The sequence below is a fragment of the Lysinibacillus sp. K60 genome (genome assembly GCF_019731275.1).
Taxonomy (GTDB): domain Bacteria; phylum Bacillota; class Bacilli; order Bacillales_A; family Planococcaceae; genus Lysinibacillus; species Lysinibacillus capsici.
In genome coordinates this window covers 1-54,044 of the sequence record NZ_JAASJR010000020.1, presented here as the reverse complement: position 1 = coordinate 54,044, position 54,044 = coordinate 1, and the positions used below count along the sequence as shown (strand labels likewise).

Annotated in this window: 47 protein-coding genes, 1 tRNA gene and 1 pseudogene; 8 read left to right on the top strand and 41 right to left on the bottom strand. The window is 34.2% G+C overall.

Translation table 11 applies throughout. The features are described 5' to 3' along the window. The 7 genes from arsA to HCH28_RS24285 form a co-directional block, all read right to left on the bottom strand. A partial coding sequence (gene arsA, locus HCH28_RS24315) for an arsenical pump-driving ATPase (protein WP_221683422.1) occupies nucleotides 1-1,478 on the bottom strand: 1,478 nt, incomplete at its 3' end. Between the two features lies 1 nt (nucleotide 1,479). Then, entirely contained in the window at nucleotides 1,480-1,839 is a 360-nt protein-coding gene (gene arsD / locus HCH28_RS24310) for an arsenite efflux transporter metallochaperone ArsD (RefSeq protein WP_009370518.1), read from the bottom strand. A gap of 1 nt (nucleotide 1,840) precedes the next feature. Next, nucleotides 1,841-2,260 carry an arsenate reductase (thioredoxin) gene (arsC, locus tag HCH28_RS24305; RefSeq protein ID WP_016993624.1) on the bottom strand — a complete coding sequence of 140 codons (420 nt, stop codon included), beginning with the start codon at nucleotides 2,258-2,260 and terminating at the stop codon, nucleotides 1,841-1,843. 12 nt (nucleotides 2,261-2,272) lie between these two features. After that, nucleotides 2,273-3,331, bottom strand: a complete 1,059-nt coding sequence (gene arsB / locus HCH28_RS24300; RefSeq protein WP_016993623.1) for an ACR3 family arsenite efflux transporter — start codon at nucleotides 3,329-3,331, stop codon at nucleotides 2,273-2,275. Beyond that, the gene (locus tag HCH28_RS24295) at nucleotides 3,324-3,650 is read right to left on the bottom strand and encodes an ArsR/SmtB family transcription factor (protein WP_036079775.1); all 327 of its coding nucleotides are present in this window, start codon (nucleotides 3,648-3,650) and stop codon (nucleotides 3,324-3,326) included. The genes arsB and HCH28_RS24295 overlap by 8 nt, the downstream gene beginning before the upstream one ends. A gap of 254 nt (nucleotides 3,651-3,904) precedes the next feature. Beyond that, nucleotides 3,905-4,351 (bottom strand): MarR family winged helix-turn-helix transcriptional regulator, encoded by a 447-nt coding sequence (locus HCH28_RS24290; protein ID WP_009374034.1) that lies wholly within the window; start codon nucleotides 4,349-4,351, stop codon nucleotides 3,905-3,907. A 90-nt stretch (nucleotides 4,352-4,441) separates the two neighbouring features. Next, complete coding sequence (locus HCH28_RS24285; RefSeq protein WP_009374035.1) at nucleotides 4,442-5,506, bottom strand: flavin-containing monooxygenase; 1,065 nt, start codon at nucleotides 5,504-5,506, stop codon at nucleotides 4,442-4,444. Between the two features lie 399 nt (nucleotides 5,507-5,905). Here HCH28_RS24285 and HCH28_RS24280 point away from each other — a divergent pair, with 399 nt between their 5' ends. The 3 genes from HCH28_RS24280 to HCH28_RS24270 all read left to right on the top strand — a co-directional run bounded on the left by HCH28_RS24280 (nucleotide 5,906) and on the right by HCH28_RS24270 (nucleotide 9,368). Next, a complete protein-coding gene (locus HCH28_RS24280; protein ID WP_009374036.1) occupies nucleotides 5,906-6,268 on the top strand; it encodes an ArsR/SmtB family transcription factor in 363 nt (120 codons plus the stop codon). Continuing rightward, nucleotides 6,261-8,639, top strand: a complete 2,379-nt coding sequence (locus HCH28_RS24275) for a heavy metal translocating P-type ATPase (protein WP_009374038.1) — start codon at nucleotides 6,261-6,263, stop codon at nucleotides 8,637-8,639. Before HCH28_RS24280 ends, HCH28_RS24275 begins: the two co-directional genes overlap by 8 nt. A 114-nt stretch (nucleotides 8,640-8,753) precedes the next feature. Beyond that, nucleotides 8,754-9,368 carry a methyltransferase family protein gene (locus HCH28_RS24270; RefSeq protein ID WP_009374040.1) on the top strand — a complete coding sequence of 205 codons (615 nt, stop codon included), beginning with the start codon at nucleotides 8,754-8,756 and terminating at the stop codon, nucleotides 9,366-9,368. A gap of 75 nt (nucleotides 9,369-9,443) precedes the next feature. Here HCH28_RS24270 and HCH28_RS25260 read toward each other — a convergent pair whose 3' ends face one another. From HCH28_RS25260 to HCH28_RS24255, 3 genes are read right to left on the bottom strand one after another with little or no spacing between them, the layout of a single operon-like run. Continuing rightward, nucleotides 9,444-10,328 carry a cupredoxin domain-containing protein gene (locus tag HCH28_RS25260; protein WP_009374041.1) on the bottom strand — a complete coding sequence of 295 codons (885 nt, stop codon included), beginning with the start codon at nucleotides 10,326-10,328 and terminating at the stop codon, nucleotides 9,444-9,446. 14 nt (nucleotides 10,329-10,342) lie between these two features. Beyond that, entirely contained in the window at nucleotides 10,343-11,095 is a 753-nt protein-coding gene (locus HCH28_RS24260; protein ID WP_009374042.1) for an urease accessory protein UreH domain-containing protein, read from the bottom strand. Between the two features lie 14 nt (nucleotides 11,096-11,109). Next, nucleotides 11,110-11,682 (bottom strand): DeoR family transcriptional regulator, encoded by a 573-nt coding sequence (locus tag HCH28_RS24255; RefSeq protein ID WP_221683421.1) that lies wholly within the window; start codon nucleotides 11,680-11,682, stop codon nucleotides 11,110-11,112. A gap of 337 nt (nucleotides 11,683-12,019) precedes the next feature. Between HCH28_RS24255 and HCH28_RS25255 the strand changes: the two are divergent. Continuing rightward, nucleotides 12,020-12,133: pseudogene (locus HCH28_RS25255) on the top strand (cytochrome c biogenesis protein CcdA); the annotation flags it as partial. Nucleotides 12,134-12,229: 96 nt separating this feature from the next. Here HCH28_RS25255 and HCH28_RS24250 read toward each other — a convergent pair. From HCH28_RS24250 to HCH28_RS25530, 9 genes are all read right to left on the bottom strand, one after another. Then, nucleotides 12,230-14,071 (bottom strand): TnsD family Tn7-like transposition protein, encoded by a 1,842-nt coding sequence (locus HCH28_RS24250; protein WP_009374046.1) that lies wholly within the window; start codon nucleotides 14,069-14,071, stop codon nucleotides 12,230-12,232. 19 nt (nucleotides 14,072-14,090) lie between these two features. Then, nucleotides 14,091-15,719, bottom strand: coding sequence for an ATP-binding protein (locus HCH28_RS24245; protein ID WP_036079781.1), 1,629 nt, complete (start codon nucleotides 15,717-15,719; stop codon nucleotides 14,091-14,093). After that, on the bottom strand, nucleotides 15,716-17,866 hold the full coding sequence (locus HCH28_RS24240) for a Mu transposase C-terminal domain-containing protein (RefSeq protein WP_009374050.1): 2,151 nt from the start codon (nucleotides 17,864-17,866) through the stop codon (nucleotides 15,716-15,718). Before HCH28_RS24240 ends, HCH28_RS24245 begins: the two co-directional genes overlap by 4 nt. After that, a complete protein-coding gene (locus HCH28_RS24235) occupies nucleotides 17,847-18,680 on the bottom strand; it encodes a TnsA endonuclease N-terminal domain-containing protein (protein ID WP_221683420.1) in 834 nt (277 codons plus the stop codon). The genes HCH28_RS24240 and HCH28_RS24235 overlap by 20 nt, the downstream gene beginning before the upstream one ends. Nucleotides 18,681-19,360: 680 nt before the next feature. After that, the gene (locus HCH28_RS24230) at nucleotides 19,361-20,896 is read right to left on the bottom strand and encodes a multicopper oxidase family protein (protein WP_009374058.1); all 1,536 of its coding nucleotides are present in this window, start codon (nucleotides 20,894-20,896) and stop codon (nucleotides 19,361-19,363) included. Between the two features lie 124 nt (nucleotides 20,897-21,020). Beyond that, nucleotides 21,021-21,560 carry a TVP38/TMEM64 family protein gene (locus HCH28_RS24225; protein ID WP_009374061.1) on the bottom strand — a complete coding sequence of 180 codons (540 nt, stop codon included), beginning with the start codon at nucleotides 21,558-21,560 and terminating at the stop codon, nucleotides 21,021-21,023. 50 nt (nucleotides 21,561-21,610) lie between these two features. Continuing rightward, complete coding sequence (locus HCH28_RS24220) at nucleotides 21,611-22,540, bottom strand: C39 family peptidase (RefSeq protein ID WP_009374070.1); 930 nt, start codon at nucleotides 22,538-22,540, stop codon at nucleotides 21,611-21,613. 192 nt (nucleotides 22,541-22,732) lie between these two features. Then, nucleotides 22,733-23,314: a YdhK family protein gene (locus tag HCH28_RS24215; RefSeq protein ID WP_009374071.1), complete on the bottom strand. Its 582-nt coding sequence runs from the start codon at nucleotides 23,312-23,314 to the stop codon at nucleotides 22,733-22,735. A gap of 734 nt (nucleotides 23,315-24,048) precedes the next feature. After that, nucleotides 24,049-24,975 (bottom strand): cupredoxin domain-containing protein, encoded by a 927-nt coding sequence (locus HCH28_RS25530; RefSeq protein WP_051145745.1) that lies wholly within the window; start codon nucleotides 24,973-24,975, stop codon nucleotides 24,049-24,051. 290 nt (nucleotides 24,976-25,265) lie between these two features. On the opposite strand from HCH28_RS25530, the gene HCH28_RS24205 reads away from it, so the two are divergent. Then, on the top strand, nucleotides 25,266-26,186 hold the full coding sequence (locus tag HCH28_RS24205; RefSeq protein ID WP_009374075.1) for a C40 family peptidase: 921 nt from the start codon (nucleotides 25,266-25,268) through the stop codon (nucleotides 26,184-26,186). 86 nt (nucleotides 26,187-26,272) lie between these two features. On the opposite strand, the gene HCH28_RS24200 is transcribed toward HCH28_RS24205, so the two are convergent. The 4 genes from HCH28_RS24200 to HCH28_RS24185 form a co-directional block, all read right to left on the bottom strand. After that, nucleotides 26,273-26,890 carry an NAD(P)/FAD-dependent oxidoreductase gene (locus HCH28_RS24200; RefSeq protein ID WP_009374077.1) on the bottom strand — a complete coding sequence of 206 codons (618 nt, stop codon included), beginning with the start codon at nucleotides 26,888-26,890 and terminating at the stop codon, nucleotides 26,273-26,275. 167 nt (nucleotides 26,891-27,057) lie between these two features. Next, nucleotides 27,058-29,478, bottom strand: coding sequence for a heavy metal translocating P-type ATPase (locus HCH28_RS24195; RefSeq protein ID WP_009374078.1), 2,421 nt, complete (start codon nucleotides 29,476-29,478; stop codon nucleotides 27,058-27,060). Nucleotides 29,479-29,559: 81 nt separating this feature from the next. Further along, nucleotides 29,560-29,766 (bottom strand): copper chaperone CopZ, encoded by a 207-nt coding sequence (gene copZ / locus HCH28_RS24190; protein ID WP_009374080.1) that lies wholly within the window; start codon nucleotides 29,764-29,766, stop codon nucleotides 29,560-29,562. 452 nt (nucleotides 29,767-30,218) lie between these two features. Next, on the bottom strand, nucleotides 30,219-30,548 hold the full coding sequence (locus tag HCH28_RS24185; RefSeq protein WP_009374082.1) for a four-helix bundle copper-binding protein: 330 nt from the start codon (nucleotides 30,546-30,548) through the stop codon (nucleotides 30,219-30,221). A 317-nt stretch (nucleotides 30,549-30,865) separates the two neighbouring features. Here HCH28_RS24185 and merR point away from each other — a divergent pair, with 317 nt between their 5' ends. From merR to HCH28_RS24170, 3 genes are all read left to right on the top strand, one after another. After that, nucleotides 30,866-31,258 carry a mercury resistance transcriptional regulator MerR gene (merR, locus tag HCH28_RS24180; protein ID WP_001863748.1) on the top strand — a complete coding sequence of 131 codons (393 nt, stop codon included), beginning with the start codon at nucleotides 30,866-30,868 and terminating at the stop codon, nucleotides 31,256-31,258. A 28-nt stretch (nucleotides 31,259-31,286) separates the two neighbouring features. Next, the gene (gene merA, locus HCH28_RS24175; RefSeq protein ID WP_002440486.1) at nucleotides 31,287-32,927 is read left to right on the top strand and encodes a mercury(II) reductase; all 1,641 of its coding nucleotides are present in this window, start codon (nucleotides 31,287-31,289) and stop codon (nucleotides 32,925-32,927) included. A gap of 159 nt (nucleotides 32,928-33,086) precedes the next feature. After that, nucleotides 33,087-34,409, top strand: coding sequence for an ISL3 family transposase (locus tag HCH28_RS24170; protein WP_009374086.1), 1,323 nt, complete (start codon nucleotides 33,087-33,089; stop codon nucleotides 34,407-34,409). 537 nt (nucleotides 34,410-34,946) lie between these two features. On the opposite strand, the gene HCH28_RS24165 is transcribed toward HCH28_RS24170, so the two are convergent. From HCH28_RS24165 to HCH28_RS24080, 18 genes are all read right to left on the bottom strand, one after another. Beyond that, the gene (locus HCH28_RS24165; protein ID WP_009374088.1) at nucleotides 34,947-37,049 is read right to left on the bottom strand and encodes a copper-translocating P-type ATPase; all 2,103 of its coding nucleotides are present in this window, start codon (nucleotides 37,047-37,049) and stop codon (nucleotides 34,947-34,949) included. Nucleotides 37,050-37,275: 226 nt separating this feature from the next. After that, the gene (locus HCH28_RS24160; protein WP_009374089.1) at nucleotides 37,276-38,448 is read right to left on the bottom strand and encodes a D-alanyl-D-alanine carboxypeptidase family protein; all 1,173 of its coding nucleotides are present in this window, start codon (nucleotides 38,446-38,448) and stop codon (nucleotides 37,276-37,278) included. A 165-nt stretch (nucleotides 38,449-38,613) separates the two neighbouring features. Then, complete coding sequence (locus tag HCH28_RS24155; RefSeq protein WP_009374090.1) at nucleotides 38,614-39,348, bottom strand: urease accessory protein UreH domain-containing protein; 735 nt, start codon at nucleotides 39,346-39,348, stop codon at nucleotides 38,614-38,616. A 21-nt stretch (nucleotides 39,349-39,369) separates the two neighbouring features. Continuing rightward, nucleotides 39,370-40,296 carry a F510_1955 family glycosylhydrolase gene (locus HCH28_RS24150; RefSeq protein WP_009374091.1) on the bottom strand — a complete coding sequence of 309 codons (927 nt, stop codon included), beginning with the start codon at nucleotides 40,294-40,296 and terminating at the stop codon, nucleotides 39,370-39,372. Nucleotides 40,297-40,308: 12 nt separating this feature from the next. Further along, a complete protein-coding gene (locus tag HCH28_RS24145) occupies nucleotides 40,309-40,986 on the bottom strand; it encodes a response regulator transcription factor (RefSeq protein WP_009374092.1) in 678 nt (225 codons plus the stop codon). A 16-nt stretch (nucleotides 40,987-41,002) separates the two neighbouring features. Further along, entirely contained in the window at nucleotides 41,003-42,364 is a 1,362-nt protein-coding gene (locus HCH28_RS24140; RefSeq protein ID WP_009374093.1) for a sensor histidine kinase, read from the bottom strand. A 40-nt stretch (nucleotides 42,365-42,404) separates the two neighbouring features. After that, nucleotides 42,405-42,938, bottom strand: a complete 534-nt coding sequence (resA, locus tag HCH28_RS24135) for a thiol-disulfide oxidoreductase ResA (RefSeq protein ID WP_036075026.1) — start codon at nucleotides 42,936-42,938, stop codon at nucleotides 42,405-42,407. A gap of 39 nt (nucleotides 42,939-42,977) precedes the next feature. Then, nucleotides 42,978-43,688, bottom strand: a complete 711-nt coding sequence (locus tag HCH28_RS24130) for a cytochrome c biogenesis CcdA family protein (protein ID WP_009374095.1) — start codon at nucleotides 43,686-43,688, stop codon at nucleotides 42,978-42,980. 517 nt (nucleotides 43,689-44,205) lie between these two features. Continuing rightward, entirely contained in the window at nucleotides 44,206-44,622 is a 417-nt protein-coding gene (locus HCH28_RS24125; protein WP_048393932.1) for a hypothetical protein, read from the bottom strand. A gap of 165 nt (nucleotides 44,623-44,787) precedes the next feature. After that, complete coding sequence (gene glmS, locus HCH28_RS24120) at nucleotides 44,788-46,590, bottom strand: glutamine--fructose-6-phosphate transaminase (isomerizing) (protein WP_221683419.1); 1,803 nt, start codon at nucleotides 46,588-46,590, stop codon at nucleotides 44,788-44,790. 604 nt (nucleotides 46,591-47,194) lie between these two features. After that, nucleotides 47,195-47,710, bottom strand: a complete 516-nt coding sequence (locus tag HCH28_RS24115; protein ID WP_004225393.1) for a type 1 glutamine amidotransferase domain-containing protein — start codon at nucleotides 47,708-47,710, stop codon at nucleotides 47,195-47,197. A 127-nt stretch (nucleotides 47,711-47,837) separates the two neighbouring features. After that, nucleotides 47,838-49,190 carry a phosphoglucosamine mutase gene (glmM, locus tag HCH28_RS24110; protein WP_221683418.1) on the bottom strand — a complete coding sequence of 451 codons (1,353 nt, stop codon included), beginning with the start codon at nucleotides 49,188-49,190 and terminating at the stop codon, nucleotides 47,838-47,840. Between the two features lie 213 nt (nucleotides 49,191-49,403). Beyond that, nucleotides 49,404-50,480, bottom strand: a complete 1,077-nt coding sequence (locus HCH28_RS24105) for a CdaR family protein (protein WP_221683417.1) — start codon at nucleotides 50,478-50,480, stop codon at nucleotides 49,404-49,406. Then, nucleotides 50,473-51,309 carry a diadenylate cyclase CdaA gene (gene cdaA / locus HCH28_RS24100; RefSeq protein WP_009370548.1) on the bottom strand — a complete coding sequence of 279 codons (837 nt, stop codon included), beginning with the start codon at nucleotides 51,307-51,309 and terminating at the stop codon, nucleotides 50,473-50,475. The genes HCH28_RS24105 and cdaA overlap by 8 nt, the downstream gene beginning before the upstream one ends. Nucleotides 51,310-51,458: 149 nt before the next feature. After that, a complete protein-coding gene (locus HCH28_RS24095; RefSeq protein ID WP_004225400.1) occupies nucleotides 51,459-52,085 on the bottom strand; it encodes an anti-sigma factor family protein in 627 nt (208 codons plus the stop codon). A gap of 13 nt (nucleotides 52,086-52,098) precedes the next feature. Continuing rightward, nucleotides 52,099-52,662 carry an RNA polymerase sigma factor SigW gene (gene sigW, locus HCH28_RS24090; RefSeq protein WP_004225410.1) on the bottom strand — a complete coding sequence of 188 codons (564 nt, stop codon included), beginning with the start codon at nucleotides 52,660-52,662 and terminating at the stop codon, nucleotides 52,099-52,101. Nucleotides 52,663-52,795: 133 nt separating this feature from the next. Then, entirely contained in the window at nucleotides 52,796-53,701 is a 906-nt protein-coding gene (gene rocF / locus HCH28_RS24085; protein WP_004225412.1) for an arginase, read from the bottom strand. Nucleotides 53,702-53,886: 185 nt separating this feature from the next. Beyond that, a tRNA-Lys gene (locus HCH28_RS24080) sits at nucleotides 53,887-53,959 on the bottom strand. Nucleotides 53,960-54,044: the final 85 nt, after the last annotated feature.

Here is a 54,044-nt window from a genome sequence, read left to right as displayed (position 1 = left end):
GTATAAGAGGCATCACGCAACCTTGGTAACAGGTTAGAAACAGCTGGAGGAATATCCCCTTGTGAACGGCTTATTTCCCGATGATAAGCTTCTGTTGCGTCTAGTAAAAGCAACGTATGCCCTGTTGGTGCGGTATCAATAATAATGACTTCATCTTGATGATTTTCTACAACGTTAGCAAATGCTTTGAATACAGCTATTTCCTCTGTACAAGGAGAAGCCAAATCCTCTTTCACAAATGCTAAACCTTCCTCATTCATCGTTTCACTTGCCTTTGCAAGCACTTCTGCTTCATAGTTTGCCACTTCTGCTTTTGGATCAATACGACTGATCGTTAAATTATTAACGTTGTCATCTCCGAATGTCCAATCGAGGTGTGCGGCGGGATCTGTTGTAGTTAAATGTACATGAGTATCCTCTTCTGCTAATCGTAATGCAATATAAGAAGCCACAGTTGTTTTTCCAACCCCACCTTTCCCCATCGTAAAAATGAGTTTCGGTTTACGTTCTAAATAATCTGCAATCATTTCTTCTATCTCAGGAATCTTAGTTTCTTCATTTGATTCATCTGCATGTATAACTTCTTTGTCAGTCATCCATGCTTGCATACGCTCAATACTTGATAATGAGTACGGTACAAAAGGTAAGTAGAAATGCTCAAATTGATTTAGTTCTTCAGGAATTCTTGCTATTGCATCAGCTTGACGCGCAATGAAAGCCTCTTCGATATCATCAGTAGAATTGGCATTGCTCATATATCCATTAATTAGTAGAGTCTGATTTTGAATGCCTATTTCAAACAATTCGTGAGAAGCACGTGCAGCTTCCTTTAAAGGATTTTCTTCTGGGCGTGTCACTAACATTAACGTTGTTTGATTAGCATTCTTTAAACGTTCAACTGCCTCTTTATAGACTTCACGTTGTGGTTCTAGCCCTTTTAAAGGACCTAAACATGAAGTGCCAGTCGTGTTATCGTCTAGAAACGTAGACCATGCAGAAGGCAACTGTAATAATCGTAACGTATGCCCTGTAGGGGCTGTATCAAACACCACAGTGTCAAAATTCCCAATCACTGAAGTATCAGTCAATAGTGAAGCAAATTCATTAAAGGCAGCAATTTCTACTGTGCAAGCACCAGAAAGTTGTTCCTCCATATTTTGTAATACCACTTCAGGTAGTTTTCCACGGTACGGACCAACCATTTGCTCTTTGTAATGTTGTGCTGCCTGTTCAGGGTCCAAATTTATCGCAAATAAATTGTCTATGCCTTCAATTTTTGTTGGACTATTAGAAAGCGTTTGGCCAAAAATATCTTGTAAGTTGGATGCGGGGTCTGTACTAATTAAAAGTACCTTTTTCCCTTCCCTTGCAATGGCTATTGATAGGCTACAAGCAACCGATGTTTTCCCAACGCCCCCTTTCCCCGTGAAAAACAGGAATGGGGTGTCAGGGAAATGAATTCTTGTAAAGCGTTCCATCTTACGCATCTCCTTTTAGTGACAAGCGTACTTTTGGCTTTTGTAGTAATTCGTCTTCTGAAAGTCCTGACCACTGTGAAAATTGTTCATTTGTTGGATAGATTCCTTTGCAAAGTAATTCTCCATCCACAAACGTTGCAGGTAAGGCATCCATTCCTTCTGACACTAATAGTTGATTGATTGCTTCGTTTTCTACAAAAGCATTTGGCTCGTTTGTAAGATTAAATCTTTCAGCTTCTATGTTTGTTTTCTTTAAATTATTCATAATAAATGACATTCGCAATAATTCTGGGTCTATAGAAGGTCCACATAAGCCTGTAGAACAGCACATTGCTGGCTCATAGATATGAATTTTTTTCAATTTATTTCAGCTCCTCAGCTACAAATTGTTCAATGCGTTTACCAATTGCATCACGAACATTTTGGAATACAGCCCACTTCTCTTCATCAGTACCTGTCGCTTTCGCTGGATCTTCAAATCCCCAATGCTCACGACGAACGTGAGGAGGTGTCATTGGGCATTTATCAGCTGCATCCCCACATAAAGTGACAACTAATGTTGCATTGTTTAATGTCTCAAAATCAATTAAATCGGATGTATGATTTGAAATATCAACCCCTACCTCCGCCATCGCTTTAGTAGCATTCGGATTTACGCCATGTGCTTCAATACCAGCACTTTTAACTGTCCAATTGGTAGGTAGTAATTTCTTTGCCCATCCTTCAGCCATCTGACTTCGACATGAGTTTCCTGTACATAAGAAATAAAGTGTATTTGTCATAGTAATTGCTCCTTATAATTTAATGGTTTTAAAGTATTTTTTCTGCCAACGTAAGGCAACCCATACAAGTCCAATGAGGACTGGTACTTCCACTAGTGGTCCAATAACAGCGGCAAATGCCACGCCACTATGCAAGCCAAACACACCCACTGCAACAGCAATTGCTAACTCGAAGTTGTTGCTTGCAGCTGTAAAAGAAAGAGCTGCTGTGACAGGATAAGATGCACCTACTTTACGGGAAGAGAAGAATGACACAGCAAACATGATCACAAAGTAAATAAATAATGGAATAGCAATTCGCACTACATCAAGTGGCAGTTCTACTAATTGCTCACCCTTTAAAGCAAACATCAACACAATCGTGAACAGCAGTGCAATTAAAGTAAGTGGTGAAATTTTCGGTAAGAACTTTTCTTCATACCACTGTTTTCCTTTTGCTTTAATTCCTATCCATCGTGTGAGGAATCCTGCTGCAAATGGTATCCCTAAGTAAATTAGAACGCTCTTTGTAATCTCCCACATAGAAATGGATACATTGAAATTCTCTAAACCAAACCAACCAGGTAATACATTTAAGAAAAAGTAAGCAAAAATTGAATACGTCACAATTTGAAAAATGGAGTTAAAGGCAACTAAACCAGCTACATATTCACGATCTCCACGCGCTAAATCATTCCACACAATCACCATGGCAATACATCGAGCTAAGCCAATCATAATGAGTCCAGCCATATATTCTGGGTAATCTTGTAAGAAGATAATCGCTAAAAAGAACATGAGGAACGGGCCGAGTAACCAGTTTTGTAAAAGTGATAGTAATAGCACTTTCCAATCCTTAAACACTCGCCACATTTCTTCATACTTTACTTTCGCTAATGGTGGATACATCATGACAATTAACCCTATAGCAATCGGTATGGACGTTGTTCCAATAGACATGGACTCTAACGCTTCCCCAACATTAGGCATGGTGATACTTAATACAACACCTATTCCCATCGCAACGAATATCCAAAGGGTAAGGTAACGATCTAGAAAAGAAAGCTGTTTTGTTAAAGATTCATTACTCATTTATATTTCCCCCTACATGGCAGCAATCGGTTTCACAATTGCACCCCTTTAAAGGCTGAATTTGTTCTAAAATGCCCTTCATCAGTGGCGTTTGATTCTCTACTAAACGGTAATGTTTCCAAGTCCCTACTTTCCGTTCCGTAATAATGCCTGCCTCCTTTAATTTTCGTAGATGTTGACTAACGGCTGGTTGTGATATTCCTAGCACATCCACAAAATCACATACACATACCTCCCCGTTTTTCATGCATGCAAGTAATTTAATGCGATTCAAATCCGCTGCTGCTTTTAGTTGTTTTTCAATTAGTGTGTTTTCCATTTATCTGCACTCCTTATATAACTGTTTTCTTATATATTATTTTAAATAAAATCACCTCGTAAGAAGGTGACATAATCAGTATATAACTATATTCTTATATTATGATTTAATGTTTTGAATTGCAACAGATATTTACCCATTTTAAAAAAATTTTTATACTTTGTAAAAAGCGTACGTTCAGTTACCTAAACGTACGCTTTAAAAGATAATGATAAAGATTAATTTATCTCCATTAATTTTTCTTTAGTAACGAGTTATGGAGAAGGTGTACAACACAAATTTGATTTAGCCATAGCTTTATTTAAGAGTTCAATTGAACGTAAAACAGTTTCTTTTTCGAAGTCATTCAAATGTGAAAAAACTTCATTTAAATAATTGTTTATCATTTCATCAATTGTAGTAGCGAGAAATGTACCCTCCACAGTTAATGACAAAATGTACACTCTTTTATCTGATGTTAGAGGAGTTTTTTTGACAAGATTCATCTTAATAAGAGTTTGAATCTGTCTACTAAATGTAGTAATATCCATACCTATTGCCTCTGCTATTTGTTGCATAGAAGGATTATTTTGTTTGTCGATCTCATATAGAATATGGCTCTGTATTGGTGTGATGTCAATTGATCCTACAGTACAACATGTTTTATTTAGTAGAGCAAACTTTTGAGTTAAAACTTGAAAAAGTTCACGTTTATTTTCCATTTAATCATCTCCTATAAAGACATATATATTATTTATTTGCAAAATACAACTAAAATATATTTAACTTTTTTTGAAGATGTTTTTCCTACTTCAAAAGTTTCTACTTTTCATGTGGTGAAGTAACTTTTTCACAACATACTCGGCATCTTCTCCCACACCTCTTAAAGTTGCAGATGCAAATGATCGTTGTCCTTCTAGTCCCACAAAATATAATCCAGGGATACTGCTAATACCTGCCTTTTGTAAAGGCATTCCTTCCCCATCTAATGCACCAAGTAATTTCATATAGGGTAAATGTGGTCTGTATCCTGTGGCATAGATAATGGTATCTACAGGCTCCCTTTCTCCGTCCGGCCAAATAACTCCATCTTCATAAAAAGAAGTAAACATTAAACGTTGTTCCGGACTCCCCTTACTAATTCGATCTTTATATCCTCCTATATCATTCACAGCATTTGATCTGGGTGCCGTTTTTCCAAAGCGCCAGAAAGGAAAGGTATCAAAACCAAATACCTTCAACCAATAGTGTATGTCCCGTCCAAGTAGACGTTGTTTTACAAATTTTATTGGCTGTCGTACTGAAAGAGTAGTTTGGCTAACCTTAGACAATTCAACAGCAATTTGCACAGCCGAATTACCTCCTCCGATTACGATTACCCTTTGGTTGTGATATGGCTGTGGATTTCGATATTCTGAAGAGTGAAGTGTTTTCCCTTGAAAGACTTCTCTTCCTTGAATGTTAGGAATAAAAGGATTATTAAATGAGCCTGTAGCATTTATGATTGTTCTAACTTGAAATTTATCGCCTGTGACAGTTCGAACAATAAAACCTATGTTATTTTTCTCAATCATATCTACTCTCTGATTAATTAAAACAGGTAATTGGAACTTTTTTTTATAATCTTGTAAGTATCGAATAACTTCATCCCTTTTCGGATAGAGATTCTGGTTTCCAGGAAACTTCATGCCGGGCATAGAGGAAAACCCTGCTGGAGAAAACAATTTAAGACTGTCATAATAATTTGGCCAAGAACCCCCGATCTGATTACTTTCTTCTAATATTAAAAATCGTAGACCTTTTTTCAGTAAATGATAGCCTGCTGCAAGTCCAGCCTGCCCTCCCCCAATAACGATTGTATCAAGAATCCCTTTCATTTTTTATCCCCCTTCATTATTTGCATTTTGCAAATATAAATTCATTAAAAATAATAGCTGTAATTAATAAAACTAAGTAAAACACAAAAATATTCTATCCTTAATAAATATATATAGCAATTTTATTTGCAATTTGCAACTATTATTCAAACTAATAATTATTATATTCAATAGCTAACCTCTAATTTAATGATCTACATTTCTTTTTCCATACATATCCAAAAAAATTAACTTTTTTCAAGCTTAGGCTTTTGCATATACTTTTCTGGTCAAAAATAATAAATTGCATTAAATAAATAAAACATTCAAATAACTGTTTGACTATTTGAATGTTTAAGTTTATTATAAAAACAATCAAATAATCGTTTGAACGTTTGAATGATAACTGGAGGAAAATATATGAAAGAAATATGTGAAATCACCTGTATTCATGAGGATAAAGTAAACTATGTTCAAGACAAGTTAAAAGAAAAAAAATCAATGGATGTTGCTAAAGTTTTTAAAGCACTTTCGGATGATACACGTGTAAAAATTGCCTATGCGCTAACACTAGAAGATGAATTATGTGTTTGCGATATCGCTAATATTATTGGGTCAACAACAGCAACTGCGTCGCACCATTTGCGTTTACTACGAAATTTAGGATTAGCTGAATATCGTAAAGAAGGGAAATTGGTTTATTACGCTATTCATGACCCATATTTTAAGAATTTAATCAGTGTTGCATTTGAAGAACATAAAGAAGGTGAAATTAATGACTGAGGAAAAACAGGTATTCCGCGTGAACGGTTTCTCTTGTGCCAACTGTGCAAGTAAATTTGAACGTAATGTAAAAGAAATACCTGGTGTTCAAGATGCAAAGGTGAACTTTGGGGCATCTAAAATATCAGTTACAGGCGATGCGACCGTGGAGGAGTTAGAAAAGGCTGGAGCTTTCGAAAACTTAAAAGTAACGCCAGAAAAACAAAAACGTGTTACTCCACCCCAAACAGATACTACCTATAGAATTGAAGGCTTCTCGTGTGCAAACTGTGCAGGTAAATTTGAACGTAATGTAAAAGAGCTTCCAGGGGTTCAAGATGCAAAAGTAAACTTCGGTGCTTCTAAAATTTCCGTAACTGGCGAAACAACTATTGCGGAACTTGAAAAAGCTGGAGCTTTTGAAAATTTAAAAGTATCAATGGATACACCTTCATACAGATCTAAAGCTCCATCTTCTGACAATAGTGAGGGGCAAGTTGAAAAGAAAGTACCATTTTACAAAAAACATAGCACACTTTTATACGCAAGCTTATTTATCGTATTCGGTTATCTATCTCAATACGTAAACGGTGAAGAAAATCTTATTACCTCCCTATTATTTATAGCTTCAATTGTAATCGGTGGTTTCAATCTATTCAAAGTTGGTTTCAAAAATTTAACTCGCTTTGATTTTGACATGAAAACATTAATGACGGTAGCTGTCATTGGTGCTGCATTTATAGGAGAATGGGCAGAAGCATCCATAGTTGTTATCCTATTCGCTATTAGTGAAGCTTTAGAGCGTTATTCAATGGATAAAGCACGTCAATCAATTCGCTCATTAATGGATATTGCACCAAAAGAAGCTTTAATTCGTCGAAATGGTCAAGAAATCATGGTACACGTAGATGATATAGAGATTGGCGATATTATGATTGTTATACCTGGGCAAAAAATTGCAATGGATGGCATCGTGGTTAGCGGTCTTTCTGCAGTCAACCAAGCAGCTATTACAGGGGAATCAGTACCAGTTTCAAAAACAGTAGATGATGAGGTATTCGCTGGAACACTAAATGAAGAGGGTTTATTAGAAGTTAAAATTACAAAATACGTTGAAGATACAACGATTTCAAAAATTATACATCTAGTTGAAGAAGCTCAAGGTGAACGCGCTCCTTCACAAGCATTTGTTGATAAATTTGCGAAATATTATACACCAATTATCATGGTCATTGCAGGGCTTGTAGTAATTGTTCCCCCACTGTTCTTCGATGGTAGTTGGGAAACTTGGGTTTATCAAGGTTTATCAGTACTTGTAGTTGGATGTCCATGTGCGCTTGTTATTTCAACACCAATTTCAATTGTTTCAGCTATAGGTAATGCTGCTAAAAAAGGGGTTTTAATTAAAGGTGGCATTTATTTAGAGGAAATGGGTTCGCTTAAGGCAATTGCTTTTGATAAAACAGGTACGCTTACAAAAGGTGTTCCAGTGGTTACAAACTTTGATGTAATGAATACCCAAAAAGATTCAAAAAAGATTCTAGCCATAATTACGGCTTTAGAATATCGATCTCAGCACCCTTTAGCTTCTGCGATTATTAAAAGAGCCGAAGAAGAAAATGTTTCATTCAAAAATATCAACGTTGATGCTTTCGCAGCCATTACTGGCAAAGGAATAAAAGGTGAAGTAGATGGTACTTTGTATTACATCGGTAGCCCAAAATTGTTCCAAGAGTTAAATGTACCTATTCCAGAGAATTTAGAAGGAAACATCCTTAAGTTACAAAATGAAGGCAAAACTGCCATGATATTAGGAACTGAAAAAGAGATTCAAGCAATCATTGCCGTAGCTGATGAGGTACGTGAATCTAGCCAAGAAATTATTGAGAAATTGCATAACATGGGTGTTAAGAAAACAATCATGTTAACTGGTGATAATAAAGGGACTGCGAATGCAATTGGTCATCATGTAGGGGTTTCTGAAATTCAAGCTGAATTAATGCCTGAAGACAAACTTTCCTATATAAAACAACTTCGAAAAGACTATGGCAATGTTGCGATGGTCGGTGATGGTGTCAACGATGCTCCTGCTTTAGCAGCTTCTACAGTCGGTATCGCCATGGGTGGTGCTGGTACAGACACTGCATTAGAGACTGCAGATGTTGCTTTAATGGCAGATGATCTACGGAAATTACCGTTTACAATAAAGCTAAGTCGTAAGGCCTTAAATATTATCAAGGCAAATATAGCATTTGCCATTTTAATTAAACTAGCTGCATTACTATTAGTTATTCCAGGTTGGCTAACACTTTGGATTGCCATTGTCTCAGATATGGGAGCAACATTGTTAGTAGCATTAAACAGCTTACGTTTAATGCGTGTTAAAGAATGAATTAACGCACTTTATTCAATAGATGGGCTTTTTATATGAAAGTCCATCTTTTTATTTCTAGTACTTTACTTTCTTAAAATAGCACTTAATTCATTATAGAAAGAAGAGATAAAAATGGAACTGGTAAATGTTTTTTCATTGATTCTGTTTGCTTTGTTTTTATTTTCCTATTCATTAAAGCTAGTTATTCTAAATAAGAAATCAGGGATAAAAGCAAATGTGTTAGGAAAAGGAAATAAGGGGACATCCGTCGATTCTTCCGAAATGTTTGTTAAAATTTCAACTTTCGTATGGGGAATTGCATGGCTTTTAGAGTCAATATTTGATAATTCGATTGATAATATTTTACCTAAACTATTCACCAATGAGGTTATGCATTACTTTGGATTAATGACAATTACCATTGGTTTACTGTTTTTTATTTTATCAATGATAACAATGAAAACCTCTTGGAGAGTTGGTATAGATAAAGAAACAAAAACCTCGCTAATCACCAATGGTTTATACAAATATAGTCGAAATCCTGCATTTGTTGGATTCAATTTAATGTTTATAGGTCTATTTTTGACATTCCCTAACTTAGTTACATTAATTATTTGTTTACTAAATATAGTTTCAATTCATAACCTTATTCTTCAAGAAGAAAAACACTTAGAGAATATGCTTAAAGTAGAATATCTCTCGTATAAGAATAAAACCCCACGATACTTATTTTTTAAATCTACATAAGTAAAGAAATTTTAAAGGTGAAACTAAAACAAAGCACAGACTCTTAATGGCTGTGCTTTGTTTCGTTGTTATCCATTATTCAACTATTATCTTTCCAAAATACATATTCATTCCACAATGAAACGTATATATACCCGGTTTTTCTGGTGTGAATTCGACCAAGTTATCACCTTTATCAAGATCTTTTTCTATTTGGAAATCCTCTATTATTAAGTATGATAAGCATCCACCTGAAAAACTCTTTTGAAAATGAAGTTGAACTGGGATTCCAGCTTTTACTTTTACATTCTCAGGTGTATATCCAAATGGCTCTACCATTATGACGGCTTCCTGATAACCGTCTTTTTGCTCTGCTTTTACTTCATTTATTTTTGTAGAAGAATCGTCTGAAACCGGAGTTGTATCACCCAAAAGATCTCTGAAGTAATGAGAAATGGGTTTAAAGAATACAACAGAAACAACTAATAATACGGCAATTACACAAAAAATAACTTTACTCCATTTATTTTTATTTGATATTACCGTTATTGTATCTGTTCCCTTAACTTCTTGTCTAATTAATTTCAATATAAGAATCATGACAATGATAAAAATTGCATCCACAAATATCATCATAACGACAGGATCTTGAGAAAAAACCATTACCCCCAACATTGCACCCATCATGCCGCCCATGATACCTGCTAATAGTCCATCTAATGAAGCCAATAAACTAAAGGGACGCCCAATAACATATCCAATTATCATGCCAAAAAGTACTGAGGAGATTACTGGGACAGTCATTTTCCCTACTAATATTACTCCTAATATGGTTCCTACTACTATGCTAGCCATCATAGAAACAGCCATTGCAATCATCATAGCAGTCATTTCTGATAAGAACGATTTGGCACGATAGGTAGAAAAAATGACGTAACCGGTTAACAAAAAAATAATACTAAAACTAAATATATATATCATAAACAAATTCCCTTCTATCCTATCCAAGCATTTAAAGTTTCGAATAATCCTGACAATATAAAGAAGATTGCAGAAATATTCCTTGATACATTATGGAATGAATACAAAGTCTTCTTCATTGGATTTAATAACCGTTCACTAATAGTCAGTAGTATCACATATAAAATGAGTGGCATTGCTGTTCCAATTGCAAAAAAAATGGGACCTATCAAATTAAATTCTCCATTTCCTGTCGGCAATAACAAGACAAAAAATAACCAAAACAACGTAGGACAGAATAAAAAACCCATAGCCAACCCAAAAGAAAGAGATGTATTTTTCAATTTCAATCCTTTTTGGACTTTTTGGAAGATACGTTGTGATGCAGAGGAATGTACTGAAATATTTCCAAGGAGAGCTAATCCAATTAGAATAAGAGTAAGGCCAAATAATTTACGGAAAAACATTGTTCCAATGAAAGGAATATCAGCAACTGTACTACCGATGAATACAGACATTATGCCTAACAATATGTACACTAAAGATTTGCCTGTAATATAACTCCCTACATTCAACCACCTTTTATTTTTTTCAGTCTCATATGTAATCAAAGCAACAGCAGTAGAATTAGATGTAAGTTGACATGGTGCAGTTGCCCCAACCAACCCTAATAAGAAAGCCTTCATTCCCCATACATCTAGTTTTAGTGCTAATGTATAAATTGGTTCTGCTACTAAATTGGCTAACTGACTTAACCACACATGTATCTGAAGAAGTACCTCATTCATTTAAATTCCCCTCTTCAACTGTTCTTACAGGACAATTTAAGGTGTTGAGGAAATGATTTCATTATTTCGGAAAATGTAAGGACTTTACCTCCGAATCCTTTTACAAAGTTCTCTGCATATTCTTTAGTCTCAAATACCAACACTTGTGGGTAACAACAACGAATATGGACAGTAGTGTCTAAAACAAACCAAGCTAGATGAGCGCTAATCGTTGTCCCTGTTAAAAAATCGGTACAAATTGCTTGTGCTACCTCATCACCTAACTGTCGATGCCGCAGTATTCCACAATGGCTGCAACAAGCATTTTCACGTTCTCCATTTAAAAGAATTATCCTGTAAACCAATCGATCATCACACTTACGATGACAATACACACACTCGTCTTCCTCAACACGATGTATAGATTGATCCCTTATAAGTGTAAGCCCACCATATGTCTTCATAATAAGCCCTTCTTCAATCAGAGGTTTTATATCTCGATGTATTGTCATCTCTGATACCTCAAGTGTTTGACTTAATTCTGAGATTTTCAAATTGTGTCTATATAGAATCATGTCACGTATAAGTTGTTGTCTCTCTGAAAGCATAGTTTCCTCCTGAATGTTATAACTTAACAAGATATAACATCATTTTATTACAGCAATTAGAATAATCAATATAAACCTCGGGATATTTTGTTACATAGTTATGTCAATTATCTATAAAATCTTCTGTAGATGCTCCCCCCACATGAATATGAGAGGTTGCATAGTATGTATTGAACTAAAAAACAGAAGCACAGTAGTTTCAATTACTGTGCTTCTGTTGCTAAATAGAAGAATAAATATTGCTTTGATTACAAACTTGTTCACTGTTCAAGTTCTTCTAGTCAATATGATTTGCACAGCATGCAACGTCTTTTTCCAGACAAAAAGTCATCTCATTATGAGCATTGGTGGATGGTTAATGATAGTAATGGGTGTGCTACTCTATTTTGACATGATGACAAAAATTATTGCTTGGTTTACTCCCTTCTTTGGTGGATTCACAGGATTTTAATTTTTCGATTTCAAAGATGAACAACACCATTATGACTACAACAAAAAAAGCCGTGTTTTCAGCTATGAACACGGCTTTTTGGTATCATTCTTTATATCAGAATTTTTGCTTCGCACTTATTATCTGCCTTTTTATTTCTATCTCTAACCCAGAATAAAATCTTTCACTGATTCCTGCTTTTCGCATTATTTTCCAAACTTCAAGTTCTTCATCTTTTAATTGATCTATAGCCCAACTAATACGCCTCTTTTGAAAATTGGTCGTATTTTCTTTAACACTCTCAATATACTTCATCGTATTGGGCAGTTTATTTACTCTTTTTTCTAACAACGATTTATTATTAATCATTTTACCTATACTGCTTACGGTTATTCTAACTGGTTTTTCTTTAGCACTTATATCTTCCACTGCTTTTTTTACCATGCCCAAGATGTGAAGGTCTCTCTGTACCCAATCAACTCTTTTATTAGTAACCCTATTTACTTTAACAACTGGGGAATGTTCCTTTAACCATTCCTTATCATTTCTATAAATTCGCATATAAAGTGATGGGTCTTTTTTTCTAAGTTCTGTTCTTGATAATATGGGGTATTGGTTAATTAAATCAATCCATTTTTGCTTCAAATCACTTTTAATATGATTTTCCTTGTTCATAGGCTTACTATTTCTTTGCTTAGAATACTTAATAATTGTTTTGGTGTCGACTTTTAATATTTTTGAGCATGCTTTATAACTCAACTGTTCTATTTCAACCAATTGATGGAGTTTGCTCAACCAAGTATCACCTAACATCTTAATACGCCCTATATTTGTTTTATCCTCTTCTGTTTTATCTGGCCCCTTACGAGAATAAACAAAGCCACAGGCACAGGAGAAGGTTCCTACCGGCCTTTTAGTATCATAGCAACGAGTAACCTTTAAATTAGTTATTACAGGCTGTAGAAAGTGTTCTGCCGCAGGATTCAAACATAGATATGGCTCTTCACCAAATGGACTATATCGTTTATTTGCATACTGTTCAATTGTATCAACCGATTCACCTAAAAAATAAATGAACAGTAAATGCCGTACAGGATGAAAAGACTTTCGATGTTTTCTTGTTATTGCCCTTAACCAACACTGTCCTTCTACACCACTTGGAAATGATTGCATCAATATTAAAAAATCGACCTTAAACTTCTTAATAAAGTCTTCTTCTAATCGCCTTTGGTCGATTGTGCCGTTTGATTTTACATACCCTTCGCGATCCAATAGGTAATGATAAATCTCTAATAAATTTAACTGATCAAATTTATAATCCTTTTGATTTAAGTTGCTACTTTCTACAGCAAAATGACGTAGCAAATCAAAGTTTACTTTTGAAACATCACTTTTATTGCCCTTCTCTAAACTGTTTTCAATGTTTGAATAAAAATACGAAGAGTTTCCTTGCCTAATTAAGATTGAACTGTCTACAAGCAAGACAGAATGCTTTAAACAAATAAATACACTTGGTAATTGGTGATATGTCCGCCAATATGTTTCTCCATTCACTTGAATATCTTCTTCAAAGCAGTTAGGACAATAGCGAAAATACATAGGCTCTTTTACTGTCCCAGCCATTTGACCTGTTGAATAATGCAAGGAAGTATTGCCACAGCCATATAACATTTTATTTCGAACACTCTGTTTTATTTCTTTTGAAGTAAAATTTGTATAGTAGTTATACAATGTATGATAATTTATCCATTCATCAATACTCGAATTTAAAAAAGGATTTACTTTTTCTAATAATATCTCTAAATCAGTAGGTAAATCAGGAATAATATATGCTTTCTTTTTTCCAAACAAATCTAAAGTTGAATGTTTATTACTTAAATTCCCTGAACGTTTATGGTATCTAGCCAACACACTATATAATAGTTCATCTTTATAAATTGAAGGAAAAAATGCTAACATCTATTTTATTTACACACCCTTACATTATTAAGTCATCTAAAGGATTTTTAATATATCCTTCTTCACATAATGCCTCATAAGCAGAGCGTTTATTCTTCTTTCCTATATCAACTATTGATTGAAGTTTATTTACTGAAATATTGCCTTTCGCTTCATTTTTCTTTTCTTTCTTTCCCTCAATGTATTGGAGTGATAGAGTCATTAGTTGTGGAATTGTTGACTCAGGTGAATTTTTCAGTGCATATTTAGCAGCGTTTTCAGCAATTTTTTCTGAAACATCTAAATTAATTAAGGATAGGATTAATTTTTCTAGTATTGGAAGTTCTTTATTTGTACGATCTTGTGCCATCTTTTCTTTTTTCGCCTGAACCCTGGCCTTAAGGTCTAATACTGGCAATCTATTTAGAATATAATCTTCAATATCCATTGGAACAATATCTTCGTATTTTGCAATGTCGCTTTGATTTCCGGATTTAAGAGCCTCCAACATAGGTTGAAGAAGTTTCAAATCTTCTTTCACTACCTTTTGTATAAGTTTAGGGGTTATTTTTTCAAGGCCAGAATTGATTGCCCTCGCTTGTGCGAGTAAATACAACTTAACAGCAACATCCACAATTCCTTGGCTCTCTTCGTAAATCGTGTTTAATAATTCTTCTGTCAGTTCCGTATATTCATTCGTCCACTGATAATCCCACATACTTGTGATTAATACTTCCCAATCATCATCTTGTTTCATTTGCTGCCATACCATGTCGCCTTGGCCACTGCTTCTACGTGCTTGTCTGAAATCCTTTTGTAATAATGCCTTGGCTTTCATGGTTCCAATAAACATTACTGGTACTCCTATTTCATTCACTAGCGTTACAAAAAAATTCATCATCATTTCTGATGCAGCACCTGATGCAGATAACGAGTGCTGAACCTCATCAATGATTAGAGCGCCTATTGAGTGTAAACGAGCGACTTGCCCCATACGAGTTACCATTGAACTAACTGAATTTGATGGCTTACCATACTTTTCAAAATAATTAGTACCTGTCAACGAATCAACTTTTTTGAAAAAGTCCATACAAAGAGTTTTTAATGATCCATCATGTGGACAATCCAATTTTAACCATACAATTTGAATCAAATTGATTGGATTTTGATGCAATATTACTTGCGGATAAAGAGATAGTACCCTTTCTATCGCAGATGTTTTACCTATTCCTGGATATCCCATTAAAGTGAAACTTGAAGCAGAAGAACGTATATCTGGCGGTAATCCAATTTCCTCTTTATTAACAAGCTTGTTGTGTAAATCAAGTAATGCTTGAACATGTTTTTTATGTAATGGATTTCGATTAACATATCCATACCTAATGAAACCTGAAAAACGCTGTTCTAGATTTAAGGTTTGATTTATAGGCTGATAAAATCTTGATAATCTTAGTAAAGCATGGTAACGATGATGACTTGATAAATTTCTTTCACTATTATGAAACATAGGTATAAAGCTAAGTTGATCAAACGCTTCTTCTTTAGAGAGTATCGGAGGTAACGCTTCAATAAGGGGATTCCCTTTATAATCAATTATTTCTTGTTCACGATACTCTGCCAATAGAACTTCAATACCACTCTCTAATTCAATTGTCTTCCCATTTTTCATTCCTTCTTCTTCCTTCTTTGCTTTTTAAATAATTCCATTATCGTAGATGTTTCAGTTTTTTCATCTTTCTGCTCAGAAGGTGCAAAAGAAATAATGTTTTTATCATTATCAATCTCAGTTACACCTATTTGAAATGCCTCATACTCTCTTCGTAAACTTTTTTCAACTTCCCGATTTTCTCTAATATTTTTTATTTTTTCCGTTTTAGTGATTTTATTATTTTCATCTTGATTTGGTGTCTTAATTGCCTCATCCACTATTCCTTCAATTTTAGAATAAAAATTAATTTCTTCTTGTAACAAACTATGACTTTCAATTTTATATGTGTTTTGTTCAATCATTAATAATTGTTCAATTTCTTCAAGTACTTTATTTTTGTATCTCTCCTGATGATCTAAAAGGAAGCAACTTTCAAAAAGTGATTTATCATTAATGTGCAGATAAATAATGTCCATGTTTCGAGGATCGTATGAAATATCAACTGTCCAACTTTTCTTTGTTCTAGCTTGTACAAACCAAGATTCCTTTATAGCTGTTTCACAGCTAAATAACCTATTTTTAAACTTTATTCCCTTTGAGGTTACTGTAGCTGTATCTCGTGGCAATAAGTAAAACTTTATAGTATTAGGATGTTCCTTCCTTAGCTTACCTGCTCTATTTTTAATGCCCCAATTCCAGAGTTTAAGAGGAGTCGGTTTTACATTTTCCCGTATCATCTGCTCATCTCTTAGATAATCCTTCATATAGTGATTTTTGTTATAAAATAAAACAAAATTGATTAGAATTTTTGTATATTGATCTATAGTTAACTTAGCTTCTAAACGATAATCACTAGCCCCACGTTCCCTAAAATCACTCTGTATGTAACCTGGTAAGAACGGCTTTATTTTACTTTGTGAAGTATCGAACAATTTTTCCACAATTCCCTTCCAATCTGGTCGAAAAGCAGGATTATTCTCCACTACCAAATCCAACCCTTCAATTAAACTATTCACGTTATATCCCTCCAACTCACCTCTATCCCCTAGAATAATTTCAGGAAGATGCGCAGATGGCCACATTTCATTTGAAATTTCTATACCATATCTACTGCAATATTCCTTTTTATCTGATGCTGCATTTGCTATTGCCATCATCATTCCTGCCCAAGAAGGACCTTCAAATCCGATATACATTCCTGTAATCATATGTGTATATACGTCCACCACAAAATATATAATTGGTTTACCTACAATATAATCAGAATTAAAACTAGATACCAGATACACATTACCAATAGTCGCATCTATTTGATATCGTGATCCTGGCCCCATGACTTCATAAGTTGAAGATCCTAATATTGCTCGATGATCTCGTTCAAATTTTTTCTCACCTTCTCGACTTACTATTTTTTGTTCAATACCAAATTCTTTGTTGTGCCAATATCTAAATTGTCTTAATGAAGGAATTTTATTTTCATCCTGTATTACTATATATTTTGTTCCGTTTTCGTAACGAACTTCATCTGCATAGAACTCCTTTATCATCATTTTATATGCGAATGACAATGAGTTTCTCTTGCTTGTAAAATAGTACCTTTTAATCGATTTACGAAATATTTCCCTTGTTTCATCGGTTACATTTATTCCTACACTGTTAGTGGTTCTAGGTTTTCCCCTTTTCAAAGTACCACTTTTTTTATTTCTTCCCTTACCTCCAGAGTTACTATAATCCGGAAGCAAACTATTCATAGTTTTTCCTCTCTGCCAGTACTTTCTCAAATATTTATAAGCAGTCATTTTTGTACATACTTTATTATTTACAAGTTCATTTATTAGCTGCCCACGTTCTTTTTTCTTATAAATTGAAGGTTCATCATTCACTAAGTTTTTGATAATTGCCCACGCTGTGTCTCTCTTTTGTTTCATTCCCTCAGGTAAATTAATGTGGTTAATTAGTATGTTTGTGTGATCAGATTCGAATTTGGAGTATGAATTTTCTATAAATCCTTGATGTATATCTTTAACTTTTAAAAGGAATGGTAAGGCATTGGAATCTTCTATATCAATTGCATATGTAACGATGTTACTTTCATCAATCCAAAGTAGACGATATACTTTATTACACGTCAAGTCTTTAATTAATTCATTAACTGATATTGTAATCAATGTTATCCTCCTTAGAAACATTCATAATAATTTGATCTAAAGTTAGATTGCTTGGGTTAATTTTCTTACTCATATCAATCGAAATATATTTTCGAGCTATAAAATGTTTTATATAACTTAAAGATGAGCCTGTTTCTAAGTTATAATCCTCATCAAATTTATTACAAACTACTAATAAACTCTCTTCGCTATCTTTTTTTAAAATCAATAAATGCAATAATAAAGTAGAATAGCTTATATCTTCTTCTGCTAAATAATAAGATTTATGTATCCATAGAATATTGTTTGCTAGTTGTTTAGGAATTTCCTTTTCAGTTATGACCCCCCAACTTATTCCTTGTATCTCCCAATACTCTCGTTCAATTTCAAACTTTTCAATTACTCGTTTATCTTCAAGTTGTTCACTTGGTTTTACAGTTCTAGCGATATATTTTCTTTCAGAGTTTTTTACTACTGTTATAAAGAAATCTGTTGTCATATCTATCGGTATACCTGAACTATTATCTTTAGAGTGCTTAATTCCTTTCTCTTCAGCTATACGAATAGTTGTTTCAACATTTAAAGGAAACTGTTCTCTTATGTCTACCACTGTATCTTCCCAATCTAATAAGAAAAAAAAGTCTCTTTCCAAGTTAGACAACAATTCATGCTGTCTCTTCGCGGTCCACCCTATTAATCGAGAAGCATTTCCTTGTGACGATATATCTTGTATTTTAATCCAAGGTATATAATTTGATAGTTCCCCTTGACCTCGTCCTTCTTTAATATAGTCATTTCTTTTTTTCTCAGACCAACCGTATTTCCTTTTAGACATGTAAAGCACCGCCTCGTCGACATAATTATGGTTCAAAAAAATAATTTCTAAAATTATTATAACTTTTTGACTTACTTGTAGTTTAATTTATTCCATTTTATAAAAGTATTTATATTACAATCGTTTACACATAAAAAACGTCCTTTAAAGAGTGGACGTTTGCTAATTTTAGTAAGAAAAATACTATACTTTCTTCGATTCACATTATGTTTTTAACAGCCCTTGATTATATACAATCCACTTCTCCAATTCTCTTTCTACCGCTCGATTTTGCCATTCAAACCAAATCCCAATACACTCACTACAATGACTGTCAACACCGATTTTATTATGCAAATCCTTACATGTAAAAATGGTCTTTTTACGACACTTATAACAGTAGATTTCAATCTCTTTATAAAATTCCATAAATATTACCTTTCATTTTATTTATATTCATTTCCATTAAAGGGACAAAAAATACATAAAATCATTAAGGTATTCTTTTGTATTAACTAAATAAAAATGTTGTTAAGTTGTTAAAAATTTCAATTGAAATTTTAGAAAAAAGATTGAGTATTTCTATAGGGTAGGTTATTTAATATGAACCACGACCAATAACCCTAGATATAAGAGTTATGTAATAGAAACCAATAAAAAAACCTCCATGGTATTTGGAGGTTTTAATAATCTATTTATATTTAATTTACTTCAACTTGCCCCATCATACCATTTTCTTCATGTTCAAGGACATGGCAGTGGAACATGTATATGCCCTTATTATTAAACTTCACTGCTAATTTAACTGTTTGACCAGCTTCAATTGAGACAGTATCCTTCCACCCTTTTAAATTTAAAGGAGGTTCTTGACCATCAATCGACACGATTTTAAATTGAGTGCCATGTATGTGGAAAGGATGTGTCATACCACCCATCATATCAGGTTTATTATAAATTTCCCAAATTTCAGTCTCACCCTGCTTTTGAGTGAAATCAATGCGATTCATATCAAACTGGTTTCCATTTATAGAAACCATTGTCCCCATACCAAATAGTTCAAGCTTCTTAGAAACTGGTAAATTTTTCTCTTCTTCAGTAACACTAAAATCATTTAATTTTTCTGAAATTTTACTTGTACTTGTAGTCTTTTGTTCAATTTTAAATGGTAAAAGGGTAGTACCTTCATCATTTATTAATGCTATATCAGTCTTGTCATCCATTTTTGAAAAGTCCACTATTACCTCTGCTCGCTCACCTGGTGTTAAGGTAATTTCTTTCATATCAGTTGGTTGATTTAAGAAACCACCATCAGTAGCAATTTGTTGGAATGTATCTCCGGTATTCAATTTAAAAGTATAATTACGAGCATTAGAACCGTTTAATAAACGAAGTCTTACTTTTTCTTTACCAACTGTAAGTTTAGGATTCAACGTACCATTAATTAATAAAGTATCTCCAATTGTACCATCTTCATTAAGGACTGCTTGATAATTTAATTGCTTTTCTTCAGTAAATTGTCTATCTTGGAATACTAATGGAAAATCATTCACACCATATTCATTTGGTACATTGATTTCTTGTGAGTTTTCATCATCTATATAAATTAAACCAGCTAAACCTTTATATACTTGCTCTGCTGTAGCACCTTCTGGATGTGGATGGAACCACAGCGTAGATGCTCCCTGATTAACTGTAAAATTTACATCTTCTGTTACACCTGGCTCTAGGACTTGATGTGGGCCGCCATCACCATTTCCAGGGATTTCTAATCCATGCCAGTGAAATGTTGTTGGTTCAGATAAATCATTTTTAGTTCTAAACGTTACCGTTTGATCTTTATTAATACGAATGATTGGCCCTAAAAAGGAACCATTATATCCATATGTCTCTGTTTTAGTTCCCTTAAAGATTTCTGTTGTTCCTTGTTGAGCAGTAATATCAACAATTCCATTTTTAGGTTCAATAATAGGTGGGAGCGCAAGCTCATTTTCCCCATTTGAATTATTTAATGCTAATGGATTGTTATGACTCGCATGACCATTTTCCATGCTACTATCTTTATTATCCATACCCTCCATGTTTTTCATTTCTTCATCACTCATATTGGAATGGTCCATACCAGACATATTAGAATGGTCCATATTTGAATTATTATTAGATTCCGAATTACCCGCACTACATCCTCCAATTATAATAGCGCCTACTAATAATGAAGTAATCAAAAGTTTAGATTTCATTATGTTTCCTCCTTTTATTCTTTACATAGGCACTATAACAAATAAATATGGAGAATTTATGGATTTGAAATTAAATGAGACAAATATTAACCACTCTATCTAAGAAAACTTTGAATAACTTTTTTTATTTCTTAACTTTCCAAATCAAAATGATAATTGAAATTAATAAGATACTTATTACAATTTTCCATATTAAATTTACTTGCATAAAACCATATACTGCACCTGCTTCAAAGATTAAAGCTGGTATTTTTCCAATCGTACTAGCAAGCGTAAATGTGCCTAAAGACACCTTAGAAAATGCACTAGTAAAAGTCACAAGACCTGATGACATAAAAGGTAAAATCCTTAAACTGACAATTATCCAAAATGCATCAGAACCTTCCAACTCCTTTAATTTTAAAAGTTTAGGGTGCAATACGAACGGTCTTTTCCATTTATTGATTCCTTTTCTATATAAAATAAAGCTAATAACTGCACCAATTGATTCACCGATAATAGAAATCAGCAAACCGTTGAATACTCCAAAAAACACAAGGTTAGTGGCTGTAACAAAAACACTTGGTAGTACACCTATAATACTAACCAAAGTATTTATCATTAAACTAACCAAAATTGCAAATAATCCAGATTGTTCTAGTAAATGAAGTAATTTTTCTTCCATGATTAAACGCTATCTTTTTTAACCTATTACTTGCATATAATGAACTATTGTTAATAAACAACAACTGCCTGTTCGCCTAATGCTTCATAACTATTAAAAAATGCTCCCTTATCCAATGTTATAATTCCCTTACGTGGATCCATTACTTCCACAGTAGTATCTCCCACAGATAATAGTACCATTGTATGTAAATTTTGATACATTTGATGGTATTCACCTGTTTCTTCAATAATCCATCCCCCTTTAACCTTTGGTGGTGAGAGGTCCAATGTTACCCATGTAATAACTGGTATTCCCTGTCTAATATAATTTGTTATTTCTTTTATTGTTCTTCCACTAATATTTTTTGCTTGTAAATCTAACTTTCTCTCTGTGATAAAATTATTAGCTGCTTTGACAATTGGTTCGGCAAAAACATATGTACCCGTTTCTAGATTACTTGGCTCGCCGCCATATGCTTGATTAGGATTTGGCCCATACTTTTTTTTCATTTTGTATTCAAAAGATTGTTTAGGTAAATAATTTTGATCCATTTCTAATTTAGATGTTTCTGCACCATAGTAATTAAGTACTGCTGTAAGAGTAGTTATTTCACACCCATTTGGTAGTTCAGGATTTTGTAGAATTACAGGTACTCCAAATCCTTTATTATGATTTACTGCATATGTTTGAACCAATATGGATTGTGTAGATGACGTATACGTAAATTTTTTTTCTGTTAAATACATCCCTGTTGTAAAATTGTCTGGACTCCCTACTTTTACTGTATAAGTTTCATTTGGTTGTAAATTATAAAATTCTGCCTCACCTTTATCCAAACTAATTGTTGAATCTATTTCTTTCCCTTCTTCATCGAGTAATTCCACATATAGATCATTAAGTGGATCTCCACTAAAATATTCAACTGTTAAAACTGCTATTTTATTTGAATTGATATTTTCGTTTGTACAACCCTTTAAAAAAACTACTAATACTCCCAAAGTGAAGATAATTCCTCTCTTTCTAATTTCCCACGCCTCCTCAGTTATTGTTATATTATTAAAAATGAATATAACGAATAATTATGGAGAAATTATGGATTAAAATTAAAGGATATTATAGAATTTCTAAAACTAAAAAAGATGTCCAATTTGTCAAAATTGACTCGTCGAACATCTTTAAGTATTTAATTTTTATGGAGAAGATAATTCACTTTCCGTTAGCCATTTATGATTTTTTATTTTTTCACCATTAGTAGAAGTGTAGTCAACCACATACACAGTAGTTTCTTCTGCGGAATCAATTTTTGCAGTTACCCCTTCCATACCCTCCATATGATTAGCATTTATAATAACCTGTGTTCCTGGTTCAAATGGCTCTGAACCAGCACCTTCTATTTCTTCTTGAATGACCCACTTATGATTTGTTACTCGATTTCCACCATTTGTAGGAGCGTAAGATATAGTATAGACTATTGTATCGTATGCCCCTACAATTGTTGCTTCAGCTCCATCCATGCCTTTCATGTGATCTGCATGAATTATTGCTTTTGTCCCAACTCCAAACTTAGGATTTTCAGCTTCTTTTAAACCTTCAGGAAGTTCATTTGAACTAGGATTCATTTCAGAATGGTCCATACCTTCCATATCTTTCTCGGCCATTTCATTTGTCTGCATTTCTTGTTGACTTTCTTTCTTATTTGTATTTCCTGTACATGCAGAAAGCATTAATGCAGCAACTATAGTAACAAGACTCATTATAATTTTTTTCTCCATCATAGTCCTCCTACTCGCAGGCTTGAATTTTTGTATTCCCAATCATCATAAATTTACTTTAGGGATATTTCATACGAGTTTTTCTTTATTTAGAATCACCAAGAAAATTTAATATATACATTTTAAAGATACCTTCCTTATTCATTTTTAAAACCTGGATTGTCAAAAATGTTGAAACAGCAAAAGGGGTAAGGAGCTTTTTTTAAATTAATTCATATAATGAGATTAACCAATTTTTTAAGGAGTAGATAACCATTGATAACGAAGCTTTTAAAACATTTTCTGATTCTCAATTATTAATTGAATCTATTGAAAAACTAGGTGATGAATTATTTGCATTAACTGTGGAAATTGCATTGAATGTCTTAAAGACTGTAAGTAGTGAAGATGGCCAATTTACAAGCGATTTTTCTTCGCCATCAAGTTACTTGCAACAACAGATAGATTATTTGATTTCTGAATTAAAAATGGTAAACGAAATTATACAAAGTAATGAAAACGAAGCAAAATAATATTTGTGATTGTATCCATATGCTTCAAAATTAATACCCTACTTTTATTTGAGACTAAACATTTTTTATTTCACCGTCATCTTATTTATCAAAAAATAGAGCTTATCTAAATATATAGATATACCTTATGCCCTGTTAATAATAACTGGGCATTTTCAAATAAGTATCATTGTATTTAATTTGACAACTCCATTTGTATATCAATTACAAAATCAAAGCTAATTACTTAATTATAAACTTGCCAACCATACCAAGCTCCTTATGTCCTGGAATAGTACAAACAAATTGATATTCTCCTGTATTAATGGGAGTAAAACTCATTTTTTCTGTATTTTTAGGCCCAACATGGAGATGAATCATATTCTCCTCCTTTTTGTGATGTACATGATTATTACTACTAATAGTATTTGATGTTGGTATTGTAACTTCAATATCATGTTCTATATTATCTTTATTAATTAATTCTAATGAAACCGGTTGATTCTTCTCCAAAATTACTTCAGAGGGCGAATACTTCATATTTTCTGTTTCTATAGAAATAATCTTAATCTCTTTCTTTTCTAATTTATTTTGAGCGTTCGAGTGTAGATTATGATCCACTAAAGAAGAGTCTTTAATAAAGTTTATTTGTTTTTCGGCAAAAGGAATGCCCCCAAAAAAGTAGAAGAGTATAAAAACCGAAAAGAAGAAGGGTGTTAAAAAGCCCATTTGACTTTGGAATGTTTTTTGACTTTTACTTGGAAGTAGCGCAAATAAAAAAATAGTGAAAATTGATAGCAACAGAAAAATTCTTATTAATACAATGGATTGCCCGCCATCCACCATTTCACCTAACATTGCCCCCATCATACCAGCCATTAAACCTGCCATTAAACCTTCTAACATAGGTAATAATCCAAAGTTGCAACCACTTAAAAAGCCAATGCTTGCACCGAGAATAATTGAAATAATCGTTGAGTAAAACAAGTTCCCTTGAAAGGTAACTCCAAAAAGTATTCCTAATGTTAGCCCTACATTCATACTAAAAAACATTGAAATAGTCATACCTTGCATAGGCTTAATAGTCTTTTTCATAATTCTTGAAACCATTATGACAATTAACAATAAAAACATTAGTGATACTAAGACAAACATTTGATAAAATCCCACATATCCATCCTTTAACAATTTAATTAGCCTGTCTAAAATACACACCGTATACCTTATATAGGTATGCTCGAAAGAGAGTATTTATTTTATTATTACTTGATTTAAGTTTTATTTATCTTCAAGTAACATCACCTAGTTATTATTGCAGTGAGATTACACCGAGTATATTAAGTCACCAATTTTAATATTCTGCACAAATCAGTAATATAAATGAAAAATTTAGTATCTCTATTCCATGCTATTCTTACTTTAATCAAAAAAGCGATTGCTTTTCGAAAGGAGTAAGTTTAGTGAAAAAGAGATGGTTACTACCGGTTTTTGCGTCATTTGTAATTTTTTCAGGAATAGGTATGAATGATGCTGAAGCAGCATCAGTTACTGATTTGACGAGTACAGCGAAAGATTATATAGGAGCTCCTTATAAATATGGTGGGAATGATATTAATACAGGTGTAGATTGTTCAGCATATACAAAGTTTATATTTTCTAAGTTAGGTATTTCTTTAGAGCGCACATCTAAAGACCAATATCAGCAAGGTACTTCTGTTTCTAAAGATAGTTTAAAAGCAGGTGACCTCGTATTTTTTAATACTTCAGGCAACGGCATATCTCACGTTGGAATATACATAGAGAATGGTAATTTTATATCAGCTACTCCAAGTTCGGGTGTTAGAATTGATAAATTAAACGATCCTTACTATTGGGGTTCTCGTTATATAGGTGCAAAACGTATTGCAAACTTTACTACAAATGAAATAGCTCAAGCAGAAGTTAAAGGTGAAGAGATAGACTTTTCCATTTATGCCTCACGTGGAGCAGTAGCCATACAGCTTGCTAAAGCTTTAGCATTAGATACAAGTGATACAAACTCAAGTTTCCCTGATGTTAAATCATCTTCTGAACAAGCTGGAGCTATAGTAGCACTAAAAAAACTTGGAATTTTTAATGGAGATAGTAATGGTAAATTTAACCCAAATTCACCGATTACTCGCGGTCAATTAGCAAAGGTTTTAGTTGAAGCATTTGATTTAGAACAACAAGGAGAACCAAAGAATTTTACAGATGTAACGAGTACTCATTGGGCCAAAAATTTTATAGCAGTTCTTTCATCAAATAAGATTACGCAAGGTAAAGGTGATGGCACATTTGGCGTAAACGACAAAGTAACATTAAATCAATTAAATATCTTTATAGAACGATTAACTCGATAAATTTTGTTCGAGGACTTAAATTAAAAATGGCGGCTCATTTATTCAGAGCCGCCATTATAACCTTCCCAGAACTTCTTAGAGTAAAACTAATTTATTAACTCTTCTTTTCCTATCCGTTTTAAAAATTTGAAAAACGTTTCTCGTTTTTTTCCATTCTGTGAATATACATTTATAATCTTTTCTATTTTATCGTACAATTCATCTGGTGTTAGATTCTCTTGCAACAAAGATCCCACCTCTGCATCTTTCCCTTTTGCTTTTCCTCCAACATATAAATTGTAATGGTCTTTAATTTTCATAATCCCTATATCACTTAACATTGGTTCACCGCAACCAACAGGGCAACCTGTGTATGCAACTTTAAGAGTGAATGGTACAGCTTTTCCTGCTATACGATTATTTATTTCTTTTGCTACTGGCATCCCCTCTTCTTCTTCTCCTTTGCAAAAATTACATGTTCTCAAACTCTTTACAAAGTTGCCAACTGGATAACAAGATAAATTAACACGGTTGAATTCTTCAATTATTTCTTCTTTTTTATTTTCCGGAATTTCTAGATAGAGTTGTTGGAAGGTTGTTAACTCAAGCTGTGCGTCGTCTTCCATATATTTGGTGATCGTTAAAAGTTGTTTAGAATTTAGTTTTGCCCCAAATTCTATTCCCCCATTAACGGCAATTTTAATTTTTTTATCTTCATTACTCATACCAATTTTCCTCCATACTTTCCCAAACAATTAATTTATTTTGCTCTTTACCTACCTAAGGATGGTTTATCTGATGAAAATAGTAAGTTAAATTATGTCAGTTAAACTATTGCGTATTTCTTTATAAGTAAACCCAATAGAGTAAAGTTTACAATTGAATTAAAGGGTTATTTATTATCTAATTTTACTCTTTGTAAGCGTAATGCATTTAAAACTACAGATACAGAACTAAATGCCATCGCCGCACCTGCTACCCATGGAGCAAGTAGACCTATTGCAGCAATAGGAATACCCAAAGTATTGTAGGCAAATGCCCAAAATAGGTTTTGCTTAATATTCCGCATTGTTTTTCGACTCATTAAAATAGCATCTGCAATACTATTTAAATCGCCACGAATTAACGTAATATCAGCAGCTTCCATGGCAACATCCGTTCCTGTACCAATGGCCATACCGATATTTGCTGTGGCCAATGCCGGAGCATCATTAATACCATCTCCCACCATCGCTACATTTTTCCCTTGTGCTTGTAGCTTTTTCACCTCGTCTGCTTTACCTTCAGGCAATACTTCAGCGATAACTTGATTCACGCCTACTTCTGTTCCTATCGCTTGAGCTGTACGTTCATTATCACCAGTCATCATAATGACTGTAATGCCCATATTCTGTAGTCGGTGGATTGCCTCTTTTGACGTATCTTTAACTGTATCAGCAACAGCTACTAAGCCTGCATACTGACCATTAATGGCAGCAAGCATTGCTGTTTTACCGTTTCGCTCTAACTGCTCCATTGTTGGTAAAATATTATCAATATTGATTCCGTATTGTTGCATTAATTTTCGTGTACCAATGACAACTCCTTGACCTGACACAGTTGCCTGCACACCATAACCTGGAATAGCCTCAAAAAATTGAACTTCTCCTAATGCTATGCCACGTTTTTCTATGCCCTGTACTATAGCTTCTGCTAACGGATGCTCTGACTGTTTTTCAGCAGCCCCAATTAATGATAAAAAACGAGCTTCCTCCTGCTCTGAATCTAAAAGAACGTCTGTAAGAACAGGCTTACCATGTGTTACTGTACCTGTTTTATCTACAACCACTGTATCAATACTTTGTGTTTGTTCTAAATGTTCTCCACCTTTAAATAAAATACCAAATTCAGCTGCACGACCTGAACCTGCCATTATGGAGGTTGGCGTTGCTAACCCAAGCGCACAAGGGCAAGCGATTACAAGTACTGCAATTAAGACCTCTAAAGCTGGTGTAAATTCTCCTGGGCGAACCCAAATGATCCAAACTAAAAATGTGACAATTGCAATGCCAACAACAATTGGTACAAAAACCCCCGAAATTTGATCTGCTAAGCGTTGAATTGGTGCTTTTGATCCTTGAGCATCCTCAACCACTTTAATGATTTGTGCTAACGCTGTGTCACGACCAACCTTTGTCGCTGTCATTTTAATAAATCCATTTTTATTAATCGTCGATCCAAATAATTGATCGCCTTGCTTTTTATCAACTGGTAAACTTTCACCTGTAAGCATTGATTCATCAACAGCTGTTGTTCCCTCTATTACCTCACCATCTACAGGTATCTTTTCACCTGGTTTCACTAGAATAACATCGCCAATGATAACTTCTTCTAAAGGAACCTCTTTTTCTACACCGTCACGTACAACAATAGCGGTTTTAGCTTGAAGTCCCATTAGTTTTTTTATGGCTTCAGATGAGCGTCCTTTTGCTTTGGCTTCAAATAATTTACCTAATAATATTAATGTAATTAATACAGCACTCGTTTCAAAATAAAGATTTGGACCATGATGCGACCCTATCGTCACAATCGCTTGATAAACACTATAGAAATAAGCTGCTGATGTCCCCATGACCACAAGTACGTCCATATTAGCACTACCATTACGTAAAGCTTTATATGCCCCTACATAGAATTGCTTACCAACAATAAATTGCACAGGAGTAGCCAATACCATTTGGATCCACGGATTCATTAGAAATTCTGGGACATATAAAAATGATGTAAAGGAAAAATGTCCAACCATCGTCCAAAGCAGCGGTAAAGAAAGAATAGCCGATAAAATAAATTTTCGTTGTTGCTGTTTAATGGCCTTTTCTCGATGGTCCACTGTTTCCTGTTCATCAGCCTTTTGATGAGCCCCATAGCCCAATTTCTCCACCTTCGCAATGATGTCTACGATTGACACTTCAGATGGATTAAACTCAATCATTGCTTTTTCCAGGGCTAAGTTAACATTGGCAGAAGAGATACCACTTAACTTATTTAACCCTTTTTCAATGCGAGTTGCACAAGCTGCACATGTCATACCTGTAATATCAAGTTCCGCCTTTTGTTTAACAACCCCATAACCAAGTGCTTCTATTTTTTTTTCGAAATCTTCTTCACTTAATTTTGCTGGATTGTACTTAATAGATGATTTTTCAAGCGCTAAATTAACAGTCGCTTGTTCCACACCATCCATTTTATTTAAACCTTTTTCTATACGAGTTGCACAAGCTGCACAGGTCATTCCTGTGATCTGAATGCTCGCTTCTTTTAATGTATTACTCATGATGCTGTTCACCTTCCTCATACCCAATAGGGGTATATATTTTTGAAAACAAGAGAGTGCATTTATGCACTCTCAAAAATATTATTTTACCTCATATCCCTGTTCTTCTATTGTTTCCTTAATTTTCTCAAGCGATACTTGGGATTCATTAAACGATACTTCAACTTGTGCATCTTTTAAATTCACGTTTACTTGATCAACACCTTCTAATTTCCCTAAACTTTTTTCAACAGTATTTACACAATGACCACATGACATTCCAGTTACCTTTAAGATTCTATTTTCCATAAAAATCCCTCTCTTTTGAAATATTTTTATAAAATGTAAAAGGGTATTAATAATTTTTTTATATTTCCTTTTAACTTTCGAATTGTGATTTTAACTTATATTGGCTTCATCACTTTTAATGCAGTTTATCATTATCAAACAAGCTTTCTTTAAACGATAAATTTGTAATTACATCATCACCGTAAATTATCAACCTCCTCTAAACACACATTCATGTTACCATACCCCAGTTAGGTATGTAAAGTGGTGTTTTAATTTACTATATGCGTCACTAATTATGCAGTATATGTTAAATATCACGTTTATTTAACATTCAAACACTGTGACTTAATTAAATTTTTTAGCAGTCCATCAAAAAACTCTGCTCCTAAATAAGCAGAGTTTAAAACATTTTCGCGTTAGAAGAATTACTTTTATTTATCATTGATTCTTCATTTATAAAATCAAATCTTCTACACAGCCATTTTTTTACATACTTCAGCGCATCGGTAACATGTTTCTGCACATTCTTGGCAATGTTTATGATGTTCATGTTTTTTACAAACATCACCACATGCCTGACAAATCTCAGCACATAATTGACAAATTTGCTTTACGAATGGACTACCAGACTGCATCGATTTAGCAGAAAATGCACAAATATCGGCACATTCTCTAAGGGTACGAATGCACTCCGCTAACATTTTAACATCATCTTCTTCTAGACATTCATGATAACATTTATTACATTCCTTCATACACTCTAGACAAGCTTTAATACATTCTTCATAGCTCATTTTCAATTTTAAATACCTCCTGTTAATTTAGTCTGTCTTATTATAACCACTCCTATTTACTATATACCCCATTCAATCATAACTAATCTTCCCTATTGATATTAAACGGGTCTTCGGAATATATAGTGGAATTACTTTCTTAATAGTTTAAAAACAACTGGTGTTTAAATCGGATTTTCTGGTGGGATGTTAGGATAATCAATAGTATTATATAAAAGTATCAATCACATACGAGTGATACTTTGGGAAAAAAATAAAATAGTCCAATTTACTTGACCGTGTACTATGGTACACGGTTTATAATATTCATGGGGTGAAATAAGATGATTTATCGCATTAGTGAGTTTGCAGATAAATGTGGAGTTAATAAAGAAACGATCAGATATTACGAGCGAAAAAATTTATTACAAGAACCTCACCGAACGGAAGCTGGTTATCGGATATATTCATATGATGACGTTAAGCGTGTTGGGTTTATTAAACGAATACAGGAACTTGGTTTTTCTTTAAGCGAGATTTATAAATTACTTGGTGTTGTAGATAAAGATGAAGTTCGTTGTCAAGATATGTTCGAATTTGTTTCTAAAAAACAAAAGGAAGTGCAAAAACAAATAGAGGATTTAAAACGAATTGAAACTATGTTAGACGACTTAAAACAACGATGTCCAGATGAAAAGCAATTACATTCGTGTCCAATAATAGAAACATTAACATGAGAGATTAATTAACGAAAGGAGCTTTTTTATGAATAAATTTAAGGTAAACATTTCAGGAATGACTTGTACGGGTTGTGAAAAACACGTAGAATCAGCACTTGAAAAGATAGGTGCTAAAAATATTGAGTCTAGTTATCGTCGTGGTGAAGCAGTATTTGAACTGCCCGATGATATTGAGGTTGAAAGTGCAATAAAGGCGATTGATGAAGCAAATTACCAAGCCGGAGAAATTGAAGAAGTATCATCACTAGAAAACGTGGCGTTAATTAATGAAGACAATTATGACCTTCTTATTATTGGTTCTGGTGCTGCTGCCTTTTCTTCGGCAATTAAAGCTATAGAATACGGTGCAAAAGTTGGAATGATTGAGCGTGGAACGGTTGGGGGAACCTGTGTGAATATTGGCTGTGTTCCGTCAAAAACTCTTCTTAGGGCAGGGGAAATCAATCATTTATCAAAAGACAATCCGTTTATAGGTTTACAAACATCCGCTGGAGAAGTGGATTTAGCTAGTTTAATCACGCAAAAGGATAAATTGGTGAGCGAACTTCGGAATCAAAAATATATGGATTTAATTGATGAATATAATTTTGATTTAATTAAAGGTGAAGCAAAATTCGTTGATGCTAGTACGGTTGAGGTCAATGGGGCAAAGTTATCTGCAAAACGCTTTTTAATTGCAACAGGTGCATCGCCTTCGTTGCCCCAAATTTCAGGACTTGAAAAAATGGACTATTTAACTAGTACAACACTTCTTGAGTTAAAGAAAATACCAAAACGATTAACTGTAATTGGTTCAGGATACATTGGAATGGAGCTTGGACAACTATTTCATCATTTAGGTTCAGAAATAACGCTTATGCAAAGAAGTGAGCGACTTTTAAAGGAGTATGATCCTGAGATTTCAGAGTCAGTTGAAAAAGCGTTAATTGAACAGGGTATAAACCTTGTCAAAGGGGCAACTTTTGAGCGTGTTGAACAAAGTGGAGAGATAAAAAGGGTTTACGTAACAGTAAATGGCAGTAGAGAAGTCATTGAATCAGATCAGTTACTTGTTGCCACTGGAAGAAAACCAAATACGGATTCTTTAAATTTAAGTGCAGCAGGTGTTGAAACTGGAAAAAATAATGAAATCCTGATCAATGATTTTGGTCAAACAAGTAATGAAAAGATTTATGCAGCAGGAGATGTGACTTTAGGACCACAATTTGTATATGTAGCAGCCTATGAAGGTGGAATTATTACTGATAATGCTATTGGTGGATTAAACAAAAAAATAGATTTATCGGTAGTTCCTGCTGTTACGTTTACGAATCCGACGGTTGCAACGGTTGGTTTAACAGAAGAACAAGCAAAAGAGAAAGGGTATGATGTGAAGACATCTGTATTACCTTTAGATGCTGTTCCAAGAGCAATTGTAAACCGTGAAACAACCGGTGTATTTAAACTAGTAGCAGATGCAGAAACACTAAAAGTATTAGGGGTTCATATTGTATCTGAGAATGCAGGAGATGTCATCTATGCAGCATCATTAGCTGTTAAATTTGGCTTAACGATAGAAGATTTAACAGAAACCCTAGCACCATATTTAACAATGGCTGAAGGGCTAAAATTAGCTGCACTTACGTTCGATAAAGATATTTCGAAATTATCTTGTTGTGCAGGCTAAGGGAACTTTTTTACAACTCCCTATTCAAGTGAACCAGCTAATGCTTTAAGGGATTTTCTAAGTGCATTTGTGGTCACAAAAATAATTTAACACTGATGATTTCGACATCAAATCTATAATTGATACCTTAACACCGCAGAGTAATAAAGGATGAATAATATGTCAGACTTATTATCCCTACCAGACATTAAAACAATAGAACCGCCACAAGAAAATGAAACCGATATGATGTTTAAAGTTGAAGCAGTCGGACCACCTGAACGTTGTCCTGAATGTGGTTTTGACAAGTTGTACAAACACAGTTCAAGAAATCAACTAATTATGGATTTGCCCATTCGTTTAAAGCGAGTGGGCTTACAATTGAACCGTAGACGATACAAGTGTCGTGAATGCGGATCTACCTTCTGGGAACGCCTAATATCTGTAGATGAAAAGCGTAGTATGACCAAAAGGCTTTTAAAGTCCATTCAAGAGCAATCCATGTCTAAGACCTTTGTAGAAGTCGCAGAAAGCGTTGGTGTTGACGAGAAAACCATTAGGAACGTTTTTAAGGACTATGTGGCACTCAAAGAACGTGAATACCAGTTTGAAACTCCTAAGTGGCTTGGGATAGACGAGATACATATTATCCGTAGACCTCGGCTTGTATTGACTAATATTGAACGCAGGACTATTTATGACATCAAGCCTAACCGTAACAAGGAAACAGTCATCCAACGTCTTTCAGAAATCAGTGACAGGACTTACATTGAGTACGTCACAATGGATATGTGGAAGCCCTACAAAGACGCAGTGAACACTATCCTTCCACACGCTAAAGTTGTCGTAGATAAGTTTCATGTAGTTAGAATGGCTAATCAAGCCTTAGATAACGTCAGAAAGTCTTTGAAAGCCCATATGAGCCAAAAAGAAAGACGTACCCTTATGCGTGAAAGGTTTATCCTTCTAAAGCGTAAACACGATCTAAATGAACGTGAATCATTCCTCTTAGATACTTGGTTAGGTAATCTTCCTGCTTTAAAAGAAGCCTATGAACTCAAAGAAGAGTTTTACTGGATATGGGATACTCCTGATCCAGATGAAGGTCATCTTCGTTATAGTCAATGGAGACACCGTTGTATGTCCAGCAACTCTAAAGACGCATATAAAGACCTCGTGAGAGCCGTAGACAACTGGCATGTCGAAATATTCAACTACTTTGATAAAAGGCTCACTAATGCTTATACGGAGTCAATTAACAGCATTATTAGGCAGGTAGAGCGAATGGGTAGAGGTTACTCGTTTGATGCCTTACGAGCCAAAATCCTTTTCAATGAGAAGCTCCATAAAAAGCGTAAGCCACGATTTAATTCAAGTGCTTTCAATAAAGCTATGTTATACGATACTTTCAATTGGTATGAAGTGAATGATCACGACATTACAGACAACTTTGGTGTCGATTTTTCCACACTTATTAAGAATTTGGAGAAGGGTGATTTATAAGCCCTTTTCCACCATAAAATCCGAATACCCTATTAAACTAAGAGAAGCTTCATGAGACCTATCATCATACTAATTATGATTCCCATTCCTATGATTGAATAACTAATTACTTTTAAGTCATCTTTTTTTTGCAATCGACAGTATTTTTTATAACTAACTTCTCCATTTGCGAACATAAGACCAAATTGATCAGGTTTAATTGAATAAAATACACCATTCTCGTCTTCTAAAATTAGTTTTGTTATAAGGTTCTCCCCGTTCGATTTTTGATTATGAGTATTGCTTCTCGAGCCTTCAATCCTCACCACTTTGTATATGGAGTTCCCCAAAATCTTTTCTGTTATATGAAAAGCTTGATCTTCTATAAAGTTGTTATTTATACACACTTATATCCCCCCTCTGTTCACTAAGCTTCTGATATACTATATGTAAAATTTAATATATAGTTTTAACTAATCAGGAAATTGGAATCTTTTTTTTACAATATAATAAAAATTCGTCAAATTATATTTGACGAATTTTTTGCTTCATCTTTACTTATTCGATTTTGAGCAATTGTGCATTTATTGCACATATAATCGTACTTAAGGACATGACAGCAGCTCCAATTGCAGGTGTAATAACAATACCTACACTATATAAAACGCCTGCAGCTAGTGGAATTGCAAGAATGTTATAACCAGCTGCCCACCCTAAATTTTGGACCATTTTTTTATGACTAGCTTTCGATAGCTTTAATGTATTCAGAATGTCCTCTGGATTGCTGTTTACCAGTACTACATCTGCAGTTTCAATGGCCACATCTGTGCCTGCACCGATCGCAATACCTAAATCTGATTCAGCCAGTGCAGGCGCATCATTAACACCGTCACCAACCATTGCAACTTTCGAATTTTCTTCTTTTAGTCCTTTCACCTTATTAGCTTTTTCATGGGGTAATACTTCAGCAATAACTTTCGTCATGCCTAGTTTTTCACCAACATATTTTGCTACACGCACGTTATCACCTGTCATCATAACGGTTTCAATACCTAAATCACTCAATTCTTTTATAACCTTATAAGAGGAATCCCTTATTATGTCTGCTAAAGCAATCATGCCTAAAAATACATTATCCTTTAATATAAAAATAACGGTTTTACCTTGTTGTGCAAGTTTTTCGTAAGTACTTTCATCGAAGCTAATATTTTTTTCTTTTAAAACATTTGGACTAACAATTGCAATTTCAGACCCGTTAACATTAGCCACTAACCCTTTACCTGTTAAATTTTTAAAACCTTTTACTTCAGATACTTTTATATTTTGCTTCTTACCCTCTTTTACAATTCCCTTTGCTATTGGATGTTCAGATTGAATTTCTACAGAGTAAGCAAGCTTTAATAATTCTTTTTCGCTAACCCCTGTAACTGGATGAATATCCGTTATACCAAAATTACCTTCAGTTAAGGTACCAGTTTTATCAAACACAATTCTATTGATTTTAAATGCGTTTTCAAATGAAGTACGATTCCTAATTAATAAACCCTTCTTAGCAGCAATAGATGTAGAACGTGATGTTACTAAAGGAGTAGCTAGACCTAAAGCATGAGGACAAGCAATTATTAAAACTGTCACCATTCTTTCTAATGCAAAATCAAAGTCATCTGTTGACCACCAATAAACCAGTGTGATAATACCTGCAACAATAGCGACATAGAATAACCATTTAGCGGCTGTATCAGCAAATCCTTGAGCTTTTGATTTAGTTTTTTCTGCATCGCTTACTAATTGGATTACTTGTGCAAGATAAGTGTCACTGCCTGTTTTACTAACATTTATTTTTAGTACACCCTCTCCATTAATTGAACCCCCAATGGCCTCCATACCTACCTTTTTTTCAATAGGAATTGATTCCCCAGTTAACATCGATTCATCAACTGTAGAGTGTCCTTCAAAAACTATTCCATCAATGGGAATTTTCTCGCCTGGTTTTACTAGTATTTGATCACCTGGTTTTAAATCTTCAACAGATACTTCAATAAGGTTGCCTGATGCATCTAACTTATGAGCTTCTTTAGGCATTAATTTAATTAACTCTTCTAATGCTTTTGAAGCACCCATTATTGATCTCATTTCGATCCAATGTCCAAGAAGCATAATAACAATTAAGGTTGCTAATTCAAAAAAGAAGTCACTTCCTTCAATGAAAAATGCTGTTAGTGAACTATAGACATAAGCTGTTACGATAGCAAGAGTAATTAATAGCATCATCCCAGGAGTTCTATTTTTCAATTCACTCCATGCTCCAAGTAAAAATGGTTTTCCTCCATAGAAAAAGACTATTGTTGAAAGTAAGAATAGTAATAATGTGTCACCAGCAAAATTTACTTTATATCCAAGAAGCATCTGAATCATCATGGATAAATATGATATTGGAATCGTTAATACTAAAGATACCCAAAACCTTTTCTTAAAATCAGAAATCGAATGACCATGGTGTTTGTTGTTACCCTCGCTTTGATTATGTTGATGATGATTGTGTTCATTATTTTTCTTATTGTTAGGGCTGTAATTTTCATGAACATCTTGCATATGATTTGTTATTGGTTCATGCGAAACATTATGATTGTGGATGTGGTCTCTTTTTTCTTTTCTCTCCATCAAATATCACTCCTCTAAATATAAATCAGATGTGTACTATTTTTTTAGTGAATGTTCCCTCATTTTTCTTGAATTCATTTCTCCTAGGTTTCCTAGAAAAAATATTTCTTATTTAATCTTAATTTACCCCAAAGTTATGCAAAAATTATGAATTGTAATTTGAATAAAATTATTATTTAACAAAAAAAGAATGAGGATAAAAATGTACCTCATTCTTTGTCTTAATTTATATTAATTTCTTCTTTCGAATAAACTTTAAATAGATGAATAGGACGAAAATAAACATTACGCTAAATTTTGTGTACACCGATGCATCCTGATTTAAATTCGAGTCCTCTGTGTCTTTATGAGTTACATTTTTATTTATTTTACTATTGGCATTTTCTAACTGAAAAGATGCGATAGTATCCTGATTTTGATTTAATAGCTCTAAATGACCCTTTCCAGAGATTCTTTGACTAACTGTTTCATGTTGTAAAACTATATAATCGAGTTTTTCTTTGGTCTTAAAGGACATTTCATCAATTTTATATATTTTTCCCATCGGAATATTCCTAGACTCAAAATTCTCAAATGCATAATCAAGAAGTTCTATTGTATCGTTATAGGCCATGTCTTCTGTTTGCGCTTTAAGCGTTACGACAATAACCGATATATCGTTTCTTGTTGCTGTTGTTATAAGAGTTATTCCTGATTCATCAACATATCCAGTCTTTCCACCCGTTATTCCTTCATAAGGTCGCTCTCTCATTAATTTATGATGACTATAAAGAGTAGTATCCCACGATTTGCCATCCCAATTAAGTTCCTTTAGACCAAAAATTTTACGAAACTCCTTATTTTGCATTGCGTATTTCGTAATTTTTGCTAAATCTTGTGCAGTAGTTTTATGATCTGGATCATATAGTCCATGGGGATTTACAAAGTTCGTATTTTGTATTCCAATATTCTCTAAATATTTATTTATACTAGTCGAAAACTGTTTTACAGACCCATCCAAATGCTCAGCAATAGCAATACCTGCATCATTACCAGAATTCACAAGTAAGCCTTGAATAAGCTTTCTTAGATTAACCTTTTCTCCTTCTTCTAAAAAAACCCTAGTTCCTTCAACTTCTCTAGCATTTTTACTAATTGTGACAATGTCTTCTAGGTTCCCTTTTTCAATTGCATATATTGCAGTTGCTATCTTTGTTAAGCTAGCAGGAGCCATCTTCTGATTTGGATTTTTTTCATATAAAATTCGCCCCGTTTTTTCATCTATTAATATAGCAGCTTCACTGCTAATCAAAGGAGATTCGACCTTCATTGCGCCATGAACTCTATAAACAAAATTTGAACCTAGTATTAAGAAGATTACTACTAAAATCGCAACCTTTTTTATTAAATGTGTTTCCATATTATTATTCTCCTCATAGTAATCTACACATGTATCTTAGAAAAAATATGTGGAGAAAATATGGAGAACAAGTTACGTAATCTAAACTTAACACTTGTAACAATAGTGATTTCTATTAATGTTTGAAAAGCAATGTACTTTTATTTGTTTCTAAATTATTTATATTTACATTCCCCAATAAGTAATTGTGTCAAAAATTCCAATAATAAAAAGAGTAACTCCGGCTATTTTTTGAATAAACCTACCTACTTTAATACTTTTCTTCATTACTAATCCCTTAATATCAAAGTACCATATAAAAAATAAGATGATGACAAGAGGTATTGATGTTGCCAATCCAAATATTGCAGGTAACACTAATCCATATGAAGTCGACATAACGGTTGGCATTAGCCATACAAAATAGAGTACAAACATTGTTGGACAGAATGCAATTGCAAAACTAGCTCCTAGAAAAAAGGAACCAATATAACCTTCTTTTAGTATAGTAGGAACGTTCTTTGAAATTCGATTTAATATTCTTAACTTTATTGTCCCCATTAACACAAGTCCGGTAAGTATTAATAGAGGACCAATCAATTTTCGGAAAACCGGAAAGAAATTAATTATTTTGTTTTCAAATGTTTGTCCAAATGCCCACGCCAACAAACCAATTGCACTATATACTATGACTTTACCCATAATAAACGAAACGATCTCTCTCCAATTACTACCTAATTGGATAGTACGATTACCATATAACGTAATAGCGCTAATATTTCCAGTCAGTTGACATGGAGCAAATGCACCTATCAACCCAAGGAGGATAGATATAATGATTGGGGAATGCTCATATGAATTTAAGAATACAGAAACTGGTTCACTTATGGTTTGACTAATTTGAGACATCAAATTATACATCTCAATCACCCTTCAATAACCTTATTTTATTTTTAATTCCCCTTCTGAAGCTAATTTATCCCACGATTCCCCTTCGTTCTTAGAAAGATAGAAGTTAAGATTATTTGTTACAAAAGTAATTTCTTCTCGATTAGTAGGATTAGAAGCGATATAAATAATTGGGTCTTGCATTATCTCGTTTGGGAGTTGTATATTTTTTTCTTCTTTACTATCCAATGAGAATGATCTAAGGGAAACAGAATTTGAGTCATAGTTTGTATAGTAACCCCCATTCTCATTTAAAGTTACGTATGTAACCATTTGAGTAGACTTAAGTAATTTAAAGTTAACTCCATAGTCATTCGAAACAAAGATTCCATCTTTACTACCAATTGCAACTATTTCTTTTTTGGAAGGGTGAGCTGATAAATTAGAAACAAACTCGGAATTAAAGCCATTCATAGCTGATTCAGTCCAAGACTTCCCTTCATCAATTGAATAATGCAATCCACCACTCATATTCTCTGTAGGTGTTTCATTAATGACATAGATTGTATTCGAATCATAACCAGCTGCAAGATAATGAAAATCAATTTCGCCGTAAAAGGCTAATTGTTCTAGATTTGCTCCTTCATCTGTACTTTTTATAACTCCTAAAGGGTTTTTAAGGTTTGAGCCTTCCTCAGGATGTCCACTTGAATAGAAGCCATCTTTGACCGCCTGAAAGCCCATATAGTCATGTTTTTGGCTGTTCGCTTCTTCCCAACCCTTTACACCATATTTATACAATCCTCTATGTGTTGCAATTACAAAATCACTTTTACCATTTATATATCCCAAACCATGTATATGTTCAATTTTTGGGTTATCCACTTCTTCAAATGAATAACTATCTTTTTCTTTTGAATTACAAGCACTTAAAACTAAAACAATAACTAATAGACCTAACCAAATTTTGTAATTTTTCATACTTTTCTCCTTTTAACTCCATTTATACCCTATTCCCCAAACCGTTTTAAGGAACTCATCGGTAGGAAAGTCAGATTTACTTAATTTTTCTCTTAGATTTCTTATATGTGAATCAACAGTCCGCGTATCTGTATCTGTTTCATATTCCCATGCAGCATGCAGTAATTCCTCTCTTGTAAATGTCTTAGAAGGTCGAGATATTAATGCTTTTATAATTAAAAATTCTTTTAAAGTAAGTTGCACACTTGAATTTTGGTAGTGTAGAGAATATGTTTCTTTATCTAAAACAAAATCTTTAAAAGTGATATTTTCATTATCCTTTTCAAATCCGACAATTCTACGCAAAACAGCATTGATTCTTGCTATTAACTCTCTTTCATCGAATGGCTTGGATATATAGTCATCTGCACCTAATAAAAGTCCCTTAGCTAAATCAGATTTATCAGCTCTTGCAGTTAGCATTATAATGGGTACTTTTGAAAATTCACGAATAGATTCACAAACATCCCATCCATCCATTTCAGGCATCATAACATCTAATAAAACGAGATCGATATTTTCTTTCTTAATTCTCTCTATTGCCTTTATTCCGCTCTTTTCTTTAATACAGGTATATCCATGTGGAATTAAAAATAATTCGACTAAATCGAGCATTCTTTCTTCATCATCCACAATCAAAATTGTCTGCATATTTAACCTCCATGTGTTATATGATCACCGTAAATGTACTTCCTTCTCCAAGTTTACTTTTGACTTCAATGGTACCATTGTGTGCTTCTACTAATTCCTTCACAACAGCAAGTCCAATTCCTGAACCACCATATGCACGAGAACGTGATTTCTCAACACGATATAGCTTCTCAAAAATGAAGTCAATTTCTTCTTGTGGAATGCCAATACCTGTATCAATAACCTCAATTCTTGTTTTCCCTTCATTTTTACAAGCCTTTAATGTTACCTCTGTATTTTCCTTTGAATATTTCAAAGCATTATCCAATAGGTTTATGACAATTTGCTCTAAACGTAATGGGTCAGCATATATTTGAAAATCTTCAGTGCAAACAAAGTTCAACTTAATATTCTTGAGATCATATGAAGGAGCAACAAGTTTACATATTGCTTCGAAAAAATATCGAGCAGAGAAAGATTCTTTCATGACAGTAAATGTGTTTTCGTCCATTCTAGCCAAGTCTAATAAATTTTTTACCAATTCCTTCATTCTATTGGACTCTTCAACAATAATTTCAAGATACTGTTCTCTTTGTTTCTTACTTAGACTCTCTCTCATCGCTACTTTTGAATATCCAATTAAATATGTCAACGGTGTACTTAATTCATGAGCCACTGACGCCAGAAATTCATTCCGGTCTGTTTTTAAACGTTCTAAATCATTGGCTAATTTCTGAATTGAACTTGCTAACTCACCAAGCTCGTTTTTACTTTTAATTGCAAGCTTTACATTAAACTCACCTTTGCTTAATTTCTCTGTTGCCTCTTTCATCCGTATTAAAGGTCTTGTTATAACTTTTGACAGAACCGCGTAAACAATAAAAAGTACAATAAAACTTGTAGCACCTGCCATACCAAAATGTTCAGTTAATTCATGAACCATCTTATTAAGAGAACCAGTACTTTGTAGCATTAAAACGTATCCAGATTGATTTGTATTTGAGATATAAGGATGCACACTCATAATATAAGGGGATTCTTTCCAGTTAGAAGTCAATAATTCATCTGTTTCTACGTCTACGTTCTTTATTAAAGAAACTATTTGTCCACTTAAAGATTCACTAATATCTGAACTACCAATGATATTTCCTTTATTATCGGTAATGATCACCGCACGATCTTTACTTTTTTCCATCAAAACGATATGTTTTATTGTAGTTTCAGAAAAATTTTCAATTAAAACATCTCTATGATTAGCACCATTCGCCAATAATGTATAATATTCTTCTTCAACTCTCGAATTAATTATATTTCGATGAAGATAAAACATAAGAAATAAATCCATTATTAGCACTACAATAAAAAAACACGATGCTAATTTTGTAGAGATTTTGTTCACTAATTTTTTCACCTCTCTTATTAGTCTAAAAAATTATTACTTAGTCTGGTAAAATTTGTTCCATGTAACTCTTTATATCCTGTTCTTTCATTTCTCCAGTGATTATTTTTTCTATTTTACCCTCTGAATTAATAAGAATAGTCGTTGGTAATGGATTTATATTATATGCTTCCATTACACTTTTGTTTTTGTCAATTAATACCGGAAAAGTTAAACCTTTTCGGTCAATATAATTTTGAACCACGAAGTCGGATTCTGCTATATTTATAGCTAATACCTGTATACCTTTTTCTTTATATTCCTTATAATATCTATCTATAATTGGGAATTCCCTTTCACAGGGTTTGCACCAAGTCCCCCAAAAGTTTAAAAAGACACCTTGTCCTTTGTATTCCTCCAAATTATGTTTATCACCATACATATCAACTAGAGTAAAATTTGGAGCATTATCCCCTATTTGTAATACTTCATTTTTTTCTTTAGTTAAAGTTGTATATACTGTAAATAATATTGCCCCAAATAATACAATTAATATAATTGAACGCATAAGAAATCGTCTCTTTTTTTTATCCATAATTAAGTTTGGTTCCTTCCCCTCTTATATGATATAAAACTAAAAGCCAGTAAATCCTCCAAAAATAGGTGTTAAAAACGCAATAATTTTAGTCATCATATCAAAGTACAATAAAACCCCCATCAGAATCATTATTGCACCACCTATTTTCATAAACAGTCCATTTTTTCTTTGAAGAAACTTCATTTTTCCAATAAATAAGGACATTATTAGGAAAGGTATAGAGAAACCTAGCACATAAAATAACATGTACAACATTCCTTGCCCGGGGTTAGACACTCCTAAAGCTATTACTCCGGCAAGAATTGGTCCAGTACAAGGTGTCCATCCAGCTGCAAAACCCATACCAATAAGTACTGAGCCAAAATATCCTTTGGGCCTTTTTTTAAAACTAATCTTTTTTTCCGATTGTAAAATATCGAATTTAAAGAAACCTAGAATAACTAATCCAAAAAAGACCATGAAAATTGCTCCAAATTGCCTTAGTAACTCTTTATACTGAATAAAAATCTTTCCGATAAAAGAAGTTGAGAAACCTAATGCCATAAAAATAATAGAAAAACCAAGTAAAAAAAGCAGGGTATGTATTAAAGACTTTCGTCTTAAGATCCCTTTCTCTTCTTTTAGTTCATTAAAGGATATTCCTGTTATATAAGATAGAAAAGCAGGATACAATGGTAATGAACAAGGTGATACAAATGATAATAATCCAGCCCCAAATGCAAGTATTAAATTTAATTGTTCTAACAAATACTCTCACGCAACCTTTCTACAGAACATTTAAAAATAAAGTATAGACTATAAATGTGGAGAATATATGCATATGTTGATACATATCAAAATTAAGAAGTTTATTTTTGATACCTTTCTACAACTCATTAATTAATAGCAATTTTTTTTTAAAAAAAGTTTTAATTCCTGCTCTAAGGATTATAATTCAACGGTAATAATGACAAAACAAAACCCTGGCACAGTAGACAATGTACCAAGGTTATTTTAATGTACCTACTTTATATATATATAGTTAGAAAAATGAAAGGTTTGAAAGCCATTTTGAAAAAACAAAAACCCTGATACAGCATCATACTGTATCAAGGTTTATCTTATTTATATACAATAATATAGTTAGAATCACTCATAGAAATTGTTTGAATATCCAGTATACAACTTTTTTGTCCAGTATAAGACTTTATTGTAAAGTATACAACTATTTTGTCTAGTATAGAACTTTATTGTAACTGAACATTTGGCACAATATCACATCCTTTTATTTAGGATATATAACAACAACTTTCGCTTTCTTTAAACCTAAACATTTAGCAATCGTTAATCGATGTTTACCTTCTCCTTGGATATAGTATTTATTGTTTAAAACCGTTACCAAGGGATATCCAATATACGGGTCACTTAAAATAAATTTTTCAAACTGCTCTTTACTTTTGTATTTAGAAAAATTTATTCCTTTATTAACTAATATCTCCAACGCCTCTAGCCAATTACTCACTCTATCTGCATCTGTTCGGCACATACCAACTAATTCATCTAAATCAATGATTTTCAATTCTTTTGTATTTTCATCAAATTCATCGGCAGACAAATACTCTGCTTCATACGGTATTGATTTGATTTTATCTTTTAATGATGGATCGATTTCTAAAACCTTAAGTTTTTCATCTAAACTCATCTTTATTCCTCCAAAATAAAAACATCGGTACGCTTATTTTAATTATAAGCGTACCGATGTTTAGTGTTCAAACTTTAAACAACTTTATTTGTTTTTAAATGACTCTATTGTAAATGTAACAACTTTATTGTCAGGATACATCACAATTAAATCTAATTTTTGTTCTTACTCAACAGTTACCGATTTAGCTAAGTTACGTGGTTTATCTACATCACAGCGACGGTGAAGTGCAGCATAGTAGCTAATTAATTGTAAAGGTATTACTGATACAAGTGGTGTTAGTAATTCATGAACATGTGGAATGACTAAACGGTCGCCATCTTCATCAATGCCAGCCATCGCGATAATACATGGATATGCACCACGAGCCGCTACTTCTTTGACATTACCACGGATGTTTAATCCTACTGATGCTTGTGTGACAAGCGCAAACACAGGTGTACCTTCTTCGATTAAGGCAATTGTTCCGTGCTTCAGTTCTCCACCAGCAAAGCCTTCTGCTTGGATGTACGAAATTTCTTTTAGTTTTAAGGCACCTTCAAGGCTGACATAGAAGTCCATATTACGGCCAATGAAGAATGCGTTGCGTGCAATTTTCAAGTAATCTTCTGCAATGTCTTCTAGCACATCTTTTGAATCAATAATTGTTTGGATGCCATTAGCGGCAATCGCAAGCTCTTGTTTTAAATCAAATTCTAAGCCTTTGCCATTTGCCTTTGCTGTCACATAGGCTGCTAATGCAAGTACTGCTACTTGTGCCACATAAGCCTTTGTAGAAGCTACAGCAATTTCTGGACCTGCATGTAATAACAATGTATGGTCAGCTTCACGTGATAACGTAGAGCCAGGTACATTTGTAATCGTTAATGTTGGATAGCCCAACTCTTTAATTTTTACAAGAACTTGACGGCTATCTGCTGTTTCACCTGATTGTGTAATGAAGATAAATAATGGTCGTTCTGAAAGTAATGGCATGTTATAGCCAAATTCACTAGAGATATGCACTTCTACTGGGATACCAGCCATTTTTTCGAAATATTGTTTACCAATGAGACCCGCATGATAGCTTGTGCCTGCTGCAATAATATATAAACGATCTGCTGCTCGTAATGCTTCTAAAATCTCCGCATCAATCGTTAAATCACCATTGTCACCTTCATATGCTTGAATGATTTTACGAATAACTGTAGGCTGCTCATCCATTTCTTTTAACATATAGTGTGGATATGTGCCTTTTTCAATATCACTCATATCAAGCTCAGCCGTATAGGGTGCACGCTCTACTACAGTACCATCTAATTTTGTAATTTCCACACTTGCTTTGTGTACGATAACTACCTCTTTATCGTGAAGCTCTACGTATTGATCTGTTACCTGTAGCATCGCCATTGCATCTGACGCAACAACATTGAAGCCTTCACCAATTCCAACTAGAAGTGGTGACTTATTTTTTGCTACAAAGATTGTATCTGCTGCCTCTGCATCTAATAGTGCCAGTGCATAGGAGCCATGTAATAGAGATAATGTTTTACGGAAAGCGTCTGCAGTGCTTAGACCATCTTTCACAAATAACTCTACTAATTGCACAATAACCTCTGTATCTGTATCAGATTTCATTGGAATGCCTTTTAAATATGTTTTTTGCAATAAGTGATAGTTTTCGATAACCCCATTATGCACAAGTGTAAAGCGTCCTGATGCACTTTGATGTGGGTGAGCATTTAAACGATTTGGCACACCATGTGTTGCCCATCGAGTATGACCAATACCAATTTTCGCAGCAACATCTTCATCTACCGCTTCTCGTAAATCTGCAATACGCCCTTTTTCTTTGAAAACCGTTACGCCTTCCTCGTTACGTACTGCAATACCTGCTGAATCATAACCACGGTACTCTAGCTTTTCTAAGCCTTTTAATAAAATTTCCTTTGCATCTGATTCACCGATATATCCTACAATTCCACACATAATTCTCGTCCTCCGATAATGTCAATTTAATGCAATGACAAACTAGGCCTCATCCTATCGAATTTTTTTGAATGTACAAGCGATGCTTTATTTTTATAAAAATAAAGCACTCCAATACACACAAGCTACTCACGCTACTCAGCCAACTGAATAGAGATCTTCGATATGTGAAGCTTCATCTATTTATCTATTGCTTTTACAATACCTTCTCCATTTTCTGTACATTCAATCACTCAAATGCTTTCAAAATGGAAAATGACAATCGGGTATGTCGATTGGGAGGCATCCGCCGAATTTTCGATAAACCTCCACCTCGTCTGCTGAAGATCTTTTCGTCCGATTTCTTCAGCTCAGGCGCTATAATTGTTTTCCGATTTTGCGCTTTCTTCCCTCCTTAGGCGCTCGTTAAAGAATAAGGTCGGACCTCATCTTCAACTTCTCCATCATACTCAATCATATGCTATCCGTCAAATTTTCGTTATAAAAAACACCTAGTCCTAAAGGTTTTTCGTGACAAATATGTAGACAAAGCGATACATAAGCACTTTGATAAGCATTTTAATACAAAATAGGCACAAGCATCTAAAATGCTTGTGCCTATCCTTTATTTACTGTCTAATAATTTAACGATTTCTCTATTAAATGCAGGAAGATCATCTGGCGTTCTACTTGTTACAAGCTGTTTTTGACAGACAAATACTTCTTCATCATGGAAGATTGCCCCTGCATTTTCTAAATCCACTTGAATGGATTTATAGCCTGTGGCGTCACGACCATTTAATGTCTTTGCAGTAATGAGAAGTTGTGGTCCATGACAAATGGCAAAGGTAGGCTTCATTTCATCCATAAAGGACTTTGCAAATGCTACTATACGATCATCCGCACGTAATATATCAGGAGAAAAACCACCAGGAATAAATAATGCATCGTAATCTGTAGCTTTTACATCATCAATGCCTTTATCAATTTTCACTGTCTCTCCATGCTTCCCCTTAACTTCCTTGCCCGCTTCGGTATCAATTGTTACTAGCTGATGCCCAGCTGCTTCCAAAGCTTCTTTAGGGCTTGTAAACTCAATGTCCTCAAACATATCTGTTATAACTGTAGCAATTTTAGCCATATCAATTAAACACTCCTTGTTATTGTGACTCCTAATTACTGTTCCCCATCTCGCTTATTTAAAACATTCCTTTCAAATAAGTAAACCCGATTTCCTGTTTACGGAAATCGGGTTTACACTCTATTTCTTATTCTGTTAGGCCCATTTCTACACGTACAACATCTGCAATACGCTCGACAAAACGCTCGCAATCCGTTTCTGTTGCTGCTTCCACCATGACACGTACTAATGGCTCTGTACCTGAAGGACGTACTAAAACACGACCATTTCCAGCCATTTCAGCTTCTACCTCTGCAATTACTGTAGCTACTTTTGCATTATCGGTCACAGCATGCTTATCTGTTACACGCACATTGACAAGACGCTGAGGATAGATTTTCATTTCAGCTGCTAGTTCTGAAAGCTTTTTACCCGTCGCCTTCATAATGTTGACAAGCTGAATTCCTGTCAGTAAGCCATCACCTGTTGTATTAAAATCTAGAAAGACGATATGCCCTGATTGCTCGCCACCTAAATTGTATTCATTCGCACGCATTTCTTCCACAACATAACGATCACCTACAGCTGTTTGTACACTTTGCATACCATTGTCAGCCACAGCTTTATAGAAGCCCATATTGCTCATTACTGTTGAAACAATTGTTTGCTTCTTCAAACGCCCTACCGCATTTAAATGCTTACCAATGATAAACATAATTTGGTCACCGTCAACAATTTTTCCGTTTTCATCTACAGCAATTAAACGGTCTCCATCACCATCAAAAGCTAAACCAACATCTGCACCTTTTTCAGTAACAAATTTAGCTAGTCCTTCTGGATGTGTTGAGCCTACACCATCATTGATATTTAAGCCAGTTGGAGAAGCACCCATTGTAGAAATGTCAGCTTCTAAATCAGCAAATAAATGTGTAGCTAAAGATGAAGTTGCACCATGTGCACAATCAAGCGCTACATGGATACCATCAAATTCTTCATCCACTGTTTGCTTTAAGTATTGAATATATTTTTGACCACCTTCGAAATAGTCACTTACAGATCCTAAATCTGCTCCTATAGGACGTGGTAATGTATCCTCTTGCGCATCAATTAAATCTTCAATTTCCGCTTCCTGTGCATCTGTTAGCTTAAAGCCATCAGGACCGAAAAATTTAATACCGTTATCTGCAACTGGGTTATGTGAAGCTGAAATCATGACGCCTGCATCTGCGCTCATAATTCGAGTAAGGTATGCCACACCTGGTGTTGAAATAATACCAAGACGCATTACCTCTACCCCAATTGATAAAAGACCAGCCACAAGTGCACCTTCAAGCATCTCACCTGAAATACGTGTGTCACGACCAATTAAAACCTTTGGACGGTCAGTTGCATCTTTTGTTAAAACATAGCCACCTATACGACCAAGTTTAAATGCAAATTCTGGTGTTAATTCACTATTCGCGACGCCACGGACGCCATCTGTTCCAAAATATTTACCCATTCTACTTATTCTCTCCTTCAATGCAAGACAGTGCCTAGTGAGTTTCTATCAAACATTAGACACTTGTCCGCTTACTTTTGGAAAAGTCTGCTTTTGTTCATTCATTGGTAATTATTAATATTCCACTCTGCCAGTTTGTTTGATGGAACCTGAATTACAAACCTGATTGGATTTTTGATTTAGAATCAAAATAAAATTATAGTCACATATTGTTTAAGAATCAATATCTTCCGATTCCTCAGTTGACGTATTTTTATCAGTTGTAGTACTCTCATCTGTCACATCAGGTTCTTCAGTTGGAGGTGGTGTTTCCTCTGTAGAAGCTGGTGTTTTCTGCTGTTCTTCTTGTTCAACCTTTGTAATATCTGCCTTCACTTTTATTTTCTTGTCAGATATTTTTGTCACACCATCTGGTAATTTTACATCAAATTCATAAGTTTTGGACTCAGTAATTTTTGACAGGTCAACTGTTATTGGAATGGATGTTAAACTGTCAATAATTGATTTTCTACCATACACTTTGATCATTTTCGGTGTAAATGTTAATGAGTTAATGGTAATGTCTTCGGCAGCTTGCCCTGTTTCCTTAAGGACAACTGGGATCTCTCGACTATACTCCGCTATATCTACTTGAACTTTCACAATTTCAGGTTCAATAGTCACATCTAACTTATTTAAATCTCTATCTAATACTTTTACAGCTGCTTCCTGTGTGAATGATTGCTTCAAGCCTTGCTCACCTGTAACAGTTGCTTTTACATAACTAATGCTTTCAATAGCACTTTTTGCACCTGTTACATAAACAGTTGGTGGGTTGGCCGTCATTTCTTTTAAGATAAAACCTTCTTCGATTAAACGTTTGTTCATTTCAGGGTCCACTCGGAATTCCTGCGTGACCTTTTCCTCAATATTCACATGAACAGTTGCAGGGTCTAATGTCACCTTTAACTTATCTGAAATATTTTCGTATTGCAGTGTTACATCATGCTCTCCCAGCAATAAATTGCTCAAATCCGCAAATATAGAAAAATCCTTAGCTCCCTTTGCTTTTAAAACCAATGCCATCGGACCTTCTATCGTTACATCCACAGTTTCAGGTAAACCTGTCACAATAAGATTCTCATTATCGTAATAAACATCCACTGGAACATCACGAATAACATCCGTTTGTTCATTTGAGGTAGCTTTATTTAAAGGTGACAACTCGGTACGCACTGAGAAAAAAAGCAAAAACGCTAAAAATAGCGCGATGATTCTAAGTACCCAAGGGCTATCCATCATTTTATCCATTCTTTTTCCCCCTCCAAGTCAACTTAGAGGATGCATTTGATTCTTGTACTGATCCGAACCACATTTTTCGTAATAATGTTTCGAACTCCTCTAGAGAAAGATTTCGATGGAGATTACCATTTAATGTTATACTAATTGCGCCTGTTTCTTCTGAAACAACAATTGTAATAGCATCTGTAACTTCGCTTAAGCCAAGAGCAGCACGGTGGCGTGTCCCTAACTCTTTTGAAATAAATGGGCTTTCAGATAAAGGTAAATAACAAGCCGCTGCCGTCACTTTATCTTTTTGCATAATAACAGCCCCATCATGTAGCGGGGTATTTGGTATAAAGATATTAATCAGTAATTCTGATGAAATTTCAGCATTTAGCCCTATACCCGTTTCAATATATTCATTAAGGCCTGTTTCTTTTTCAATAGAAATTAACGCACCTATTCGACGTTTAGCCATATAACTTACAGACTTCTTCATTGCCTCAATAAGTCTTGTTTGTTCTTCTTCCTCTTGACTAGATGAGCGTTGGAATAGCTTTCCTCGTCCAATTTGTTCTAAACCGCGTCTGATTTCAGGTTGGAAAATAATAATAATCGCTAGGAAACCAAACTCAATAACTTGTTGTAGCATCCAGCCAAGTGTTTGTAACCCTAAAAGGTCTGTTGCAATTCGTGCAATAATAATGACGAATATTCCCTTAAGTAATTGGACAGCCTTCGTACCTTTAATGAGGGTTAAGACTTTATAAACAACGTACCAAACGAGCAGTACATCAATGAAGTTAATAACAATATTCACAGGCGTTAAATCCGTGAAATGTTCGATAATTTGCACGTGGCATCCCCCACTTTTCATTACGAATCCATACACATTCAAGTATATCACATTCTTATCAAATGTAACTTTTTTCAAATAAAAAGTCTACTCAGAAGAGTAGACCTTTCAGCCTCTCACGTGCACTATTTTTTAGGACGTATAGAGTGTTATTTAGTTTCTTCTTTTTCCTCAAATGTCATGGCTGTCTTAACAGAATTTTTAATTGTATACCATAACCATTCAAATACTTCGTCAATTTCTTCGATTCTCCCTGAAACTACCGCTGAAGATGCCATATATTGCCCGTTGATTACTGTGACGTTGCCATCAACTTCACCTTCAACAATCAAATCGCCATTTTTTACAACAATATCGCCTTTTACCACTTCTCCTTCAGGGACAATCACTGTTTGACCATCCACAACTAAATTAGGTTGTTTGGTTACTGAGAAATGCTGGTCATCCATGAAGCTACCCAATAATGTAGCACTCATGAATAGGCAAAATACTGCTGCTGCCACAAAGAAAGGATGCCGGCGAATCCATTTTTGTATACCTACTCGACTTTTTGGTTTTGGTAAACGAGCCATAACTGCTGCTTCAAAACCCGGAGGCGCTGTAATATGGGAAGCACTCTTCACAAAGGCGATTGTTTCACTCAATTCTTGCATCAACTGTTTACAATCATTACATGTATGCAAGTGTTGTTTCAACTCTTGCTCATGCTCACGACTAATGTCACCGTCTAAATAATCATGCATATAGTCTATAATATGCTCTGGACAAGTATTCATGACGCTCCCCCTCCTACAGATTGTTTAATTGCTTACGTAATGCCTCACGTCCGCGGTGAATCCTCGTTTTCACCGTTCCAAGCGGCATATCTAAAATCTCGCTAATCTCTTGTAACGATAACTCTTCTATATATTTCAATACTATAACCGAACGGTATTTATCCGGCAATCGTCCAATTTCATATTGAATGCGATCTTGCAGCTCCATTTGTTCTAACTGCTCCTCTGGTAGCTGGTCGTCTGCTGCGATTTGCGAATACATATCAAGCCCTTCTGTACCAGCTACTTCTGCATCTAAATAATAATCCGGTTTCTTTTTTCGAATACGGTCAATGCAGAGGTTTGTCGCTATGCGATAAAGCCACGTCGAAAACTTTCTTTTCTGATCAAATGTATGCAAGTTCATATAAGCTCGCACAAAAGCCTCTTGAGCAATGTCTTCAGACTCTTGTTTGTTGCCTAACATTCGATAGCATACTTGGTACAGTTTGTGCTGATAGAGACTCACAATATCGGCAAATGCGTTTTGATCGCCTTTAAGCACTTGTTTTATTCTCTTATTTACTAACGCATCCATTGTGTTGACTTCTCCACCTTTACAACTGTCTTATACTATACGAAGCACCGATAAGAAAAGTTTCGTTTTAATTCAATTATAGCAAAAGATTTTTATGCAATGTGGCAACAGGCAATTTTTTGTCAAATTTTCTTTAAACTAGTGTTTCGCCAAATAAAGATCCCATTAATGCAACAGCCACATTTGCTGTTGTATTCTTTTCATCTAATATAGGATTTACCTCTACAAACTCTGCTGAAGTTACCATGCCTGATTCTTGTAACATTTCCATTGCTAAATGGCTTTCTCGGTACGTAATTCCGCCTGGAACTGGTGTACCCACACCTGGCGTATAAAGTGGATCTAATCCGTCTAAATCAAGTGATAAATGTAAGCCATCAACATTTCGTTCCTTTAAATAAGCAAGTGCATCTTCCATTACACGTGTCATGCCAAGTCGGTCAATTTCATGCATTGTATATACCTTAATTCCTTGTTGACGAATCAATTCACGCTCTCCCGGGTCTACTGAACGAGCTCCAATAATAATCACGTTTTCAGGCTTAATTTTTGGAGCATAGTTGCGAATTTGCACTAAACGTTCATGTCCTAGCCCAATACTAACTGCTAACGGCATCCCATGTATATTGCCTGAAGGTGTTGTTTCAGGTGTATTTAAATCTGCATGTGCGTCATACCAGATAACACCAAGATTTTTGTAATGCTCACCTAATCCAGCTAATGTTCCAATAGCAATGCTATGGTCTCCACCGAATACGAGTGGGAATTTCTTTTGTTCCACTACTTCATGCACACTATTTGCTAATGCAGTACTAACATCTACAACTTCCTCTAAATTTAATAATTTTTCATCCACAGCTCCGTCAGCAAGCTTTTGACTGACACGAATATCCCCTTGATCCTGAACATCGTGTCCGATAGCCTCTAAACGTTCAACAATACCTGCATATCGAATAGCACTTGGTCCCATATCTACACCACGGCGTGTTTGTCCGTAATCTGTTGGTACTCCAATAATAGAAATATTAAGTTTATTCATGTTTTTATACCCCCTAAAAGTTATAAGATTATTGTAAAGCCTACATACCACTTGGCTCAACTCAACAAAAACTTGCATATTTATTCATATTTAAATAACATAAAAAAATCTCCTACTGTTTTCAGCAAGAGATTAGTTATCTGTAGTTAATATAACACTTTTAAATAATTTTCATTCTAAAAAAGTGAGCCATGAAGGACTCGAACCTTCGACCCTCTGATTAAAAGTCAGATGCTCTACCAACTGAGCTAATGGCTCATAAAAGAAAAAATGGCTGGGGTACTAGGATTCGAACCTAGGCATGACGGAATCAAAATCCGTTGCCTTACCGCTTGGCTATACC

Excerpts from the sequence above, each read along its gene's own strand:
- arsC (WP_016993624.1), bottom strand. The coding sequence starts at position 2,260 with ATGACAAATACACTTTATTTCTTATGTACAGGAAACTCATGTCGAAGT.
- arsB (WP_016993623.1), bottom strand. The coding sequence starts at position 3,331 with ATGAGTAATGAATCTTTAACAAAACAGCTTTCTTTTCTAGATCGTTAC.
- HCH28_RS24295 (WP_036079775.1), bottom strand. The coding sequence starts at position 3,650 with ATGGAAAACACACTAATTGAAAAACAACTAAAAGCAGCAGCGGATTTG.
- HCH28_RS24290 (WP_009374034.1), bottom strand. The coding sequence starts at position 4,351 with ATGGAAAATAAACGTGAACTTTTTCAAGTTTTAACTCAAAAGTTTGCT.
- HCH28_RS24285 (WP_009374035.1), bottom strand. The coding sequence starts at position 5,506 with ATGAAAGGGATTCTTGATACAATCGTTATTGGGGGAGGGCAGGCTGGA.
- HCH28_RS24280 (WP_009374036.1), top strand. The coding sequence starts at position 5,906 with ATGAAAGAAATATGTGAAATCACCTGTATTCATGAGGATAAAGTAAAC.
- HCH28_RS24275 (WP_009374038.1), top strand. The coding sequence starts at position 6,261 with ATGACTGAGGAAAAACAGGTATTCCGCGTGAACGGTTTCTCTTGTGCC.
- HCH28_RS24270 (WP_009374040.1), top strand. The coding sequence starts at position 8,754 with ATGGAACTGGTAAATGTTTTTTCATTGATTCTGTTTGCTTTGTTTTTA.
- HCH28_RS25260 (WP_009374041.1), bottom strand. The coding sequence starts at position 10,328 with ATGATATATATATTTAGTTTTAGTATTATTTTTTTGTTAACCGGTTAC.
- HCH28_RS24260 (WP_009374042.1), bottom strand. The coding sequence starts at position 11,095 with ATGAATGAGGTACTTCTTCAGATACATGTGTGGTTAAGTCAGTTAGCC.
- HCH28_RS24255 (WP_221683421.1), bottom strand. The coding sequence starts at position 11,682 with ATGCTTTCAGAGAGACAACAACTTATACGTGACATGATTCTATATAGA.
- HCH28_RS24250 (WP_009374046.1), bottom strand. The coding sequence starts at position 14,071 with ATGTTAGCATTTTTTCCTTCAATTTATAAAGATGAACTATTATATAGT.
- HCH28_RS24245 (WP_036079781.1), bottom strand. The coding sequence starts at position 15,719 with ATGAAAAATGGGAAGACAATTGAATTAGAGAGTGGTATTGAAGTTCTA.
- HCH28_RS24235 (WP_221683420.1), bottom strand. The coding sequence starts at position 18,680 with ATGTCTAAAAGGAAATACGGTTGGTCTGAGAAAAAAAGAAATGACTAT.
- HCH28_RS24230 (WP_009374058.1), bottom strand. The coding sequence starts at position 20,896 with ATGAAATCTAAACTTTTGATTACTTCATTATTAGTAGGCGCTATTATA.
- HCH28_RS24225 (WP_009374061.1), bottom strand. The coding sequence starts at position 21,560 with ATGGAAGAAAAATTACTTCATTTACTAGAACAATCTGGATTATTTGCA.
- HCH28_RS24215 (WP_009374071.1), bottom strand. The coding sequence starts at position 23,314 with ATGGAGAAAAAAATTATAATGAGTCTTGTTACTATAGTTGCTGCATTA.
- HCH28_RS24200 (WP_009374077.1), bottom strand. The coding sequence starts at position 26,890 with ATGAGTAATGAAGATAAAAAAATTAAAATTGCCGTTAATGGGGGAATA.
- HCH28_RS24195 (WP_009374078.1), bottom strand. The coding sequence starts at position 29,478 with ATGAGTAATACATTAAAAGAAGCGAGCATTCAGATCACAGGAATGACC.
- copZ (WP_009374080.1), bottom strand. The coding sequence starts at position 29,766 with ATGGAAAATAGAATCTTAAAGGTAACTGGAATGTCATGTGGTCATTGT.
- merR (WP_001863748.1), top strand. The coding sequence starts at position 30,866 with ATGATTTATCGCATTAGTGAGTTTGCAGATAAATGTGGAGTTAATAAA.
- merA (WP_002440486.1), top strand. The coding sequence starts at position 31,287 with ATGAATAAATTTAAGGTAAACATTTCAGGAATGACTTGTACGGGTTGT.
- HCH28_RS24170 (WP_009374086.1), top strand. The coding sequence starts at position 33,087 with ATGTCAGACTTATTATCCCTACCAGACATTAAAACAATAGAACCGCCA.
- HCH28_RS24165 (WP_009374088.1), bottom strand. The coding sequence starts at position 37,049 with ATGGAGAGAAAAGAAAAAAGAGACCACATCCACAATCATAATGTTTCG.
- HCH28_RS24160 (WP_009374089.1), bottom strand. The coding sequence starts at position 38,448 with ATGGAAACACATTTAATAAAAAAGGTTGCGATTTTAGTAGTAATCTTC.
- HCH28_RS24155 (WP_009374090.1), bottom strand. The coding sequence starts at position 39,348 with ATGTATAATTTGATGTCTCAAATTAGTCAAACCATAAGTGAACCAGTT.
- HCH28_RS24150 (WP_009374091.1), bottom strand. The coding sequence starts at position 40,296 with ATGAAAAATTACAAAATTTGGTTAGGTCTATTAGTTATTGTTTTAGTT.
- HCH28_RS24145 (WP_009374092.1), bottom strand. The coding sequence starts at position 40,986 with ATGCAGACAATTTTGATTGTGGATGATGAAGAAAGAATGCTCGATTTA.
- resA (WP_036075026.1), bottom strand. The coding sequence starts at position 42,938 with ATGGATAAAAAAAAGAGACGATTTCTTATGCGTTCAATTATATTAATT.
- HCH28_RS24125 (WP_048393932.1), bottom strand. The coding sequence starts at position 44,622 with ATGAGTTTAGATGAAAAACTTAAGGTTTTAGAAATCGATCCATCATTA.
- glmS (WP_221683419.1), bottom strand. The coding sequence starts at position 46,590 with ATGTGTGGAATTGTAGGATATATCGGTGAATCAGATGCAAAGGAAATT.
- HCH28_RS24115 (WP_004225393.1), bottom strand. The coding sequence starts at position 47,710 with ATGGCTAAAATTGCTACAGTTATAACAGATATGTTTGAGGACATTGAG.
- glmM (WP_221683418.1), bottom strand. The coding sequence starts at position 49,190 with ATGGGTAAATATTTTGGAACAGATGGCGTCCGTGGCGTCGCGAATAGT.
- HCH28_RS24105 (WP_221683417.1), bottom strand. The coding sequence starts at position 50,480 with ATGGATAAAATGATGGATAGCCCTTGGGTACTTAGAATCATCGCGCTA.
- HCH28_RS24095 (WP_004225400.1), bottom strand. The coding sequence starts at position 52,085 with ATGAATACTTGTCCAGAGCATATTATAGACTATATGCATGATTATTTA.
- sigW (WP_004225410.1), bottom strand. The coding sequence starts at position 52,662 with ATGGATGCGTTAGTAAATAAGAGAATAAAACAAGTGCTTAAAGGCGAT.
- rocF (WP_004225412.1), bottom strand. The coding sequence starts at position 53,701 with ATGAATAAACTTAATATTTCTATTATTGGAGTACCAACAGATTACGGA.